General features: G+C 58.3%; 39 protein-coding genes and 2 pseudogenes (1 of these 41 running past the window's edge). 13 read left to right on the top strand and 28 right to left on the bottom strand.

What is annotated here, in order from left to right; all coding sequences use genetic code 11:
* Positions 1-307: 307 nt before the first annotated feature.
* On the bottom strand, positions 308-1,555 hold the full coding sequence (locus tag P3T23_RS35090; RefSeq protein WP_429320651.1) for a patatin-like phospholipase family protein: 1,248 nt from the start codon (positions 1,553-1,555) through the stop codon (positions 308-310).
* Between the two features lie 442 nt (positions 1,556-1,997).
* Between P3T23_RS35090 and P3T23_RS35085 the strand changes: the two genes are divergently transcribed.
* On the top strand, positions 1,998-2,420 hold the full coding sequence (locus P3T23_RS35085) for a MarR family winged helix-turn-helix transcriptional regulator (RefSeq protein WP_429320650.1): 423 nt from the start codon (positions 1,998-2,000) through the stop codon (positions 2,418-2,420).
* Between the two features lie 90 nt (positions 2,421-2,510).
* On the opposite strand, the gene P3T23_RS35080 is transcribed toward P3T23_RS35085, so the two are convergent.
* From P3T23_RS35080 to P3T23_RS35065, 4 genes are all read right to left on the bottom strand, one after another.
* A complete protein-coding gene (locus tag P3T23_RS35080; RefSeq protein ID WP_429320649.1) occupies positions 2,511-3,494 on the bottom strand; it encodes a LysR family transcriptional regulator in 984 nt (327 codons plus the stop codon).
* Positions 3,495-4,077: 583 nt separating this feature from the next.
* Positions 4,078-7,338 carry an efflux RND transporter permease subunit gene (locus P3T23_RS35075; protein ID WP_429320648.1) on the bottom strand — a complete coding sequence of 1,087 codons (3,261 nt, stop codon included), beginning with the start codon at positions 7,336-7,338 and terminating at the stop codon, positions 4,078-4,080.
* A 12-nt stretch (positions 7,339-7,350) separates the two neighbouring features.
* Positions 7,351-8,460 carry an efflux RND transporter periplasmic adaptor subunit gene (locus P3T23_RS35070; protein WP_429320647.1) on the bottom strand — a complete coding sequence of 370 codons (1,110 nt, stop codon included), beginning with the start codon at positions 8,458-8,460 and terminating at the stop codon, positions 7,351-7,353.
* Between the two features lie 170 nt (positions 8,461-8,630).
* Complete coding sequence (locus P3T23_RS35065) at positions 8,631-10,166, bottom strand: efflux transporter outer membrane subunit (protein ID WP_429320646.1); 1,536 nt, start codon at positions 10,164-10,166, stop codon at positions 8,631-8,633.
* Positions 10,167-10,404: 238 nt separating this feature from the next.
* Between P3T23_RS35065 and P3T23_RS35060 the strand changes: the two genes are divergently transcribed.
* The 5 genes from P3T23_RS35060 (at position 10,405) to P3T23_RS35040 (ending at position 15,793) form a co-directional block, all read left to right on the top strand.
* The gene (locus tag P3T23_RS35060; RefSeq protein ID WP_429320645.1) at positions 10,405-11,301 is read left to right on the top strand and encodes a LysR family transcriptional regulator; all 897 of its coding nucleotides are present in this window, start codon (positions 10,405-10,407) and stop codon (positions 11,299-11,301) included.
* Between the two features lie 461 nt (positions 11,302-11,762).
* Positions 11,763-12,434, top strand: coding sequence for a TetR family transcriptional regulator (locus P3T23_RS35055; protein ID WP_429320644.1), 672 nt, complete (start codon positions 11,763-11,765; stop codon positions 12,432-12,434).
* Positions 12,435-12,522: 88 nt separating this feature from the next.
* Positions 12,523-12,981, top strand: a complete 459-nt coding sequence (locus P3T23_RS35050; protein WP_429320643.1) for a MarR family winged helix-turn-helix transcriptional regulator — start codon at positions 12,523-12,525, stop codon at positions 12,979-12,981.
* Positions 12,982-13,771: 790 nt separating this feature from the next.
* Positions 13,772-14,587, top strand: a complete 816-nt coding sequence (locus tag P3T23_RS35045) for an SDR family NAD(P)-dependent oxidoreductase (RefSeq protein WP_429320642.1) — start codon at positions 13,772-13,774, stop codon at positions 14,585-14,587.
* 312 nt (positions 14,588-14,899) lie between these two features.
* Complete coding sequence (locus P3T23_RS35040) at positions 14,900-15,793, top strand: IclR family transcriptional regulator domain-containing protein (protein WP_429320641.1); 894 nt, start codon at positions 14,900-14,902, stop codon at positions 15,791-15,793.
* 184 nt (positions 15,794-15,977) lie between these two features.
* On the opposite strand, the gene P3T23_RS35035 is transcribed toward P3T23_RS35040, so the two are convergent.
* The gene (locus P3T23_RS35035) at positions 15,978-16,673 is read right to left on the bottom strand and encodes a cupin domain-containing protein (RefSeq protein WP_429320640.1); all 696 of its coding nucleotides are present in this window, start codon (positions 16,671-16,673) and stop codon (positions 15,978-15,980) included.
* A gap of 61 nt (positions 16,674-16,734) precedes the next feature.
* A complete protein-coding gene (locus P3T23_RS35030; protein WP_429320639.1) occupies positions 16,735-18,234 on the bottom strand; it encodes an aldehyde dehydrogenase family protein in 1,500 nt (499 codons plus the stop codon).
* 524 nt (positions 18,235-18,758) lie between these two features.
* Here P3T23_RS35030 and P3T23_RS35025 point away from each other — a divergent pair.
* The 3 genes from P3T23_RS35025 to P3T23_RS35015 are packed head-to-tail and all read left to right on the top strand — an operon-like array spanning position 18,759 to position 21,782.
* Positions 18,759-20,018 carry a cytochrome P450 gene (locus tag P3T23_RS35025; protein WP_429320638.1) on the top strand — a complete coding sequence of 420 codons (1,260 nt, stop codon included), beginning with the start codon at positions 18,759-18,761 and terminating at the stop codon, positions 20,016-20,018.
* A 31-nt stretch (positions 20,019-20,049) separates the two neighbouring features.
* A complete protein-coding gene (locus tag P3T23_RS35020; protein WP_429320637.1) occupies positions 20,050-20,976 on the top strand; it encodes an NAD(P)-dependent oxidoreductase in 927 nt (308 codons plus the stop codon).
* Positions 20,976-21,782: an SDR family NAD(P)-dependent oxidoreductase gene (locus P3T23_RS35015; RefSeq protein ID WP_429320636.1), complete on the top strand. Its 807-nt coding sequence runs from the start codon at positions 20,976-20,978 to the stop codon at positions 21,780-21,782. The genes P3T23_RS35020 and P3T23_RS35015 overlap by 1 nt, the downstream gene beginning before the upstream one ends.
* Positions 21,783-21,937: 155 nt before the next feature.
* Here P3T23_RS35015 and P3T23_RS35010 read toward each other — a convergent pair whose 3' ends face one another.
* From P3T23_RS35010 to P3T23_RS34940, 15 genes are all read right to left on the bottom strand, one after another.
* Positions 21,938-22,759: a helix-turn-helix domain-containing protein gene (locus P3T23_RS35010; RefSeq protein WP_429320635.1), complete on the bottom strand. Its 822-nt coding sequence runs from the start codon at positions 22,757-22,759 to the stop codon at positions 21,938-21,940.
* 629 nt (positions 22,760-23,388) lie between these two features.
* Positions 23,389-24,345 carry an electron transfer flavoprotein subunit alpha/FixB family protein gene (locus P3T23_RS35005; protein WP_429320634.1) on the bottom strand — a complete coding sequence of 319 codons (957 nt, stop codon included), beginning with the start codon at positions 24,343-24,345 and terminating at the stop codon, positions 23,389-23,391.
* A gap of 13 nt (positions 24,346-24,358) precedes the next feature.
* Positions 24,359-25,108: an electron transfer flavoprotein subunit beta/FixA family protein gene (locus tag P3T23_RS35000; protein WP_429320633.1), complete on the bottom strand. Its 750-nt coding sequence runs from the start codon at positions 25,106-25,108 to the stop codon at positions 24,359-24,361.
* A gap of 78 nt (positions 25,109-25,186) precedes the next feature.
* Complete coding sequence (locus tag P3T23_RS34995; RefSeq protein ID WP_429320632.1) at positions 25,187-26,197, bottom strand: acyl-CoA dehydrogenase family protein; 1,011 nt, start codon at positions 26,195-26,197, stop codon at positions 25,187-25,189.
* Between the two features lie 12 nt (positions 26,198-26,209).
* Complete coding sequence (locus P3T23_RS34990; RefSeq protein WP_429320631.1) at positions 26,210-27,373, bottom strand: acyl-CoA dehydrogenase family protein; 1,164 nt, start codon at positions 27,371-27,373, stop codon at positions 26,210-26,212.
* Between the two features lie 195 nt (positions 27,374-27,568).
* Positions 27,569-28,120: an ureidoglycolate lyase gene (locus P3T23_RS34985; protein WP_429320630.1), complete on the bottom strand. Its 552-nt coding sequence runs from the start codon at positions 28,118-28,120 to the stop codon at positions 27,569-27,571.
* 14 nt (positions 28,121-28,134) lie between these two features.
* Entirely contained in the window at positions 28,135-29,268 is a 1,134-nt protein-coding gene (locus P3T23_RS34980) for an amidohydrolase family protein (protein ID WP_429320629.1), read from the bottom strand.
* Positions 29,269-29,316: 48 nt separating this feature from the next.
* Positions 29,317-30,552, bottom strand: a complete 1,236-nt coding sequence (locus P3T23_RS34975) for an amidohydrolase family protein (protein WP_429320628.1) — start codon at positions 30,550-30,552, stop codon at positions 29,317-29,319.
* A gap of 481 nt (positions 30,553-31,033) precedes the next feature.
* Entirely contained in the window at positions 31,034-31,273 is a 240-nt protein-coding gene (locus P3T23_RS34970) for a hypothetical protein (protein WP_429320627.1), read from the bottom strand.
* 42 nt (positions 31,274-31,315) lie between these two features.
* Positions 31,316-31,909: an acyl-CoA dehydrogenase family protein gene (locus tag P3T23_RS34965; RefSeq protein ID WP_429320626.1), complete on the bottom strand. Its 594-nt coding sequence runs from the start codon at positions 31,907-31,909 to the stop codon at positions 31,316-31,318.
* 69 nt (positions 31,910-31,978) lie between these two features.
* Entirely contained in the window at positions 31,979-32,788 is an 810-nt protein-coding gene (locus P3T23_RS34960; protein ID WP_429320625.1) for an enoyl-CoA hydratase/isomerase family protein, read from the bottom strand.
* A gap of 59 nt (positions 32,789-32,847) precedes the next feature.
* Entirely contained in the window at positions 32,848-33,270 is a 423-nt protein-coding gene (locus P3T23_RS34955) for a nuclear transport factor 2 family protein (protein WP_429320624.1), read from the bottom strand.
* A gap of 18 nt (positions 33,271-33,288) precedes the next feature.
* Positions 33,289-34,812: a long-chain-fatty-acid--CoA ligase gene (locus P3T23_RS34950; protein WP_429320623.1), complete on the bottom strand. Its 1,524-nt coding sequence runs from the start codon at positions 34,810-34,812 to the stop codon at positions 33,289-33,291.
* Between the two features lie 289 nt (positions 34,813-35,101).
* Complete coding sequence (locus tag P3T23_RS34945) at positions 35,102-36,163, bottom strand: LLM class flavin-dependent oxidoreductase (RefSeq protein ID WP_429320622.1); 1,062 nt, start codon at positions 36,161-36,163, stop codon at positions 35,102-35,104.
* Between the two features lie 112 nt (positions 36,164-36,275).
* Positions 36,276-36,827 carry a nitroreductase family protein gene (locus P3T23_RS34940; protein WP_429320621.1) on the bottom strand — a complete coding sequence of 184 codons (552 nt, stop codon included), beginning with the start codon at positions 36,825-36,827 and terminating at the stop codon, positions 36,276-36,278.
* Positions 36,828-37,410: 583 nt separating this feature from the next.
* Here P3T23_RS34940 and P3T23_RS34935 point away from each other — a divergent pair.
* Positions 37,411-37,591, top strand: a pseudogene (locus P3T23_RS34935) (transposase); the annotation flags it as partial.
* Positions 37,592-37,755: 164 nt separating this feature from the next.
* Here the strand turns inward: P3T23_RS34935 and P3T23_RS34930 are convergent.
* The 3 genes from P3T23_RS34930 to rpoD form a co-directional block, all read right to left on the bottom strand.
* Entirely contained in the window at positions 37,756-38,964 is a 1,209-nt protein-coding gene (locus P3T23_RS34930; protein WP_429320620.1) for an MFS transporter, read from the bottom strand.
* Positions 38,965-39,584: 620 nt separating this feature from the next.
* Positions 39,585-40,730 carry a porin gene (locus tag P3T23_RS34925; RefSeq protein WP_429320619.1) on the bottom strand — a complete coding sequence of 382 codons (1,146 nt, stop codon included), beginning with the start codon at positions 40,728-40,730 and terminating at the stop codon, positions 39,585-39,587.
* 1,174 nt (positions 40,731-41,904) lie between these two features.
* Positions 41,905-43,908 carry an RNA polymerase sigma factor RpoD gene (gene rpoD / locus P3T23_RS34920; protein ID WP_429320618.1) on the bottom strand — a complete coding sequence of 668 codons (2,004 nt, stop codon included), beginning with the start codon at positions 43,906-43,908 and terminating at the stop codon, positions 41,905-41,907.
* Positions 43,909-44,645: 737 nt separating this feature from the next.
* Here rpoD and P3T23_RS34915 point away from each other — a divergent pair.
* Positions 44,646-44,948, top strand: a complete 303-nt coding sequence (locus P3T23_RS34915; protein ID WP_429320617.1) for a hypothetical protein — start codon at positions 44,646-44,648, stop codon at positions 44,946-44,948.
* 35 nt (positions 44,949-44,983) lie between these two features.
* Here the strand turns inward: P3T23_RS34915 and P3T23_RS34910 are convergent.
* From P3T23_RS34910 to P3T23_RS34900, 3 genes and pseudogenes are all read right to left on the bottom strand, one after another.
* Positions 44,984-45,232 (bottom strand): annotated as a pseudogene (locus P3T23_RS34910) (lyase); the annotation flags it as partial.
* Between the two features lie 647 nt (positions 45,233-45,879).
* Complete coding sequence (locus P3T23_RS34905) at positions 45,880-48,228, bottom strand: PAS domain S-box protein (protein ID WP_429320616.1); 2,349 nt, start codon at positions 48,226-48,228, stop codon at positions 45,880-45,882.
* A 511-nt stretch (positions 48,229-48,739) separates the two neighbouring features.
* On the bottom strand, positions 48,740-49,177 hold the full coding sequence (locus P3T23_RS34900) for a response regulator (protein ID WP_429320615.1): 438 nt from the start codon (positions 49,175-49,177) through the stop codon (positions 48,740-48,742).
* A gap of 208 nt (positions 49,178-49,385) precedes the next feature.
* On the opposite strand from P3T23_RS34900, the gene P3T23_RS34895 reads away from it, so the two are divergent.
* Positions 49,386-49,541: a DUF3309 family protein gene (locus P3T23_RS34895; RefSeq protein WP_429320614.1), complete on the top strand. Its 156-nt coding sequence runs from the start codon at positions 49,386-49,388 to the stop codon at positions 49,539-49,541.
* Positions 49,542-49,583: 42 nt separating this feature from the next.
* Positions 49,584-49,768: the 5' portion of a hypothetical protein gene (locus tag P3T23_RS34890; RefSeq protein WP_429320613.1), read on the top strand. Its footprint extends 22 nt past the window's final position; the window shows 185 of its 207 coding nt (coding positions 1-185); the start codon lies at positions 49,584-49,586; its stop codon lies off the right edge, out of view.

Below are 49,768 nucleotides of genomic sequence, written 5' to 3'. Positions count from 1 at the left end.
AGAAAGGCGATGGGCGTCAAGCTGTCCTGCCGGCGTCGTCATCCCGACGTCGTTTCTGATCGCCGCGAGGAGGTGTAGTGTGAAACACAAGCCTTGTCGCGGCAGTCGTCCGCGGTGTCCATCGAGTGCGGTACCGCTGCCTGGCGCGGCAGCACCGAGATAGCCTGACTTTTTCTGGACGGTCGATATAGATATGATGAATACGATGTGGATGCGCAATGTTGTCGCGGTGCGCCTGACCGTTTGACTGGCGGGAAACCGAATGCCGCCGATGGCCGGGAAAACTTCGCCGCTCTCGCGTTGCGTTTTAGAGCCCGTCGCGATGAATATCGTGCGTAGTGAAGCCCGCATCGTTGTCGGGCATGTCCAGCCAGGTTGGTTGCGCCAGCGACGCTCTCGTATCGGCCAGGCCGGCTGCCCAGTGCTCGCGCATTGTCGACAGCCCGAACTGGAAGTCTTTGTAGTGGCCCTCGTACTCCTTGTTTTGGTAGATCAAATGGACCACGTTGTAGCGTTTTGAGCACGACATCTCGTCGGCGAGTTGGCACCAGGGGTCGGCACGCAGCTCCGGTGTCACGCGAGACAGCAATTCGCGCAGGATGTGTCGGAAGCGCTGCGAGCGTTGTAGCGTGTCGGTGATGAGGCGAGTGCGGCTTGAGTAGAGGATATCTTTCATTCGGTCTTGTACGTCAGTCAGGTTACCCGGAACAATGCCTTTTGCACTCCATAGGTCTACTTGAAAAGCGAGCGTATCCTTTCGTGGCGTGCTGTGGATGACCTGGTACAAAGGCGTGTTGGACACCAAGCCGCCATCCCAGTAGAACTCGCCGTCGATCTCCACCGCCGCGAACCCTGGCGGCAGCGCTCCAGACGCGATGAAGTGCTCGGCACGAAGTCGCGTTCTTGTGTTGTCGAAATACTCGAAGTCTCCCGTGCTGACGTTGACCGCGCCGACAGAAACGCGTACTTCGCCTGAGTTGATCCGATCGAAGTCGCAAAACCTCTCCAGGGTAGCTTTTAACGGGCCTGTGTCGTAGTAGCTCGCAGTGTGCGGGGAACTGGATACGGTCAGCAAAGGCGATGGCCATCGTGGAACGAAGAAACCGTTCTGCCCCTCTACGATCGCACTCATTGCTTGCATGGCGGTGAACGCTTTGCGCACGCCATTGGCCGAATTGAAAAACGCTTGCTCGATGAAGGACGGCAACGGCAGCCCACAAGCCGGCTGGCAGATCATCTCCCAGAACTCCAGGAGGCGCGCCACGCGATGTTCGGGCGCATTGCCCGCGATGATGGCGGTATTGAGAGCGCCAATTGAAATCCCCGCAAGCCAGTCAGGTTGGATTCCAACTTCGTGCAAGGCTTGATATACACCAGCCTGATATGCGCCGAGGGCGCCGCCTCCCTGCAGTGTCAGCGCAACGACTTCGTAGTCCTGCAATCTGATGGTTCTGCCGCGTCGAGCACCGTCGCCGGTGAGCGGCGTCGTACCGCTTGCGGTATGGGGTTCGCTATCGTCAAGAAATGGTACTTGCATTGCGTCGTTTTTTGCCATTGCGCCTCCCTTCGTTGCTACTGTTTCTTGCGAGCATGCGCTTACCGCGCTGATGCGTCTTCAGCGCGAAGCCCGTTTCGAGATCTTCCTGCCGCCGGGGCCTACGTCCTCGGAGGCTCGCTTTTCCCTATCCTCTTGCATTGACACTCCCGATTGCGTTGCGCACCTCTTACTTCCGCGCTTCGTATTGTACGGTGCCATACAATATGGCGCCGTGCAATTGCCCGGACAGCGCGACTTCCAGGTTGACCAACCCTTCCCTGGCTATCAGGTTGGCCACAGGGCCGATCTGCTAACATGCACCGATGCTCAGACTATTTTTCGATTCGGAAATACTGGTATGCCTAGATCCTCAAAACTTCCTGACGCAACGCTCACAGTGACGCCCCCGGTCGTTCAAAATGTGTTAAGGCGCCGCATGTCTCCGCGGGGGATTGAGGCAATGGAAGCATTGAATTCCCTGAATGCAGCAGCTCGGCAACTGGATTTCACTTCAAACCAGTGGCTTGACGATTCCGTCAAGTCGCTAGCTCGACTCAGAGTTCTGAATGTGCTTTTGGCCGGAGAAGGCCAACCCGTGGCTCACCAGGAGATCATCAACGCTCTGCAAGTTAAGCGGGCGACGGTGTCCGGTCTGATGGCCGCGCTCGAACGGGATGGACTCGTCAAGTCGGTGGGCGATACCGAGGATCGCCGCCGTCAGTTGGCCGAGCTTACCGAGAAGGGCGCAAGCCAGGTTGTCCAGGCAATCGATAAAAACCACGAACGCCTCCTTAAGGCTGTCAAGGGCTTCTCAAAGGAAGAACTCTCATTGCTCCGGTCATTGCTCGACCGTCTTCGCGACGCACTTGCAGCGAGCGAGTAGCGGGCGGCTCCAAGGATGCCGATGTTGCGGACGCACTGCACGCGGAGGGCATCGGCCGCGACGACAAGCGCATTCTCCGGTACGGTGCCATCATGAATACAGCACACGACTCGGGAGAGGCTGGGGCGTTTCTCTGTGTGGCCTGATCAGTGACATCAGCTCCTCTTCCTGTCTTTCGAGGCTACCTGGTAGCGTCTCGCGAAGGAAGTCGAGCAGCTTCCTGGTTTTTGCATCAAGAAAATGGCGCGAAGCGTAGATCGCATAGATGTTGTAGGGACGTAGATGGAACTCGGGCAAAACCTGTTTGAGCGTTCCCTCTCGAAGTCCTTGAAGGGCAGTAGGTATCGGCAGCATGCCAATGCCCATGCCGGCACGAATCGCCTCGGCCATGGCTTCGGGCAGATTCACCGTAAACTTTGGCAGCCCCGGTAGCTCGAAGCTTCCGAGTTGCGGATCTTCGAACGCCCAAAGCGTCGAAGAAGTTTCCGGGGAGACAAGGCCCAGGCATTGATGAGCGCGGAGATCGGAAACGGATCCGGGATTTCCAAAGCTCGCCAGGTAATCGGCGGAAGCGCAAAGGATGGGACGGATGGATCCGAGCTGCTGTGAAACCAGTGACGAGTCGCTCAGCCGGGATATGACCGCAATGGCAACGTCGAAGTCTTCGTCGACGATGTCGGGTAGACGTTGGCCTAGTACGAGATCGACAGCCACCGACGAAAACCTCTCGCTGTAAAGCGAAAGCAATGGCGTCAGCACATGCTGCCCAAAGCTCGTGGACGCATGAACGCGCAGCCTGCCGGATGGATGAACGCTCGAGGCCGCGGCCTCTGCCTCTGCTTGATCTATCTGCGCAAGAATCTCCGTGCAGTGTTGGAAATACCGCCGGCCAGCCTCGGTGAGCGAAATTCTTCGTGTAGTGCGGTTGACAAGACGGGCCTGTAGACGCGACTCGAGTTCCATGATCGCGCGAGACACCGCAGGGGTGCTTTTTGACGCTTGAGCGGCTGCGCGCGCAAAGCCCCTGGTTTTGGCAACAAGAACAAACATTCGCATTGAATCAAGTTTGTCCATACTAGCTTTCCTAAAAAAAATGATCGCGCCCAAAGGCTTCGTCCGCCGAATGAACAACTCTTGCTCCGATCAAAAGGGTGACTCGAAGGCCTGGGCCTTCCAAGGTGCACCAGCGGCAGCTGCTTGGTTCACAAGTGCTCGACTCTTACAGTCTCGGGGTTGGATAGCTTGATATCCGCGTTGCGCAATCGCTTGAGACCGGCACAAGCACCGTGTGCGTAGAGCATGGCCCAAAGAGTCGGTGCAGCGTACATTCCGCCGCCCCGAAAGGCCGGGCGCGTCGAGTGCTAAGGGCTACAGACGCATGACCAATTGCCTTCGCAGTCCTCGTCACACAGCGTGACAAGCGTCAACCCGAGCAAACCGATTGCGACCATGACTGCCATTACAACAGCAAACGTCCGGAGCCTTCGTTCGTCAGCCTCGAACTCATCGTCCCACGCTTTCCTTCGAGCCTCTTGTGCGCGTTTTTTACGCATCCAATCCACCTGTTGTCAAATTGCGAGAAGCTCCGAGGATCGCCGCGTATGAAAGCCAGGCGTGCAAAAATGAGTCCTCTCATGCCTTCCATGGCCAACCACAATCAGGCATTGATCTGCGTATCACCGTCGCCCGTATGAGATACCTTGCGCGTGACTTCGTCGAGCTTGTCGCCGAGCAGGCGCCGCACCGTGACGTAGAACACCGGTATAAGCAACAGGCCGAGGAAAGTGGCGAACAACATGCCACCGATGACGCCGGTACCGATCTCATGACGTGACGATGCACCCGCCCCCGTCGACGTCACCAGCGGCAGAGCGCCGAGGATGAATGCCATCGACGTCATCAAGATCGGTCTGAAACGCAGCCTTGCTGCCTCCACGACTGCGTCGAAGAGCGTCATGCCCTTCTCCTGCCCCGCAATCGCGAACTCCACGATCAGAATCGCGTTCTTGGCGGCCAGCCCGATCACCGTCACCATCCCGATCTTGAAATAGATATCGTTGGGCACGTTGAACAGGCGACAGAATGCAGACATTCCCAACAAGCCGAGCGGCACGGCCATCAGCACCGCAACGGGTATGGACCAGCTTTCATATAGCGCCGCCAGGCAAAGAAATACCACCACGACGGACAACGCCATGAGCGACAGCGCCGCGTTTCCCGCGAGCACTTCTTGATACGACAGTCCGGTCCAGTCGAAGTCGAATCCCGCCGGCAGCGATTTGTCAACGATGTCTTGCAGGATTTTCATCGCTTGACCGGTCGAATACCCAGCCCCCGGCGAGCCGACGATTTCGACAGCCGAATAGCCGTTATAGCGCGGCAACGCTTGCGGACCAACGGTCCACTTTGCTTTCACAACGCTCGACAAGGGCACCATGTCGTATGGGCTGATCGCGCCGTTGCTCGCGGACGGATTCACCGGGCTCGGCGCACCGTTGGAGGAGAACCGCATGGCGCCAGCGCTGCCGCCGGTCATGGACAGTGCGTTGCTCGTCATGCCGCTCGGCGTATAGATATGCGACAAGGCATCGGTCCCCATCCGGTACGGTGCATCCGCCTGCAGGTAAACGCGCTTCACGCGTCCGTCGTAGGCGAATTGGTCGATGTATACCGGCGCGAGGTCCATCTGTATCGCGCTGTAGACATCGCTCAGCGATAACCCCATCGATTGGGCCTGGACGCGATCGACGGACAGATCGAGTTCAGGTGCCTCGGCAAGCGAGTTCGGCCGGATATTGAAAAGTCTCGGGTCATTGCTCGCGAGATCCACCAACTTGCGCTGCGCCGCGCTCAGTTCCGCTCTCGATTGCCCCGCCCGTGCCTGCAAATACATATCGACACCACCGAACTGACTCAGTCCGCGTATGGAGGGTAGATTGACGACGAATATCTTCGCGTCGGGAATGTCGTGAAGGATTTTGTTGGCCTGCGGGACCAGTTGCATCGCAGTGTGTGCGCGTTCGCTCCAATCCTTGAGCTTGACGAAGGCCATACCGACGTTTTCGCTCTGGCCAACGTAGCTGAAGCCCTGGACGGAAAAGACTCCCGCGATTTCGTTCCCGACCGGGCTTCTTTTGAGTCGATCGTTGATCTCGTCCACCACGTGTCGAGTCCCGCTCAGTGTGGCCGCCGACGGCAGGTTGATGATCGCCATTACGAAGCCCTGGTCCTCGTCGGGAAGGAACGAGGTAGGCAGACGCGAGTACAGAACCCCGGCCACCGCGGCCAGGGTCACGAAAACGGCCATCCAGCGTGGCACCCGTCGCACCGCACGGCTCACCTGGCCGACATAGGTATTGCCGACCCGGTCGAATCCACGGTTGAACCAGCGGAAGACGGCGTTCTCATGTCCTTCATGCGAGGGCTTCAGGATCGTCGCACAAAGCGACGGAGTGAAGGACAGCGCAAGGAATGCGGAAAAGACCATCGATACCGCGATCGTCAGTGCGAACTGCGAATAGATGATGCCCGTCGCGCCTGGCTGCATCGCCGAGGGAATGAACACTGCGGCGAGCACGACGGTGATGGCCACGATCGCGCCCGAAATCTGACCCATTGCCTTACGCGTCGCAGCCTTCGGACTCAGCCCCTCCTCACGCATGATGCGCTCGACGTTCTCGATCACGACGATCGCGTCATCCACGACAATCCCGATCGCGAGCACCATTCCGAAGAGGTTCAGCTGATTGAGGGTGAAATGCAGCGCCGACAGGCCGATGAACGTTCCGAGCAGCGCAACCGGAATGACCAGTGTTGGAATGATGGTTGCCCGGATGTTCTGCAGAAAGATCAGCATGACGAAGAACACGACGATGATCGCTTCGACGAGCGTCTTCACAACGTCGGTTATCGAGGCCGAGATGAACGGCGTCGTGTCGAAGGGCATGACCCATGTCACGCCGGGCGGAAAGTCGTGTGCCAGGATCGCCATCTGAGCCTTGACAGCCTTCTCCGTGGCAAGCGCATTGGCGCCGGGCAGCAGGTATACGCCGAGGGCGGCTGCGGGTTTGCCGTCGTACGTGGCAGAAGTGCCATAGCTTTGCGCACCAAAGCTGATGCGCGCGACGTCACTCAGGTGGACCACGCTGCCATTGTTGTCCGATCGCAGGATGATGTCGCGAAACTGCTGTAGCGATGAAAACAAGGTATCGCCCGACACGTTCGCCGTAAACGTCTGGCCGTTGACTGCCGGGTCCGCGCCCAGCGAACCGGTCGCAAACTGCGAGTTTTGGGTTTGGATGGCGTTATACACCTGTGTGGTCGACAGGCCGTAGCCTTGCAACTTGTCGGGATCCAGCCAGATCCGCACGGCGTATTCCGAGCCGGGCATGCTCGTGTTGCCGACGCCATTGATCCGGCCGATGACGGGCTGAATTCGCGAAGCGACGATGTCGCTCAAGCGCCACGCATCGATAGCGGGGTTGGTCGACTGCAACGCGATGAAGAGAAGGATGTCGGGACTGGCCTTCGCCACCACGACGCCCTGCTGCGTAACCGCCGGCGGCAACAATGGCTGCGCGAGTGCAACCTTGTTCTGGACCTGCACTTCGGCGATGTCCGGGTTCGTCCCGGTGGCAAACGACAAGGTGATGGTGGCCGTCCCGTTGCCGTTGGACGTCGAACTGAAGTACAGCAAGTTGTCGATACCGGTCAGCTGTTGCTCGATCACCTGGGTGACCGTCGATTCCATTGTCGCGGCACTGGCACCCGGATACGTCGCCGTCACGGTTACCTGGGGCGGTGCGATGTCCGGATAGGAATCGACGCCCAGATGCAGCATCGATATGGTTCCGAACAAGCAGATCAAAATGGGAATCACCCACGCGAAGACTGGTCGATCGATAAAGAAACGCGACATGAGATCCCCTCCTTATGACTTGTTGCCGGCAGCGCGTCCGCGCGATGTGGACGCCGCGCCGAACAGCGACGATCTCGTGCCTGAATCGGGCCCGTTCCAGCGAGTGGCCTTCGCCAGTGTGCCCTCATGTACGTTCTGCACGCCGGATACGACCACTTGATCGCCGGCTGCGAGGCCACCCGTGACAATCCAGTCGCCCCCGTAGCTATCGTTCGATTCGACGTCCTTGCGTCCCACTCTTCCGTCTGGCTTCATCACCATTGCATAGGCGCCGACAGTGTCGCGCTGGATCGCTTGCTGCGGAATGAGGAACACATCGTTTTGCTGGCCAATGTCGACATTGAGCGACACGTACATGCCCGGGAACAATTCATGTTTTGGATTCGGGACTCGCGCGCGCAGACTGACCGCCCCCGTGGCTGCGTTGACCGCGACATCGGAGAAATCCAGTGTCCCAGGCTCGTCGTACGCCGACCCGTTGGGCAGGAGGATCCGAACGGAAGTCTTGTTTTGTGAAGCGAGCGCAATATTCCCCTTGTCCTGAGCTTGTCTGAGCGTGATCAGATCGGCGGCGCTGATCGTGAAGTTCACGTAGAGCGGATCGACCTGTTCCACCGTGGTAAGCAATGTGCCGCCCGCACCCGCATCGGTTGTGCCATTTCCCACCACCGCGCCGGCGGTCACCTGTTGCTGTCCCGCAATGCCGGTAATCGGCGAGATCACCTTCGTATAGCCGAGGTTCACGCGCGCGCCTTGCACGGCGGCCTGATCTGCCTTGACCTTGGCCGCCGCACTGCGTTCGGCCGCATTGGCGTCATCCACTGTCTGTTGCGATACGGCCCCGACCGGCAACAACTTGCGATCACGCTCAGCTGTCGCGCGATTGTTGAGGTAAGTCGCCTGGTCCTCGGCAAGCGTGGCGAGATCGTTGTTGAGCACGGTTTGGTAATACGTCGGATCGACCTCGAACAGCACCTGACCGGCCTTGACTTCGGTGCCTTCCGCGAAAAGGCGCTTAACTAGCACACCTGAAACCCGCGCCGTCACATTGGCGCTGTAGTAAGCGGACAAGCGGCCGACGAAATTTCGGGTCAACGGTACGCGCCGGGGTTGCACTTCCATGACGCCCACCTTTGGCGGGGGCGGTGGGGGCGGCGGATCACCTTTGCCGCAACCGACAAGCGCAATGAAACCGATCGACAACAGGGATGAGCGCAGAGACAGTGAATTCATAGAAACCGTCGTGAAAAATCGCGGTAAGAAAATTGGTCAGGCGCAAAGGCGTACGCGCATCAGCGGCTGCTGACCGAGGAAGAGGTCACGTTGACAGGTGCGTTTTTCGCGCCGTCCCATTGCCACCCGCCACCCAGGTTTTTGATGAGCGTTACGCTACTTAGTGTCAACAACGCCTGCGTGTTCTCGAGGTTTTGTTGCGCGAGCAACAGCGTGATCTGCTCGCTGAAAAGGCTTTGCTCGCTTGTTCTGCCAACATGGAACTGAGCGCGCTCGCTTTCAAATAGCTGTTTGTTGCGCGCGTAGATATCGGCGTAGGCTTGTTCCTGTTGCCTGAGATGGTTCCACGAGGACAGGCTGTCCTCCACGCTCTGGAACGCAGCCAACACCGTTCCGCGATAGTCCGCGACGGATTCGTCGTAGGTCGCGCGAGCCTCGCGCACGGCGGCCGTTCGTGCGCCGCCATCGAAAATCGTCGCTGCCAGATCGGGGCCGAGCGTCCAGAAGCGGTTAGGTACAGAGAACAGATTGGCAAGCGCGTTGTGCTGGAATCCGCCTTGTGCCGAAAGCGTCAGCGTCGGAAAAAACGCTGCCTCGGCCACGCCAATCTTTGCGTTCGCGGATGCGGCTGCACGCTCGGCACTGACCACGTCATAGCGCCGTTCGAGCAGTTGTGACGGCAGTGTCAGCGGAACGGCGGGCGCCATAAACGCATAATGCGGCTCGGGCGCTATCGTAAACCTGTCAGGCGGCACCCCGGTCAACACAGCAAGGGCGTGTTCGTTCTGTTCGCGCGAAGTTTGCGTCGCCTGCAGACCGGCGATCACCAATTCGAGTGTGTCCTGTGCGGCCAGCACACTATCGTTCGGCGACACGCCTTGCGCGTAGCTCGCGCGCGTCATATCGAGAACGCGTGTGTCGAGCTGCTGTTGTTGCTTGAGCAGATCGATATTGACATCGGCCAGACGCAGATTGAAATAGGCCGTGGCGACGCTTGCAGCAATCGATAGACGCGCCCCCGCCAGTTGTGCAGCGCTTCCTTCGGCGCTCGCTTTGCTCGACTCGAGTTGCCGGCGAATGCCGCCCCACAAGTCGAGTTCCCAACTTGCGGAGACGTCTGCCGCAACAAAGTTGTGCACCCCAGGCTTCAGGATGCCGGTCGATGTGCCGTTCGCACCTGCCGCACCCACCCCCGTTCCGGACCGCGAACCGGACATTCCCGCATCGATCGTCGGAAAGAAGCTCGCCTCGCTCGCCATCACCGCGGCTTGTGCCAGCCGATAGGCCGCTTCTGCCTGTGCGATCGACTGATTCGCCTTTTGCGCCTCGTCGATCAAGCGGGTCAGCGTTTCGTCGTGGTAATCCAGCCACCATGTGCTCGACAGCGACGCTTGCGGGTTCGCATTCGCACGTTGCCAGTCGACTCCTTCCTTGAAGTGGGTCGGGATTTCGACTGTCGGGTTTTTGTAGTCAGGGCCCACTGCGCAACCTGCTATCGCGATCGCCACAATCGCCGGGCAGCACCATCGCAGGGTATATCGACCGATCCGGGACCGATTCCCTACGTCGACCTCTGGTTTGAGTGAGATGTACATTCGCGAGCCTGCAGATAACAGTGGACGCACCTGCCCGCGCAAGCCATTTGATACAGCCATGCAACGAGTAAGGGAGAGCGACAGGAATTGCGATCGTGAATGACTGAGTGTCCCCAGGGATCACGAACGCCCGTAAGTAGTGGTCTAATCAACCGTCTCGGAGGTAGCTTAGACCGCTTCCCCCCGAGCCACTAGACCGCCAGGATGGCGAGATCTCAACCATATTCGTGAGGAATGAATGCTTGACCTGAACGAAATCTACCTCTTCGTCGAGGTAGTCCGAGCCGGAAGCTTCGCTGGGGCCGCGCGGCAATTGAGCATGCCCTCGACAACGGTCAGCCGTCACGTTCAACAGCTCGAAGACGCATTGAAGAATCGGTTGATCCTTCGTACAACAAGAAAGTTGACCCTCACTGCTGTCGGGCAGGCGTTCTACGAACAATGCGCCCAAAACATCGAGCAATTGGTGTTGGCGAGTCAGGAGGCCGCGGACACGCATCCCGAACCGGCCGGCCCGGTGCGCGTCGCGCTCACTGCTGATTTTTTCGAGGCGTTTCCCATTTCCTGGATTACCGATTTTCTCGCTGCATATCCAGGCATCACGCTCGAGTTCGTTATCGACAATGCCGATCTCGACCTGACATCGAGTGGCGTGGATGTCGCATTTCGTCCTGAGTCTCAGCTCGATGAAAATTCAACGCGCCGAGTGCTCGGCTCCTCACGCAGGAGGCTCGTTGCCGCACCAAAATATCTCGAGTCCCGTGGGACACCGAGATGCCTCGATGAACTCGTCCAGCATGCCTGCCTCCTGTATTCCCGACACTCCGGCCCGGTCACGTGGCATCTCGACGGCCCGGATGGGCGTGTTCAGGTTGAAATCCGCGGCCGCTTTCTCGCAGGCAGCGGCAACCTGGTCAGACAAGCTGCGGTCGAAGGCCTCGGTATAGCTTTGCTGGCCGAACTGCTCGTCAACCAGGATATCGAAGCTGGACGCCTCACCGCCGTGCTCGATGAGTATCGTTCGGAAGAGTCGAAGTTCTGCGCAGTCTTTCCCAGCCATCGGCACATCAGGCGCGTTGCGAAAATGTTTGTAGAGCACATCCAGAACAAGCTTATGGCCATACGGAACGAATAGGCCCAAGTCTGCTGCAAGCGACGTTCATGGCGTAGCCCGGTCATTTTCCCTCGACTGAGACCGTCGTCCATTCCGTTTTGCGGCGCTGGTCCGCACGGGTTCTCTGCAATCGAAGCTTCTACCGCGTTCGCATTACGCGCATTTTTGGGGTTCAGCCAGCCATATTGGCCTACTAGTCCATTCAAGTGAACGCCGCTAGATTGACCAAACTATGGGTGCCGAAGCTTCTATCGCACCGTCGCTCGAAACCCATAACAGCGACCGCACAGGAACTGAGCACGCAACGATGTCTTATGGCAAAAACTTATGGGAAGCGATCGGCATATGCGGCGCGCCTGGTCCAGTGCTTTCGATCTACCCTTGGGCCGGATCACCTTTGCACCATCCCTGCAGATGGTGCGCTTATACATGTGGCGGTGGCCAGTCAAAGTTGCCGATAGGGAGCTGACCGATTGTGAGGCATGCTCACCGGTCACCCCGACGCACAATGGAAGCAAGTGATGAAGCGAACTTTTGAGCAGGCCATGCGCACGCGCGCGAAAATACTCGATTCGGCAGCACAAACGTTTCTGCGCAGAGGACTTGCTCGCGCGTCGCTGTCTGACATTGCCCGTGTTGCTGGCGTGACGCGAGGTGCTGTCTACGGGCATTTCAAGAACAAGTCGGCGCTGTTCAATGCCATGTTTGAACATGCGGCACTTCCTGCAGATCCTTTCCTGGTTGAGTGGCACGACAACCAGTGTGATCCGCTAAGTCACCTCAAATCTGAACTGATTAGATCACTTGGCAACGTTCTGCGCAACGGCGAAGCGAGGCGACTTTATAGCGTCATTCATTCCAGATGCGAAATCACGAGCGAAACCCGGGATTTCTGGCAAAACGTGCATGTGGGTCGAAAATTGGCCGAACAACGCATTGCAACTGCATTAAGGGACGCGCGGTCGAATCTTCAACCCGCTGACGGCATCGACGTGGATCACCTGGCAGTATTCGTGCACTCGTGCCTGATGGGGTTTTTTGTCAGAAGCCTTGGCGAGCCTGTTTCTCAGGACCCAGGCCAGGTGGCCGAGCGCGTTGTTGCTCTCATCTTTTGCGGACTTTCCCTGGCGCAAAAGACCTCAGTGAGTGCGTGAGCGATATTCATCGCTTACGCGAAACTAATGCCGTTTGATGCAGTTTTCGATAAAGAAACTCACCAGGCGACCCGATCGAATGCCAACAATGACGACTCCCAAAACGCTATTGTCCACTGATATTGACAGGACGGAAATGGAAAGCGATTTCGGCTACCTTGTTTTTCGTGCCCATTCTGTTCTGACGCACACAATCTCGCAGCGCACCCTGCGCGATCTGGACGTCACTGCAGCGCAGGGCCGCCTCCTGTATCTGGTGGAACGAGTGGGACTCTCGCACGCGGCTCTGATCGCGCGCGAGTGCAACGTCGACCCAACGGCGGTCACGCGCCTGATCGACAGATTGGTCCGAAGCGGCTTACTGATGCGGACGCCAAACGCTGTCGATAGACGCGTGAGTCGACTCGTTCTGACTCGGCAAGGAAAGATTGTTGCTGGCCATATGCCCGGGATATTAACCGACGTGTACAGCAGTGTGCTGGCCGGCTTTAGTGTTAACGAGGTTGCCTCATTCAGGGAGATGTTACGTCGCATTCTTTCTTCCTGATGCGTCGGGCAAAACCAGTCGACGTTCCACGGAACCACGCCAGCAACGACCCACTCTATCGGCAAGCGCGCTTGCGGTCTCCGCAAGGCAGTGACGCGTAACTTCCCACCGCATGAGCGCGAAGCGATGCTGACGCCGCTGACATCTTCGCGATACCCTTCCCTGGAGCCATCCGTTCGATAGCGACTCCGCATGAGACTCGTTGTCGCCCCCACATGCCTTGAGTTTCGTGGCACACCGAAGGGCCTCAAGGAACTCGTCCGGCGTGACTGCCTGCTGTTTGCCCGAAACTCGGGCCAGGTCGAGTGGCGACTTAACGGCCATGGCGGGCGTGTCGAGCCTGGGATCCGCGGTCGCTTCCTCGCGAGATCCGCAAATCTGGTAAAGCAAGCGGCGATCGCTGTGCAGCCCCGACGGCCCGAGACTCCCGCACTTCTTACGCCAGTTGAAAAACGTCGCGCCGCTGACGCCCATCTTGCGACGCGCTCCTGGTACTGGCATACCCCGCTCGGTATGCTTCAGCGCGAAGCGCCGACGAATTTTCATTGTACGAAATTTCGGTGCAAAAACAGTAGTTTATCCAATTGACGTTTGTGGTATCTGGGTCTAGCCTCGCACTCAAATACCCCTCCGATGCAACCGGAGATTTTTCGTTGCTTCGGGCGGAGCCGCGTCTGGCTAGCGATGCGCCGGGCGCGTTCGCGGTGAAGCTTCTCGGCATACGAATAACATCGGAAAAAACGGCGCTGTCATGGGCACGCGTGATGTCGACGTTGGAGAGAAACAGATTATGGAGACAAGTGTTTCGCGAGGCTGCGTTGCGAGCGCAACGGCAAGCCTGACGCTGGCCGGAAAGAACGCACTCGTCACGGGAGCGGGTCGCGGCATCGGCGCCGGCATCGCCGAGGTATTCCTTGAGGCCGGCGCGACTGTAGTGGTCAATGCGCGGACCGATACGCACCTTTCGAAGTTGGAAAAGCGTCTCGCCGCGGCCCATGGCGACCGCATCGTCGCACTAACCGGCGATCTTTCGACAGCCGTCGGAGCGGCGGACCTCGTCACACGCGCTGTCCGTCGCGTCGGTGAAATCGATATATTGGTCAATAGCGTCGGCGATGCGATCGTTGGCGACCTGGTGAACGACGAGAGCGAGCCAGAGGCCGTCACCCGTATCCGATCTATCGTTGACCTCAACCTTATGTCTGCCATCCATTGCACGCGACTGGTTGGCGCATCGATGATCAGCCGCAAGCGCGGCCGCGTTATCAACCTCGCCGGCGTACTTGGCGGCCTGCGCGGTGAGGCGAGCCTTAGCATCTACGCGGCCGCGAAGGCCGGGCTGATTGGCTTCACCCGCTCACTTGCGCGCGAATGGGCTGCTCACGGAATCACGGTCAACGCCATTGCGCCAGGCGTGTTTCCTGATCGCGATAATCTGACGTCAGCGCAACTGGCGATGATCGAACAAGCTTATTTGAAGACGATCCCCGTTGGGCGTTTTGGCGAGCCACGCGAACTCGGGTACCTCGCCTGCTTTCTCGCCTCGGATCTCTCTGGCTATGTCACCGGACAGATCCTTGCGTTTGACGGGGGGCTATCTGCATGACCATTGAAAGTTGGCTTATATCGATGCGGTGGTTCAGATGGTATGCACGAGTCGAAAACTGGCAGCGATTGGTTTCTCATTGTGGCGAGCGCTCACAGAAAGGACGTCGTCTGATGCGGCAGCGCACGCCGCAAATAGTAAGTACTCCAGCATGGAACACGACGTCATCGGCGTCAAGGTTGTGCTCAGGCTCACTCGGCCAATGGAAAGCGTCCGCCAGCCCTGCCCCGTGACGGGACGGCCGGGTTCATTATTTGCCAGCCCGACTACCTTTCGGTCCGAGTCCAGGCTAATACAGCTGAGAGAAACATCATGTCATCGTTCAGTCCAATAATAGCTTTGCAGCGTGGATTAAATGTGCTGGCTTTAGTGAACAAGGAGAAGAGCGTCAGCATCAAGACAATCCACGAGGGGACCGGTCTGCACAAAGCCACGATCACCCGCATGCTCGAGACGCTCATGGATTCGGGCTATGTCGCCAAGACCGCCCGTTCGACCTACGTACCGACGGGCAGGACGCTGCTGCTGAGTCAGGGCTACAATCTCGCCAGCCGCGTCGGCGACATCGCCGGCCCCATACTCGCTGAATTTCGCCGCTCCGTTGGCTGGCCATCCGACATTGCACTCTACAATGACGACAGCATGATCGTCGTGGAGACCAGCCGCGACCGAGGGCCTCTCTATTTCAATCGGGAAAGCGGATATCGCGCCCCGTTATTGCTCACGTCGATCGGTCTGGCCTATCTTGCCTTTTGTGACGCGGAGCGGTGCGATCGCATCATCAAGCGGCTGGCCACGAACGCCGACCGGCGCAACGATCTCAGCCGTGACCGCCCAACGCTAAACCGCACCCTGGCCGAGGTTCGGGCCAAAGGGTTTGCGACGATGAATCGAAGCTATAGCATCCAGGAATATGGCGGAAAGGTCTGGGACATGGCCGTGCCAGTGTATGACCGGCAGCACATCTATGCGTCGATCAACATTCTGATGCTCCGAAACGCCTGCTCCGAGGAAGACGCTCTCAAACGCTTTCTCGGACCTCTGCAAGACGTCGCAGTGCAGCTGGGCAAGGCAATCGGCTCGGAGATCCCGGGAATGCCGCTCGATGAGTCGGTCATCCTCAAGCTCGACTCGACGCCCAGCCCGCGATCAACGCGCGAGATGATGTCCAAAATGGTACACAGGGAAGTCGAGGAGGAAGATTGAGGACCGCAATGCCGAATTGTCGGAACGCGAGGTGTTGACGGCGGCCCGGCCGATTCCCGTGAAAGGCCGGAAAGTGCGCGGTCAATCAGGATCAGCCGTGAAGGCCGATTCATCGATTGTGCCGTAGGCATGCGGCCTGGAGCCGGCGAGTGCAGCGTTCGAGTCGACTTTTGCGACGGTGCGACTATCGGTGAGCGCCTTTTCCCCAGATATACGCCAGCCCGACGGCACCCTTGTCGCTTGTAAACGAATGATCGCACCCAATCGGCCTGACACCCACATCGCCCGCGCGTGACAGGCCCGCCTCGTCTACGACGGCTCCCTCGATTTGATAGATAAGCTCCTCTGTTGTGTATGCACTGAGGTCGACGCGTTGAGCAGCAGGGGCTTTGTACATGAGAAGTCGACGGTCGGTTGCGGAATCTCGCCAGATCGATTTCACATAAGCGCCGCCGTGTAACCCCGGCTCCCACGGCATCGTATTCACATCGATGTTCAGGCAAGCGGGGCCCCGTCCTGAGCGAATCGGATTCATTTCGGCGCTGCCTAGCAGAAAGGACAACGTTGTTGCGCCTGCCTCCGAGCGAAGGCTATGCGTGCACCCCTCGGGGCGAAAGCCTACGTTGCCTGCAACCAGGTCACCATATTCGTCGGAGAGCACGCCTTCAATGACGAATACGATCTCGTCGCCTACGAGATGCCTATGTAGTGGAACCCGCACGCCGGGCTCAAATCGCACCATCGACATCTCGCGAGGAACCGGGCGATCGCTCCACACCGGTTCCGCCCAAAGCCTCTTCCTCTTAACGCCAGGCAACAGTTCCTCCCACGAGAGTTCGTGAACGGATACGATACGGCGCGTCGACGTTGAATTGAGCATGTGGTCCTCTATCAGTCGGCCAATGTAATGCTCCGGGATGTGCGCTCCCGGGCCCGAAGCGTTATGGTCGAAGTTTGATGTGAACGTTTTTTACCTGCGTCATCTGTAGCAGTTGCTCAACGCACATCGTGTAGCCGATACCTGACTGCTTGGCCCCACCAAACGGCGCACCCAGCGTCATAGCTGCAGCCTGATTCACCCACATAAGCCCGACCTCCATGCGCCGTGCAATGCGATGTGCGACGGCGAGGTCGTTAGTCCATACGGAGCCGCTTAGCCCATAATCAACTGAATTGACTGCCTCGATCATCTGATCCTCGTCACTCCAGCGCATCACACTTAGAACGGGGCCAAAGATCTCCTCCTGCGCGATACGCATATCCTGGGTTACATCCGCGAATACAGTGGGCTCAATATAAAGACCCGCACTGAGTTCCGGGTCGACCGGACCGCTGCCACCGCACATCAGGCGAGCTCCTTCCTGCTGCCCGAGGCGTATGTAATCCAACACTCTTGCGTAGTGTTGCTTACTGGACATCGCGCCGACCTGCGTCTCCAGGCGCGTAGGATCGCCACAACGGAACCCCTTCGCCTGAGCCACGATTGCCTCTAGCGTCTCGTCATAAACACTTTCGTGGATGAATGCGCGACTTGTGGTGGTGCAGCCTTGCCCCGAGGTGCTAGTGAAACCCATGCCCACACAAACGCCCGCCGCAACTTTCTTTGGATCGGCATCTGGGAAGGCGACGAGCGCATTTTTTCCACCGAGTTCCATGAGGCTTCGCTTTATGTGCTCAGCCGCGCCGGCAAGAATCTTGCGCGCCGTGGGCACGCTCCCGATCAGCGTAATGGCTCGTGTACGGGCGTGGTGAGTCAGAGCTGCACCGGCGCCCGCTCCACCGGTAATGACGTTAAAGACGCCCGGCGGAAACACATCCTCGATCAGCTCCGCGAGTCGGAGCGCCGTCATCGAGGTGGCCTCTGATGGCTTCACAATCACCGTATTACCGGTCAGCAATGCAGGTACGTTCTGCGTGATGATGTTCAGGAGGGGGTGATTGAAAGCCGACATGCTTGCGACCACGCCGAGCGGCTGTCGCATCGTAAAATCGATCATGTTCGGTTCGGTCATAAAGCTAACGCCTTTGACCTCAGTCATTAGACCGGCATAGAACTCTGCGAGCGACCCTGCCCAATTGGCATCGACTAGCATGGCGCGCAGTGGATTGCCCGTGTCCACACAGTCTAGAAGAGCCAGATCCTTGGCGTTAGCCCGGAGAATTGCAATCATTTTCCGAACAGCTGCGACCCGATGCTGTGGATCGAGATCACGCCAACCCGGAAAGGCCTGCCAGGCAGTGTCGACGGCAGCGTCCACATCAGCTTGATTCGCGTCAGCGAACGTTCCGAGTGAGGCGAGATTAACCGGGCTATAGGCCTCGATTTCAGCCTTCCCGTTCGAGGCGTGCCACTGCCCGCCATAAAAGAGTTGCCGCCGTTGCGGCAGGACGACTTTGTTCCCATACCGAAGATCAGATTTCGCCGTTACTAAGTGATCCAAAGCTAACTCCTCTACGTCCGCTTTAAGCGATGATTAAATAAATGCACTCGGGCCACCCGATAACGTCGCCGGGCGATTTTGATCAATATACGACGACGAATTTGAACGGGTCAAAGATAACAACGGCGTCTTTCAGTCAACGAAATTTCGCCAGAGGAAATTTGCGGTTACGCAAATCTGCGCATGGCCTCTTTCCAAGGGGCAAGTCAACGTCCGCCCAAAAATAGTCTGCTTGTAATCAGAGAACCGTCGAGCCTTTGTTTTCCTCAGCTAGCGCGGCACATATATTTCTTGCATTGAAATTTCAGTTCAAGAAATATTGGTTCATTACTTTTGACGTTTTTGTTATCTGGATCTAGTCTTCGCATTCAAATGCGCCCCGACGGCAAATGCAAACGCTTTGGGTAGCTGCGCGACGCTGCGACGACGCACGGGGCGGGTCCCCTGGGTTACCAGCTTGTCGAAATATCTAATCCTGGAAGTATCTGCGCTTTTTCACAAACATAAGGGGGGAGGAGAACTGCATGGGCGAGCTGAAGTCGTATCCACATTTCCTGACGCGTGAGTCGCTCAAGTTTCCATACGATACCTACCGTGAGGCACGCGACCTCAGTCCAATTTTTCGTACGGTAGATCCTAAGGATCGGGAAGTTATCGTGGTCAGCTCCTACAAGCTTGTCAAGGATGTGTTTTCCCGTCCTGACGACTTCTCCAGCGATCTGGGAGCGTTCCTTACGGAAGGCACCGCGAATGTAGAAGCAGACAACATTCTGGAACAGGGTCCCATGGAGCGTCGGATGCCGGCCACCCTGCTTCTGATCACGGACGAGCCCGCGCATGCGAGATTGCGATCGATCGTCAACACTGTATTCACGCCAAAGCGGATCTCACAACTTTCGGAAAGCGTCGACCGGATAGTTAACGAGCTGATCGATAGTTTTATCGCCGCTGGCAAGGCTGATTTTCTCAATGAATTCGCCGCTCTTCTTCCTATTCATGTCATTTTGAACGTGCTCGGGATAGATCGAGCTATGGCGCGCAAGGCTCAGGCCTGGTCGGACGCGGCGCTGGTTCGAGTCAGTCACCTCGGCACTCCCGAAGACGAGATCGAGGCCGCCAAACTCCTCATCGAGATGCAACACTATATGTTCGACGCTATTCTCGATCGGCGTGCCGTTGGTCGAAGCGACCTGATCACCGATATTGTCAATGCAAGACTCGATGACGGCGGGGCACTCACCGACGAGCAGATCATCGGCTTGCTGCAGGAGTTGCTGATAGCCGGAAACGAAACGACGCGTAACTCGCTGATGGGCGGAATGGTTCAGTTCCTCCGTCATCCCGAGCAAACGCGTGAACTGCTAAAGGATCGCTCGCTTGCACCCAACGCCGTCGAGGAAGTTTTGCGGCTCTTTTCGCCTAAATCAGGAATGTGGCGTATCGCGGCCCGCGATACGGTGCTTGGCGAGGTCCAGATTCACAAGGGCGCGCTGTTGATGGTGCGCATGGACTCCGCGAACCGTGACGACGCCCAGTTTCCCAATGGTGAAGTCTTCGACATTCGCCGATCGAATGCTCGCACTCACCTTGCGTTCGGTTATGGCGTGCATCATTGCCTCGGTAATCTTTTGGCGAGAAAGGAACTGCAGATTGCATTTCCCATTTTGCTCAGTCGGCTGAAGAACTTGCGTATCGATGAGACGAAGAGCGATCTCGGCCGTCACCCCAGCGTCCTTATGCACGCGCTGAACGCGTTACACCTCACATTCGACTCAGCAGCGTGATGCAATCAATTGAACAAGGCGAGGTAATGCAATGAAGATAGGCTACATAGGTCTTGGCAACATGGGCGGAGGCATGGCTTGCTGCCTTTCCCGCAATGAACAGTTTGAGGTGGTTGTCAATGACAGGCGCCGCGAAGCTGCACAGCCGCAACTTGAGCTTGGCGCAAACTGGGCTGATAGTCCCGCTGAGATTGCTGAGCAATGTGAGGTGGTCATCACCTCTTTGCCGGGGCCACCGGTCGTCGAACAGGTCGTCTATGGTCAGAATGGCCTGCTTGATGCGATGCGCCCGAATTGCATCTACATCGACATGTCGACCAACTCGCCATCTTTTATGCGAAAGATGCACGCCGATTTTGCGAGGAAAGGGGTGGCTGTTATCGACGCACCTGTGAGCGGCGTATTGAGCGATGCCCAAAAGGGCACGCTTGCCATCTACGTCGGGGGCGATCGTAGCGCCTACGATCGGGCAAAACCCGTTCTCGAGGCGCTCGGGGCCGATGTGCGTTACATGGGAGAAACGGGCGCCGGGATGATTACGAAGATCGTCCACAATCAGATCGCGCTAACAACGATCGGTGTGATGGCAGAAGGATTCACACTGGGCGTCAAATCCGGCGTTGATCCTGAAGCGCTGTACGACGCTGTCAAGGCAGGCGGCTTTGGCCAAGGCAAGCTGCTTCAGATAGTACCGTTTGTCATCTTCCCAGGCATGTTTGAAATGACCGGCAAGTGGGGTATGCCGCTAAGCTACGGGCGAAAGGACCTCGCGCTTGCGACCGAGCTAGGTCGCCAGCTCGATGTGCCGATGGCTTTAACGACGCAGGTTGAGCTCGACATGATCGCTGGCTGCGCTCGAGGCTGGGCAGGCAAAGAGCAGACAATCTTTGTCACCCTTCAGGAAGAGCGGGCGGCAACCTCGCTCCGAGTGCCTACGAAAATGACTGGAGATAGTTAATGTCTTTGTCAATCACGGATCGGATGAATGATGCCGCGCGTGGCGCGCTCGAGGGTAGGGTCGCAATCGTAACCGGGGCTGGCAGAGGTATCGGTCGGGCAATTGCGGTCGGCTTCGCGAAAGCCGGCGCAGCCGTGTGCTGCATTTCGCGTTCCGCGGGCGAAGTGACCGAGACCGCCGACATCATCGCCTCTAATGGCGGCAAAGCTATTTCGGTTGCAACCGATGTGCGCGACCTACGTGGAGTCGAAGCTGCGGCGGACAAGACCGTCGAGGTGTTTGGTGGGCTCGACATTCTGGTGGCCAACCATGGCGTGCAGACGGTGGAGGCGTCTGGCGCGATGGAAGAGACGGATCCAGTTAAGTGGCGAGAGACAATCGAAATCAATCTGATTGGCGCATATCACTGTTGTCGTGCAGTCGTGCCGCACCTCAAAGCGCGCGGCGCAGGCAAGATTATCGCGGTGGGATCGGGCCAAGGCCATCGTGGGTCGGCCGGTAATGCTGGCTACGCGAGTTCGAAGGCGGGCCTTTGGATGATGGTACAGGTGCTTGCACAAGAGTTGGCTCCTTTCAACATCAGCGTGAACGAACTGCTTCCTGGCCATGTGGCCACTCGAATTTACAAGGAGATGACCGCCAAGCTTCAGGGTACCAACCATGCTGACCTGAAAAAGCCGAAGGACTTGCGGCCCCTCGAATGGTACAAAGAGCCCGAGGACGTGGTCCCGTTAGCGCTTTTTCTGGCTTGCCAGCCAGACCTTGGCCCCTCTGCGCAAAGCTATAGTCTCATGAGGCGGTTCTGACCGACGGCTGTCAGCTTTTACCTCCGGCGTTGTGTATCTGTCGGCCGCCTCCCTCAAAACGCCGCACGACAGGGTGCGCCCGGAAGTCGGGGGCGCTCCCATTACAGGGCGCGCTGCCGCCTCGCCCCTTGGAGCATCACAATTGGGGGATACGTTCACTCCGAAAACAGAGCCGCACTCGGAAGTCCGGCGCGCTCGCGTTCTAACTGCTTCATTAGCCGACGACTCAAGGCCTGTAGTTTAGGTAAGTAATCGCGCTCTGCGTTCTCCTCAGACACCGAGGTTCGGACGAACAAAAGACACACCGCGCCATAGACGCGATGCTTGTCCGTAAGCGGCACTGCCACTGACAGAATTGTTTCCGCTCCCAAACGCTTTGAATAAGCATCGTCCGTGGTCGCATACCCCTGCTTTCGGATTTTTTCAAAAAGGTCACGGGTCCGCGTCGTGTTTCGCAAAAGCTTCTCGGCTTCGGGGACAGTGGTTCCCGAAATTCTATCCAACACCCTGCGCTGCTCATCCTCGGCGCAGAACGCGAGATAGGCACGGCCGAGGGAGGACACCAGAAAATCTGGCCGATAGCCCGGTGGCCGGTGCGTCATGATTAGAGGGCTGCCCTCCCCAGTCTCTATGATGAACATCGCGTCGCCATCAGGCACGGCGAATTCGGATGGCCACCCGATGCGCTTGCGGAACTGCTCCATGAGCGGACCGGTAAGCTCACCCAGCCGCGCATGCGGCCCAAGGCCACGCCCCAGATCGACCGTGCGACCGGTAACTGCATAGGTTCCGTCTAGAGGATGCTTCTCAACGTAGCCTTCCCACACCAATGTCTCGAGCATGCGGATGATCGTGGCCTTGTCGAGCCCGGTCGCGTCGCGCACGTCTGTGACCTTCGCGCGCCCGAGCTTGCTGACGACGGAAAGAACGGCAAGTCCGCGTTGGAGCGCACTTACGGGCTGGAATGCAGTTACCATAGATTGGCCAATTAAACCAGGCGATCAAAAAAATGCTGGCAAGGTCCGACATTACCTCGGTATTGAGAATTGGACGCTAGCGAGCTAGCCGGCGCCTTTCTTCCTGACGGCAAATGGACGACGGGCAACCCGTGCCAACGGTGCGTGGCGTTTGCCGCTGAAATCGCCTTGGTCCAAATATCAAGGCGATACTTCGGCCCCTTTTGTGAGGGTAAAGACACTCGATAGGTGTGTCAATCGATGCATTCGTTACTTCCGTCGTGCATTTGCATTGCCCGACTGCCATCGTCTCACCACGCCGTTCTTCGTATGATTTCTGGGCGCCCGTGGGCACGTCGCCGCGATCGTGATTGGGGTGCGTTCCACATACGCTAGCGCCGGTACAGCCGCGGCGATGCGTCGGTTCGGATGCGCTCCGCGCATCGGCGAAACACGACAGGCTTTCTCACGGTACAGACGCGGTGCGGTGAACTGTCTGACCATGATCTCTTTGCCTTGCGGGAAGATGATCGCGTTACCGTCCAGGGAGTGTAGCTTCCTGTTCGTGAAATCACAACAACGGAGAAAGCACAAGACTGTTGCTAGCGACCCACCCTGAAACTGGTCCGTCCTCGCACCGATCCCCCAAATCAAAGCCCCGCGACAAGCGCTGGCACGACGCCGAAAAGGTCGCCGACAATGCCATAGTCGGCTACGCTGAAAATCGGCGCTTCAGGATCCTTATTGACTGCCACAATAAACTTGCTGTCCTTCATCCCTGCGAGGTGCTGGATCGCACCGGAGATTCCGACCGCCACATAAAGCTGCGGCGCCACGATCTTGCCCGTCTGGCCCACCTGGTAGTCGTTCGGCACGTAGCCAGCGTCGACCGCAGCACGCGACGCGCCGAGCGCCGCGCCAAGCTTGTCAGCGAGCGGCCCGAGCACCGTCGTGTCGTTCTCACCGCTGCCCAGCCCGCGACCGCCCGACACGATGTTCTGTGCGCTCGTCAATTCCGGCCGGTCCAGCTTCGTCGCCTCGCGGTTCACGAGCTGCGAAATGCCGCGATCGGGTGCCGCTTCCAGTGGCTCGATCGGGGCGCCGCCGCCCACCTTGGCCACCGCATCGAAGGCGGTCGTACGCACCGTCATTACCTTCATTGAATCGAACAACTGCACCGTCGCGATTGCGTTGCCCGCATAAATCGGGCGCTCGAACGTATCGGCCGACACCACTCCGGTGACGTCGCTGATCTGTGCAACGTCAAGCTTCGCGGCAATACGCGGCGCGACGTTCTTGCCGTGGGCGGTAGCAGGAACGAGGATGTACGAATAGTTTTTCGCCGGGTTTTGCACAAGCGTCAGCACCGTCGCCTCGACGTTTTCGGCGAGACCCGCCTTGAGCTGGGGCGCGTCAGCGAGTAATACTTTTGCGACGCCCGCAATCATGGTCGCGGCTTCGGCCGCGCCGTGTGCATTGTGGCCCGCCACGAGTACGTGGATGTCCTGTGACATGAAAGTCGCGATAAGCGCGGCTGCCGCCACCGCACCAAGCGTTGCGTCCTTGAGCGACGCGTTGTCGTGTTCGGCAATTACCAGAATCGTCATATTCGTTACTCCCTTATAGCACCTTGGCCTCGGTTTTCAGCTTCTCGATGAGCGTCCCCACATCGGGCACGATCACACCGGCAGCGCGCTTGCGCGGCTCCGCGACCTTGAGCGTCTTCAGACGTGGCGTCACATCGACGCCGAGGTCCTCGGGCTTGAGCGTCTCGAGCGGCTTCTTCTTCGCCTTCATGATGTTGGGCAGTGTCACGTAGCGCGGCTCATTGAGGCGCAGGTCGGTGGTGATCACTGCGGGCAGCGTGAGCGAGAGCGTTTCCGCGCCGCCGTCCACTTCGCGCGCTACCGTCGCCTTGCCGTCGGCGATCGTAACCTTTGAGGCGAACGTAGCCTGTGGCAGGTTCGCTAGCGCGGCCAGCATCTGGCCGGTCTGGTTCGAGTCGTCGTCGACGGCCTGCTTGCCGAGGATCACCAGTTGCGGCTGCTCCTTGTCGACGAGCGCCTTTAGGAGCTTGGCGACTGCCAGCGGCTGCAGCTCTTCGTTCGATTCGATCAGGATCGCGCGGTCCGCGCCGATCGCGAGCGCCGTGCGCAGCGTCTCCTGCGCTTGGGCGACACCAGCCGACACTGCGATGACTTCCGTCGCGACACCTGCTTCCTTCAGACGCACGGCCTCTTCCACCGCGATTTCGTCGAACGGGTTCATCGACATCTTCACATTGGCAATGTCGACGCCCGTGCCGTCCGACTTCACACGGACCTTTACGTTGTAATCGACCACTCTCTTGACAGGAACGATAATTTTCAAAATGAATATCTTTTAAATGAAGGGTGATGGGGTCCAAACACAGACGACCTGCGCGAGTCCGGCTCGAAACCGGACAATTCAGCTGGTCATGTGGATGATCTCAGGCACAGCCGAGTCCCAATGCTCTAGCACATGGGAGCCGACTATCTCGTCCCAGTACGACTCGGAGCCGAACTGCAAGCGTTGGGAATGCAGGCAGCGAGTAAAAAGCTGAAGATCGTATTCTGCGGTTATTCCCATCGCCCCCGTCAGCGCATGCGCCGTATTGGCCACAAGCGGAGCCGAGCGACTCGCTCGCGCTTTCGCGATCCCTCGACTCAACCTGGCTTTTGAAAACGAGTCGGATGCACAGGCACTTTGCACGGCGATCTGTGCTGCCGAGGTGTGCTCGGCCATGACACTCAGGTTATGCTGAACCACCTGAAATTTCCCGATGGACCTTCCGAACTGCTGACGATCGTTCACAAACGTAATCGTCATATCGAGCACACGGGCCATTGCACCAACCATCGCGGCTGCTTTGACCAACGCACCGAGTTCGAGCAGGACCCCCATGGGCGGCTCATCGTCAGCGTGCGCCGTTCGCACACGTTTTCCAGCGCCAGCAGGGAATAGAACTGTCGCGTCAAGTCCACCCCACTCAGTGCGCGGCTGGACAGTTGCGTCATCGATGTCGATAAGCCTAAATCCGTCGCTCATCTCGACAAGAACCGATTCGCAAGCGAGACCAAACGGGACAAATGCCGTATTGGACGCTGAACCATCTAGTACGGCAAACGCAATCGGACCGCAGGGGAGCGCCATCGAAGCAGCCGCGAGCAGCCGACGAGCGATCATCGTGTGTGCAGCGGGCAGCGGCATCGCATGACGGCCGAACGCAAATAGCACACCTGCGCACTCATCGAATGAGACGCCCGATCCACCGGCCGACTCCGGCACCAGCGCATCGAGAAAGCCCAGTTCGTCCAACGCCTGCCATAAGTCGCGTCGCGCGTTATCCGCGCCAGCGCCGAGCATTTCGCGCACCAGTGCTGGCGTGCACCGCTCTTCGAGTACCGGCTCAATAGAGGCGGTCAGCATGTCATCCATCCGTCTCTCCTCTCAGCGAAGTCCAAGCCCGCGAGCAATCATGCCGCGCAAGATTTCGCGCGTGCCGCCGCGCAGTGAGTACGATGGGGCGATCTTTGTCACGTAAGCGAGTGCGTCCGCGAGACTCGACTCGATACCCTGCAGCGGACGCGCGCCGAGCAGATCGCCGATTACTGTGGGTACGGATTGTTCAAAGCTCGTCCCGAGGTCCTTGACGAGCGCGGCTTCAGTTACCGGACTCTCGCCTCTTGCGAGCCTACCGGTCAACGACAGCGAAAGCTCACGTAATGCGGCGAGTTCGGTGACGAGTGCACCTAGCGCACGGCGCTCACTCGACGAGACCTCCTGGCCGGCACAGTTGGCGACCCTGAGCATCCGCAGCCACGCCTCGAGCAAAACGACGCTCGAATAGATTCGCTCGGGACCGCTTCGCTCGAAGGCTAGCTCGGCGGTAACCTGTTCCCAGCCGGCCCCTTCCGTGCCGATCAGCGCATCATGAGACAGCTCCACGTCGTCGAACGTGACCTCCGAAAAATGCCGATCGCCCGCAATGTCCTCGATGGGTGCGATGCTAACACCCGGTAGCGACAGGTCAATGAAGAGTTGCGATAAGCCGCGGTGCCGATCGTCAGCGGTGCCTGACGTGCGGACCAACGCAATCATGTAATGGGATTTGTCTGCATTGGTTGTCCATATCTTTCGTCCGGACAGGCGCCACCCTGTAGACGTTCGCAAGGCCCGCGTGCGAATGCTCGCAAGATCGGAACCCGCACTGGGCTCGCTCAAACCGATGCAAAAGAAGGCGTCTGCTGCGCAGATTCTCGGCAAGTAGAACGCTCTTTGTTCGCGCGTGCCGTATCGGGCAATCAAAGGCCCACTCTGGCGGTCCGCGATCCAATGCGCGGAAACCGGAGCGCCAACGGCCAGCAGCTCCTCTACCAGCACGAAGCGGGCAAATGGACTTCGTCCACCGCCTCCGTATTCTTTGGGCAATGTCAAACCGACCCAGCCCTGCTCCGCCAGCTCCCGACTGAAACTGGCATCGAATCCCAACCACGACCGCGCGGCCTTCGCCGGAGCACGGTACCCCAATGCATCGCGCAGGAAGCTGCGCACTGGCGCGCGCAAAGCTTCATCCTCGGGGGGAATGCGGGTGAGAGAGAACCAATCAATCATCGTGTAGTGCCCGTGTGCGTGCCGCGGCAGCCATCCAGACCAGGCGGCACGACATATCAATAGCCAGCAGGTTGCGAATGTGCCTGGATTTAACAACGAGCGCAATCAAACCGCCAATGCTTCGCGGGACGCACGTTTCGACAGGTATCGCGGAACGAGAACAGGCCGCCCCCGGCCCCCGATTCCCTTAAGGGTTCACAGCTCGAGTACGAGTTGCTTTTTGTCACGGCGACGGATATTTACCAGCTCGATGTATTTCCTGCTGTACTCGAGCTTCTCGTCATCGACCTCCTGCACGTTGGTTGTCCCCTCGCCGGCGTCCTTGCGCGTGACATTGACAAAGGTACATGCACCGTTCAATACATACGAACCGTGCCACACGCCCCGGTCGATGTGCGCGATGTCTCCTTCTGCGAGCACAAACGCGCTCACCCGGCTGTAATCAAATTCCATCTTTTCGGGGTCGACAGTCATGTCGGCTGGGGCCGGAGCATAGACCATGATCATCGAGCCCTTCAGCACGATGAAACTCTGCGTGTAAGTACCGTGAATCGCCATCTGATCCAACGTCTGCCGCACACTGCCGTTATGCTCCAGCGTGTTGATTTCCATTGCCACTGCGCCTTGTCCGGCATCGACCTGCGGAAATATCGGATGGTCGATGTCAAGAATGTCGCCATAGGGCTTCATGCCTTCGCGCGTCAGGGGCTGAATTTTTACCTGCACGATCTCTACGTTATCTTCCACGTCAGTCTCCGGAATCAGTTTATTTTGTAAAGCTGAGCGGCATTGGACCAGAGCACGCTGGCTTTGTCCGACTCGGTCAGCCCAGCGAATGACGATTCAACCTGCTGCTGAACCTCTGGCCATGAAGACGTTCCCATCGGGAACTTGGTTGTCCAAAGCACTGAACCGGCGCCAAGATACTCCGCGAGTTGCTTCAGGTTGACTCGGTCGTACCAGCCAACCACGTAGCAGTTTTTGCGAAAGAGCTCCGACGGCCTGGCCTTGTAGCCGTATCGCTCATCGAGACGCCACATGCCGAAACCGTAGTCGCTGCCTTCAATCGTGAACGAAGTGAGTCCCAGCGCGCTTTCGGCAAACACCAGCTTCAGTCCCGGAAAGCGTTCGAACACCTTGGAAACAAGAAGATTGGACAACATCGCCACACCGCTTGCCGGGCGTGCGATCGCACGGAACGCAGCCGCAACCGCCGGAGCGTAACCACTGTAGGGTGTCAACTCCATCGACGGGACGACTCCAGCGTGGAAGCAGACGGGAACGCCGAGGTCCTCGCAGGCCTGCCAGACAGCGTCGTAACCCGCGTCGTTGATATGAGGCGCGCCTTTGCGGACCTGGTCAGGGATGCCGGGAAAAATCACGCCCCGGTGCCCCATCCCAACGGCGCGGACAAGCTCGGCTCGCATGGCCTCGAACGAGGACAACGGCAGAATACATTGCGGGATGAACTTTGGATTCGCGCCCCACACCTCGATGAGCCAGTCGTTGTAAGCCTGAACGCAGGCCAGTTCGAGCGCAGGATCGTCAATGCGGCCGAATGTTTCACCGCCAATGCCGGCCACTGAAGGATAGAGCACCGCATAAGCCACCCCCCGCTCCTCCATGGCCGCTGCGCGTTCTGCAACGTTCGTAATGACGGACGGAACGTCGCCCCACTTCTTCGGTTCATCCGCGCGATCGGCCATGCACGCAGCCGCCGAACCGGCCCCGACAAGCGGGACCTCCACGCCGTCAATGATCCACACTTCAGTGCCGTCATGCCTGGTGTGAATATGCGGTATCCGCTCGCCCCACTGAGCCTTGGACATACGCGCCGTCCATACGTCCGGCGCCTCGATCACGTGTTCGTTTGTGCTGATGATCAGAACAGGCATTATCCCCACTCCTCCAATAATTCGATGTTCAATGTGCAAGAAACCAACTTACCGGGTTTCCTCTTCCTTATAGAGATCCAATACATTCTTGTAGAGAATGCGGTCGCGAGTCTCTTTCGAAATGTCCCTGAACGATCGATCGATAACCTGCTGGGAAATCGGGAACGTCGACGGGTTGTGCGGGAAGTCTGACTGCCACATCAGACGGGACTTGTCGATCTGCACCGCTTTTACGCCTTCAGCCTCGAACCACGACGAAAGGTGAACCTGTTCTTTTAGCTGTTCGCTGGGCCGATTCTTGATACCGTGCTTCCAGAGCGCACGGCGCTCCCACTCGTGATCTAACGATTCGAGGGTGTAGTTGAACCAGCCAATGCCCGACTCCGCGAGAACCCACTTGAGCTTGGGGAAACGATCGAGCAACCCACTAAAGACCAGATTCGGCATGAACTGCGAAAGGGCTGACCACGAGGAAGGCGCCGTCGCCACCCATGCTTGTGGCCGCGCAAAACCCTTCCACATCGTCGTACCAAACGAAAGCGCGGCATTGGCGTGCCAGTGAACCGGCATATCGAGTTGCTGACACGTTTCCCAGAAGGGCCACCAATGCGGATCGGCAAACGCCGGCAGCTTATAGTTCAGGTTATCGTTGTCGAGACCCCAGCTGGAGCTCGCGCCCCACCCACGCGTCTTGCCGACCACCTCTCCGGGTTCGGCTACGATGAGGATGCCCTTGTAGCCCATCTTCGCCACACGACGGACTTCTGCGATGGTTACATCGAGGCCCCCCAGATAAGGTGTGAGTGCCAGCGGGATAAAATTTTTGCTGACCTGATACCACTCTTCGTACATCGCATCGTTGTACGCCTGAACACAGGCCAGCTCGAACTCGGCATCATGCTGAAAGAACGTCGCGTTCTGAATGGGTGGATTGGGGTAGAGAACCTCACCATCGACACCATCGAGAGCCAGCACCTTGAGGCGCTCGATCGGGTCATAGATGGCCTTGGGCACCTCTTCCCAGCGCTGCGGGAAGGTAGCGCGCATGGGATCGTTCATATATGCCGCGCAGTTCGACACGCCGCGCTTCTCAACGATCATGCCATTGACGCGCCAACGCTCGACCACCTGATCGGTCGGGTCAGACATGTGCGCCTTGTCGCTCGTCTCGACCAGTTGCGGAATCCGGTCACCGAACTTTGCCCTTGACATACGTTGAGTGAAGGCATCTTTATGTATTTGCCCGTGAGAGTCGGAACTGACAACACCATACTTGATTTGCATCTCTTTAGCCTCCAGAGCGTCTTGGATTTAATACCTGGGCATTCGATCTGGCTTCCGAAAAAATATCCCCAAATACCCTCATAAATCAGTTTGTCTTTCGCACGTCTCAACAAGCCTCAGCAATTGTCGAGAGGATTTCACGGTTCTCCATCCGGGGGATTCGTTCCTACCTCGCACCTGCAAGCCTGGAAGGAACAGTGGACAGATGACCTCAAGCAATACACTGTCCGTGACCAATTGTTTTCCTGGCTATTAGGCTAGGTATCCGTAGGTTTTACGTCAACTTTTATGAACGGTAATTTCATGAGATGAAAAGGTATCGAATCAATCGTTTTAGCACGAAGAGTGGTAGCTGTAACGATAATCGTGCTGCACTCTTAATTAAGTAAGGTGTTCCCAAGCAATTCCCCCCGCGTAAAGGCCGAAATTCCGTTGCAAAATACCGGCGCTATTTCAAGGAACCGGATGCTCTCACGAAGTCCTACGCCAATCGCGGGTAACTGACGCTCATCCCAAGCAGGCGAGTCCTGGGTGGGATAACCGACCAGCCGCCGTCCTCATAGAAGAACGCGATGCTGAGGGGGTCGGCGAGATGTGACACCTCGACGCGAATGTAACGCACGCCATTGGCAGTCCGCCCGAATCGCACGACACGCAAGCGCCTCGTCGGTGTCAGCGCAGTCCATTTGTCTACCAACGAGCGCAGGGTGGAATCTTTCATCTCCGTCTCCATTGCTTTGCGTGTTGCATATCAAACCGATACCTAGTACGTAAATAAAAGAGGTTGTGTTAGAGGCGTCGGCCGCACCCGTGTTTTCGCTGTCACCTGGGCGCAGGTTGCGCCAGAACAGAACGCGTTGCCGGCGCCATTGATCAACCATCCGCCGTCCCGCCGCTCGGCCCGCGTGCGCAATCCCGCAAGGTCCGAACCGGCGGCCGGCTCGGAAAACAGCTGGCACCAGATTTCTTCGGTGGACGCAAGCTTAGGCAGGAAGCGGCGCTTTTGCTCTTCCGTTGCCCACGCGATGAGCGTAGGCGCGCACATACCCTGCCCCAGCATGACGATCTTCCCCTGAAGACCGTAGACGCCCTCCTCTTCCTGCCAGATCACCTGCTCTATAGGCGTAGCGGCGCGTCCACCGTATTCGTGAGGCCAATGAATGCACGCCCAGCCGCCGGCCTGCTTTCTTTTCTGCCAGGCTTTTGACGCCGCAATCATTTCCGGCGACTCAAGGATGGCGTCACCGAAGGACGCCAACTTCAAAACTTCATACAGCTCATGCGGCGCATGCCGCGCGATCCATGCACGTGCCTCGGCGCGAAATTTCGCCTGTTCGGGTGAATCGACAAAATCCATCGCAACCCCTGTGTGTACGGTAGCGAGCCGCTTCGCAGCGCTAGTGCTGCACGGCTACGTACAGGCTTGTCATCCTGCGAACCGGGCGGCGCTCGCGAACACAGGCGTCTCCCCCTTTAGAAACGCTTCAACGGCCGCCTTGTGATCGGCTGACTGATTGGACAGCGCTTCATACGCAAGCGCAGCATCCAGAGAGGCAGAAAACGCTTGTCTCAGGCCGGTATTGATGACCGCCTTGCTCCACGCAATCGCGCGCGTCGGACCGCTGGCCAATTTCTTGATGAGCGAAGTAACGTGCGCATCAAGTTCGCCCGCCGGCACGGCGACCGTGATAAGCCCAATCTCTTCCGCTTTCCCCGCCTGGATGAACTCTCCGGTCAGCAGATACCGCTTCGCGCGCATGTGGCCCACGAAGTGCGACCAAAGGGCCGCGCCGCCGTCTCCAGTCACCAGGCCAACCCGCACATGAGGATCTGCGAGCCGAGCACTCTCATCGGCGATGACGAAATCGCAAGTCAAAGCGAGCGTAAAGCCCATGCCGATCGCGTCACCATTGAGACGGCAGACGATGGGCTTGTCGCAATCGATGATGCTGTAGAGCATCTGCTTTGCATTAACCAGCCCCTCGTAGAACTGTTGCGGGTCACGAATCTGTTCCTGCATCCAGTTCCAGTCGCCCCCTGCCGAGAATGCCCGGCCCTTTCCCGTCAGAACGATAACGTCGACCTCGTTATCCATCGATGCGGCGATGAACACCGTGGACAGCTCCATCAAGCTCTGGGCATTGATCGTATTAAGCGCATCAGGGCGATTTAATGCGATAGACAAAACGTTGCCATGGCGGATTACTTCCAGCGCTTCATATTTCGTGTAGTCCATGCAAAGCTCCTATGTCGTTCGGCAAGCGAATCTTCATGCTGTGACCCAACAACACGGTCTTAGCCGAGATACATCATTTCCGCTCGGCGCTTCAGGATCTTCCAGCTGGTACCGACCTTGACGTATTCGTCGTTGTAGATGACAGCGCTGATCCACGAATAATCCCGGGAATGGCGCAATTCGACATAGGAGCGGCCCGTGGCGCGACCGTCGCCGAGCAGCTCGACGGCATGGTTATGCCCAAAGGGCCTTGGGCTCATCTTGGCAATACCTGCCTTATAGAAGGCACGCAGCTGTTCGTGGCCGCAGACGTTTTGCCCAGCAAGAGGGCCATTGACGACCTCTATGGTGCCCGTTTCAGCAAAGAGGTCGAGAATTGCTTCGACGTCGTCTCTCCACACCGCATCGTAATAACGGGCGACCGCATCTCGAATCGCTTCGCGATCGAGCATTTCAAGCGTCGATTGGTCGATGTCAGTCATTGCTTCTCTCCTAAGATCTTATTTGCCAGTCGAGTACGCTTTTCTCAATTCGCGTTTCAGTACTTTTCCTGAAGCATTGCGTGGAAGAGAAGCGACAAATTCAACAGATTTAGGGGCCTTGTAGTGCGCGAGACACGCTCGAACAAATTCGATAAGGCCTTCCGACGACACGCTGGCGTTCGCCCTGAGCACAACGATCGCCTTGGGCGATTCGCCCCAGCGCTGATCGGGAACGCCAATTACCGCAACGTCCTGTACCGCCGGGTGAGCACTCAGCACGGCCTCGACTTCGGCCGGGTAAATGTTCTCGCCACCGGAAACAATCATGTCCTTGAGGCGGTCACAGATATACAGATAGCCGTCGGTGTCGATACGACCGACGTCTCCCGTATGGAACCAACCGTCGCGCAAAGACTCAGCGGTAGCCTCCGGCAGCTTCCAGTAACCGGCCGAGACCTGCGCCGACCGGCATGTCACTTCCCCGATGGAACCTGCGGGTAGCACGGCGCCTTGCGGATCGACGATCCGGATCTCGACGCCTTCTGCCAGGCGGCCAGCCGACTTCAACCGCTCGCCGAATTCCTCTTCGTGGTCGCGCGGGTCGAGATACGTCACTACCCCTGCGGTCTCCGTCATACCGTATCCTTGCGCGAGGCCGCAACCGAAATCTTTGCGCGCGCGCCGGATCAGTTCGAGAGGCGCCGGCGAGGCGCCATAGATGATCAGCTCGAGCGACGACAGATCGGTGTCGGCTTTCGAAGGATCGTCGAGCAACATGCGCATCATCACGGCAGCCAGCTGCGTCTTGGTAACGCGGTGTGTCTGGATGAGAGCAAGAGCCTCGGTGGGCACGAATTCGCGTGTCAACACTCCCGGAACACCCAGCCACAAACCCAGAATGCCCCAGATGGCGGCGCCGATGTGATACTGCGGCATACAGACGAACAGGACATCTCGCTCGTGCCAGGGTCCCCAGGCAAGGGCTGCGCTTTGCAGCGCTGCGACGATGTTGGCGTGCGTCAGCAGCACGCCCTTAGGTCTACCGGTGGTTCCAGACGTATACATCTGAACCGATATGGCGTCGCTGCACATCCGTGGTTGCGGATCCGCGTCATAGTGACACTGCAGCCATTCCCTGTACCCGTTCTCCACATCGATGACAATGGATTTTTTGACCGTCCTGCTGGATGCCGCGATCTGACGGAAGACGGGTTCGAATTCGGACGAGACGAACAAAATGTCCACCCTCGCATCATCAAGGATGAAAAGGATTTCTCCTGCACTCAACCGATAATTGATCGGCACCAGTACGACGCCGGCACGGGCCGCGCCAACCAGCAACTCGTAGAAAATCGGCGAGTTCTTCGAAAGAATCGCGATCCGGGCTCCGTTCGCGAGTCCTTCGTGCTCCAGCGCATTGGCCACCCGGTTGGCACGGCTATCCAGGTCTTTGCTGGTCATCGAGACGTCACCCGAGCGCACCAGAACACGATCCCGGCTGGTAGCCGCCAGGTTCCTCACTTTGTCGCTTAGCGTTTCCATGTTTAACTCGCCAACCATTTGTCACGGCTCAATGCGCTGCACTCAGCGATGTTGGCCCTGGTTTCACAATCGTGTTCACAAGTCGTTGATCCTTGTGCTCGTTGAGATGCCGATCGTGCGACGACACACGACCGACATCGCGGGGCGATTTCTATTCGTCAGGCCCTGTCTTCGATAAGTCGAAGCCGTCAAGCTTTCTTTACAACCCAGGTGAATCAAGTCACCCTGAAATTCGCCGATCTCCAATAGCTCGGTCGCGCTCGACGGAAGACCAGCCACGCTGGCGTCCCTATTTCCAGCTGTGCAGTTCCGGCAGTACAGCCTTCGCGAAGAGCGCCATGTTCTTATGGGCCATGCCCTTTGGCATGCCGCCATAGCTCACTTCGATCGTCAGACCAAAGTCACCAATATCCTTTCTGCGCTGCTCGAGCTTTTCCAGGATTTGCTTCGGTGTTCCCCACGTGTTGACGTCCACGAAAGCCTTCGCTGCGGCGTCGTAGCCGACCTGACGGAGCGCCTCGGCATCCTTCGCGTACTTGCCATAAACTTTCTTGTCGAAATGCTCACCAGCGAATTCATAGTGAACCAGGATCGTTTTGTAGTAGTTCGCGATGTACTCGCGGGCCATTTCTTCGGCTCGCTCAGCGCTTTCGTCGCAGAAAACGAAATCGACACAGATCGGTGCGGGTGCCGGACGGCCCCACTTCCCGGCAAAACCGTTGCGATAAAACTTGAAGTGAGGCGCCATTTCGGCCCATGGTTTCTGCGCAAACGACATCATGGTGGAACCCGTCTCGACGGCGAGCGGAATTGACTCCGGGGACATCGCGATGCAATAGCAGCGATCCTTGAAGGACTGGAGCGGACCCGGGCGCACTTCTGTGCGCAACTGCTTGTAGTAAGGACCGTCGCCTTCCACGATTCCCGTCTCCAGGCCATCAAGGATCATGCGCGCGGCCTCTTCGAAGCGATCGCGAGCCTCCGACATTGGGATTCCAAACGTCTCGTATTCGCGACGCGCCAACCCTCGACCCATACCGAACAGGGCGCGACCGTCACTAAGATGATCCAGCAGGATCATCTTCTCGACCACGCGCAGCGGATTGTTCCAAGGGAGGATGACTGCACCTGTCATCAACTTGATGGTCGAGGTTTTGGCTGCCAGATAGCTCAAAATCTGCATGTTGTCCGGAGCCATCCCGTAATTCGAGAAATGGTGTTCGACTACCGCAACCGTATCGAACCCGAACTTACCGGCGTCGACGAGGATTTCAAGGTCCGTCTTGTAAAGCTCGTTATCCGTCATCCGATTTTCGAAGTTCTGCAAAACGCAAAGAATTCCGACTTCCATAGCTTCTACTCCTCCTCATTGTTGGCTTGGCCGCAGTGCCTTTATCTCCGCCTTCGCTTGCTCGTTGTCGGAGTGGATTAATTGTGCAAGTGAATGGATATAAACCGACGAGTTACAACTTCGTCATGAAATGGCCCAATTCCAAATGTCTGACAGGCCCCTTCGCCGAGGTCTTGCCAATGTAGAGAAATGCCACCACGTGATCATCCTCCGACAAACCGATCGCTTTTTTCACCAATGGGTCGTACGCGGCGTCCCCGGTTTTCCACATGCAGCCATAGCCGAGCGCGTGAGCCGCAAGCCAGATGTTCTGGGTGCTAGCCCCTGCCGCAAGCACTTGCTCGATTTCAGGTACTTTGCTTTGCCGGTCAATCTTCGCTGCCACGACGATAATCGTGGGGGCTCGTCGCGCCTTTCCACGTTCTGACTCCAGGCTGTCCTCTGTCGCATCAGCGAAGTTGCGCTTGCGCAAATCCGCCATGGCATTTCCAAGGATCTCGCGAGCGGCGCCCTCGATAACGACGAAACGCCACGGCATCAGGCGCCCATGGTCTGGCCCATGGGTCCCCGCGTTCAAAATACGCAACAGATCCTCCTGGCTGGGGCCAGGCGAATCCAACCTCACCGCCGAAACACGTGTCTGCATAGCATCAATAGCTTCCATCGATCTTCCCCCGCTTCACAGCCTAAAGTTTCTGGAATCCGTTACTCAAAATACGCGAGTGGACCGCCATGCCAATCGCCACCGAGCCATCGATGCATGATCCATGCGCCGATATACGAAACTGGCCTCGCGCGTCTACCGAAAGACGCAACTCAAGGCAGCAGTTCGCCATATACAGAAACGTAGTATGGCGACCGATAAATAGCAAAAATTCTGAACCGATATTTCTCCAGCTGAAAATTCACGGTATGAAAAACCTGGTTCGATTTCATCAGTGTGCTAATAATGCGTTTATAAATCGAAAGGAGTCGGAAGGTCGCTGGAGCTGCGCAGGAGGTTGGGGACTTTCGCGTCCGCTCGTAGCCGAGATCAGCGGGCACGCGATTTCGTGGCTCAGAGACCGGCCGCGCAGTCCGTCGGCTGGTAGGGTCTCAACGATCAGCGGGACGCGTGTGTCACGCTGTGCTGAATTGCACCGGAGAGGCTCGCCGCGATCGGCCGCCTTTACGCCCGAGGCCGTATCTCATATACGGCAGGCAAGTCGCGCCAGCGGCTGCCAGCCTCTAGCAAAAACAGGACTCGTGAAGCGCTGGAAGACATGCTCTATGACAGCGCGGCGTTGCACAGTTTTGCCGGTATTGATTTGGCGCGCGAGAGCGGTGCCCGATCCGATCACGGTGATGAAGTTCCGGTATTTGCTGGAAAAGCACGAACTCACGCGCAAGCTGTTCGACGGGATCGGCATCATGCTTTGCGAGCGCGGACGCCCGCCTTTGGGCGAGCGCGCTCGCTCTGGCAGCAACGGTTCGAGCGTCGCCCACAACTCTTCACTGATTCATCTCTTGTCACCCCGCATCAAAATTATGCCCTGTCATTCTGAATGACACAGTTTTGCAGTTTTGTTAGCGGGCTATTAATGCGCGTTTCGCTAATCGGTCGCGGGTTGGCCCATTCGAAAAAATAACAGGAAGCCTGGTCCGACAAAGAGGAGCACGACACCGACAACGATGAGCGCTCTGGGAAGGTCAAAAAAACTCCGCAGCAGAGAGATGACCAACGGATTGGCAACCGTCGTGAGGAGCATTGAACCGTTAAGAAGCCCGACTGCGCGGTTACGCATCGCTGGTGGCGTGGCATCCAGGACCATCGCCGAAACGAGAGGGTTATAAAGGCCGTAACCGACTCCGCAGATAAAATAACATCCCGCTATCAAACCGGCATCACCATAACATATCCCACTACAAGTGATCCCAACTCCCAGGGACAGGCCCGTGACAAGAATCAGCGGATATTGCGGAAGGCGTTTGCGCAGGGCCCCATAGGCGGCCGACGCCACTGCTCCTGTAACGATCATCACCGCAACAATCACGCCTCGAGTCGTGGCGCTGGTTACTCCAGCACCACTTAGAAGAAACGGCCCTTGCAGAACCGGCACGGTGGCCCCAAAGGCAAAAAGAAAGCCCAGCAGGTACAACGACCAGAGCTGGGCACGATCGAAGCCGCCGTCCGCACGACTTCTACGAACGACCAGCGTGGCATTATGCCCGCGGGTCGCGATATGCGTCGCGGCAAGCGTGATTACAGCGATGAAGTAAAAAACTGATGGCGCCCGCCAGTGAATATGGTCTACGAGCCAGCCGCCGGAAATCAGCATCACTATGTTGTACACCGAAACAACCGCGTGGGCGTACCCCAGGATCCGATTACGCGCGGCGCCCTCATACCACTGGGCGGTAAGCGCGGTGCACATCGTCGCGGCAGCAGCGCCGCAAAATCCGAGCAACAGCCGCGCGACGATCAGAACGGAGAGATCGGGGGCCACCAGGCAAATGGCACCGGACGCTACGTAGGCAAACAATGCTGTCAACAGACAACGACGGATGCCGATTACGTCTGCAAGCCATCCGCCGAGTGGTGCTCCGATCAACATCGCGAGCACCGGTAATGCCAATACCATCTGAGCGACAAAAGGTCCGTTCCCGATTTCCTTGAATTGGCGCGCCATTTCCGGGAGCGCTGAAATCATCGCAACCGGAACGATGGTGACGAGAACCAAACCAGAAAGCGCGACGATGCTCCTTGCGGCTCGGACTGCCGAAGATTCTGCGTTAGAAGTCGCTTCATATGACGTGCTCATTGTTGGCATCATCCACGCATGTTTCTATAGTCGGAATCGTCCGTCACCTTCCGGGAGAACGAGAAATAGTTGGCGCAGGACTATCTCACTGCTGGTTCGTGATGTCTCATACAGGAATGCCTATAACGCGGCATACAGGACGGCGTACTGCTTAGTTCGAGGAGCAAGGTCGGAGGGAAGCCACGTTGACTCACTCCGTGTGGGTCAGTGTTGCGTCTCGGGAATATATATCCGCATTCCGCCATCGGGGTGTATCAATATCGCGGTTGGCACTGTATTAGCCCTTTCCTGGATTCATCAATAGCCAGTGGCGTTCGACTCCAACGTACTATGACGTTTTGCAAAAATCAAAACCGTGAATCGATAACGTCACTGGATGAAATTTCAGACAATGAAAGACACGGTCGAGCAGTATCTGGCAACTAACAGACGCATAAGGTAATACATCGACGACCATAGATGAACAGCGGAGCAAACCGGCTAGAGCTGCCTTGTAATGGCTTGGGAGTACCTTGCTTGATTAATGCACTGATCGTCTGCGACCATTTGGGAACGGATGCCATTACAAAAAAGCCCGTCGAGCCTCGGCCGCAAGCTTTCCCCCATACGTTCGGTTCGGATTAGAAGGAATGCCGGATGCCGATCATCGCCGCGACAGCCGACCTGCCCTCTGGAACAGGTGCGCCGTATTCGATTGTCTGGCTCATCGCCCCCTTGTTGTCGACGTAGCCGACGTTTGCGTAAGCGAGCGTGCTCTTGCTAAGCGAGTATTCGGCCCCTATCGCGAACTCGTTCGATAGATTGGCCGATACGTTTCGGTCCTTCAGGTAATAGAATCCCGACGAGACTCTGAGGAACGGGTTGAACTGATAGCGAAGCCCTACGGAGATCATCTCGATGTTGGTGCGGCCGCTATTCGCAGGGTTCCTGCCAATGCTGTATGACGTCGACACGGAAACACCGTCGAACGTATACATGGCCCCTAAATACAAAAAGCGGTTGTTGGACTGCCCCGTTGCCGGCGTCGTGACAACGGCGCCAGTGGACGTTGTCGTGTAAGGACTGGTGTCGTGTCCCGAGTAGTAGACGGCGGCCAGGTTGAGACCATAGTTCGAATACTTAAGCGCGATCGACTCTCGCGTTCCACCCTGGAAATGGCCCGGGACACCGCCCAGGGAATACTCGAGCGCGAACGATGCGCCATAGAGCTGCGGCGAGTGATAAACGATCGCGTTGTCTTCATACAGTGCGCCGAGCGGAATGTCCGAGCTCAACGCTGTCCAGCCCGCCGCCTGATTCATGCCGAGATACGCGGTCAGGATACTTCCGAAGTATTGGGCGTTCCGTGCGTCCGTGTCCGCCATCGCATAGATCGTTGGCACGATCTGTCGTCCGATGTCGACCCTGCCGAACGGCCCTGATACGCCTACCGACGTTTGCTGGTTAAATATCGCGGTGGCGGTCGGCGTGTCGGCTACCCGTAGGCCCCCGGTGGCGCTGTTGAATGTCCCCTGCAGCTTGAAGTTGACCTTGTAACCGCCCCCGATGTCTTCGACACCCGTCATGCCCCACGAGCTCGAGTAGACGCCGCCGTCCTTGAATTCGTAGACGTGACCCAGGTTCACTTTCGACCGGAAGTTGCCCGCGTTAGCGTTTTGATACAGGAATCCGCTATCGAGGACGCCATACAGCGTCACCGACGACTGCCCATGTGCCGCGCTGGTCAATACAAGGAGCGCTGGAGCGCAGATCAACTTCCATTTCATTCTATCTCCTCTCACGCATTGTTCGCGTCGTGCAGACCGGCGAGTTTTTGCTGACACCCAAATGACACTGTTTGATGATCGCGGCTGAGCGGCGCGGGCAGGCAAGCGTCGACAAGCGCATTCGTCGGTGCGTTCTCGATTACCTGTCCTCGTTGAATTCAAGCTTCCGTGGCTAGTGCGTTACTGCAATATGGGATGGGTGAGTCACGGTCTGTCGTCTCTTTAATTTCGCTTCTAGTCTGTCGATATCTGTCCTGGCCGGTGCAACGGTGGCTGCGACGAAAAGCACGTGGTTTGCGATCACTCGAGAGTCCCCGTTTGTGGGTTTTCTCAGCGCGCAGCCCGGCGCGCGAACCGTCGATCTGTCAGGTGACAGTCGACAGACATGTTTCGGCCAGCACTGTCCGTGGATGTGCGGTTCAGAGTTGCAAACGGCCACGCCGGTTTGACATGACCGCAATGTTTTCAACGATGCCGGTTGCACCATCTAGCAGATGGATTCCACCACCGTCAGAATGACGCTTGTCTTTAGAGCCAGTCACGCTTGTATCTAAACGTACCGGGCCATGCGACAGGCAGCAAGATTTATTGCTGCAAACACTCACGAGATGAAATTTCTGACCGTCAGCAATCGCTTGACTATGACTGACGGCTGATAGACAGCCAGTCTCGAGCAAGAGACCAATACGTGGTTCGAGCAAAAAACGAGGTCGCACGATCGCGCCGGGCACCGTGTACACGCGACAGCGCTCTACCTGCGCCGTTAAACTTGCGCGCAGCAGGGACAAACCGCAAAGACGCGGCCCTTCATGCCCCTTCTAATTCACGCTCTTTGAACGGCTCGATCGGTCGGGCTTGGTCCCTACACGTCGAGAAGGTATTGATAATCATGTAGCGGGGCCTCGGCGTGCGGCAGAAAGCGCGGTACTTAAGGATGACTAACTTAACCGGCAAAGCGCTCCGACATTGCAGTGTCCGTCACGCTTTCCCACGTGAGGTGCGACATGAAGCAGGGCATGCTTGCGCGTTTACTTACCGCGAGGCAGTGAAGCAACTGCGCTGGTCACCGGGTCCGCCAGAAATCGACGGCGTAGACGATAGACCGTGGTCCAGTGCACGCCGAGCAGGTGCCCAGCCAGCGCCGCCTGTACGCGCGGATGCGTGCGTCCCTGACTCAATGGTCGAGATAGGGCCGCAGCTTGTCGGCGCGGCTCGGATGCATCAGCTTTCGCATCGCCTTGCTTTCGATCTGGCGAATCCGCTCGCGGGTCACGTCGAACTGCTTGCCGAGTTCCTCGAGCGTATAGTCCGATGCGGTATCGATCCCGAAGCGCATCCGCAAGACCTTCGCCTCACGCGGCGACAGCGCGTTGAGCGCGTCGTCGATCGCGGCACGCATGTTTGCATGCACGGCCGCGTTGGCGGGTGACGCCGCGGTCGGATCTTCGATCATGTCGCCGAGCGTCGCATCGGCGTCCTCGCCCACCGGCGTCTCGAGCGAAACCGGCTGCCTGGCGATCTTCAGAATGCCGCGGATCTTTTGTTCCGGCATCTCCATGCGGGCCGCGAGCACCGCCGGATGGGCTTCCTGTCCCGTCTGCTGGAGAATCTCGCGCGAAATCCGGTTGAGCTTGTTGATCGTCTCGATCATGTGCACCGGCACGCGAATCGTGCGCGCCTGGTCAGCGAGCGAACGCGTCACGGCCTGCCGGACCCACCACGTCGCGTAGGTGGAGAACTTCCAGCCGCGTCGATATTCGAACTTGTCGACGGCTTTCATCAAGCCGATATTGCCCTCCTGAATCAGATCCAGGAACTGCATGCCGCGGTTGACGTATTTCTTCGCAATCGAGATCACGAGGCGCAGGTTTGCCTCGATCATCTCGCGCTTCGCCTGCCGCATCTTCGACTCGGCCGCGGTCATCTGCCGGTTGATCTTCTTCAACTGCTGCAGCGGCAGTGCCACGTTCGCTTCGATATCGATGAGCTTCTGCTGTTCGGCCTGAATCGCCGGCAGATTGCGCTCGAGCGCCGGACCGAACTCACGCGATGCTGCCGCCGTCCCTGCGGTCCAGCCAAGGTCGGTCTCGTGACCCGGAAACAACGCGACAAACTTTTCGCGCGGCATGGCGCACCGGTCGACGGCGATCTGCAGAATGCGTCGTTCGACCGCGCGAACCTGCGCGACCTGCTGCTGCACATCGGCGCACAGCCGGTCGATGGTTCGCGCCGTGAATCGAATGGGCGCCAGTTCGCGCTGGATCTCCTGCCGAACGCGTGCAAAGGCCGCCGCACCCTTCTCGTCTGTCGCGCGGGTGCGCGGCATCTGCTCGAACAACTCCCGCACGCGTGCAAAAATGGCAAGGCCGTCGCTCGTCAGCTGCTTCAGACGCGCTTCGTTCAGCATCGCCGGATCGGCCTCGATCTCGCCGTCGTCATCATCGACGCCCGTTTCGTCGGCGTTGGCCGCGTCCGTGTCGATGTCCTGTGAAGCAGCCGAATCCAACGCCGACAGTTCGTCCTCTGCCGTGTCTTCATTGAGGCCGTCCACCAATTCGTCGATCCGCAATTCACCGGCCTCGACTTGTGCCGCATTGGCGAGAATCGTGGAGACCGTCGACGGACAGGCCGCAATGGCCTGGATCATTTCGTGGAGACCATCTTCGATACGCTTCGCAATCGCGATCTCGCCAGCGCGAGTGAGCAATTCGGTCGCACCCATTTCGCGCATGTACATGCGCACGGGATCGGTCGTCCGGCCGAATTCGGAGTCGACCGTCGACAGGGCGACTTCCGCCTCCTCGTCCGCCTGGTCGTCCGGTATGACAGCCGGCGCGGCGTCGTTCAGAAGCAGCGTCTCCGCGTCGGGAGCCTGCTCGTAGACGGCCACGCCCATGTCATTGAAGGTGCTGACAATGGTTTCGATGGCAGCGGTTTGTGCGAAGTTGTCCGGCAGGTGATCGTTGATTTCCGCGTGGGTCAGGAAACCGCGCTCCTTGCCCAACTGGATCAGGGCGCGCATCTGGCGCTGTCGTTCTTCATCCTGCAGTGCCGTCGATGCGGCGTCCATCAGCACGACGCCAGCCGCGGCGTTGCCCTTCGATGCGCGACGGGCCGGGGACTTGCGCGCGGATGCGGCCGTGTCTGGCCCTGAAGCGTCCCGATCAAAACTTGCCATACGTCCTCCTCGACAGGTTTGCCCGGCGATGGCGAGACAAGGCCACAGGCATGGCGGCCTGCGCGCCACGAACAGGATCACGGCTTGGGGCGCAGACGACTTGCATGGATCGCAACGAGCAAAGAACGCGGCCCGCTCACACGGGCGGCCTGGTTCGAAACTGCGCACAAAACGCGCGACTTTTGATGCTAACAGAAATTGCTGCGTTGCACCAACGAGCCGCCGCCTGTCCGCATTCCGCTCGACGACAGCGCCTTGTCGTGAGCCCTGAACAATATTGTCAGGCGTTTCATCCAGCTTTTCGCGTCCGCGCGACGCCGGCCTTGCCACTACCCTTCCCGGCTCGCGTCTTCCAGGGAAGCCGGCCGCGCGGCATGGTGGCCAATTTCGTTGGAATCGCTTGTCCCCACCGGCATCCAGCCATTTGTGCCATCCCCAAAAAACCAGCAGCTTAGCCGATTTGTCAGGGCCGGCCCAAATCAAGTCCCGGCGCGGCACGCCTCGAAAAACCCGCAACCAGTTGACACCGTATCCGCTCCGGATCGGAACTTGCCGGTCGCAATTCGGCATGAAAATTGTATTTGCTGCTTTGCACAAATGCGCCATACTGCTCATCTACAGAACGAAGCGCAGTACGTGACGGCTGCGGCCGCTGCCACTCGTCGATGGCGAGACGCGTAGGCAGTGTGCCCGAAGAAGCGATGAACCTTCGTCGCTGAACCCCGGAGGCGGACGACATGCTGACTTTGGCCGAATTGCAAAGCACGCTGCAAATCGAGTACGAACTGCAGCTCGAAGCGATGGACGAGCAGGCGCTGCGTGCGCTGCTCGCGGATCCGATCGCACTGAACCCACTGATACCGGCTCATATGAGCTTTACGGAGGGGCGCCGGATAGCGGAAGCCACGCTTGAACAACTGCTCGCGCGCAAGACGCCGAGCGGCGAACCAGTCATTCTGCATAAGGCCGAGCCCCTGTGGGCGCAGTGGTTCAAGCCGTTCTGGATGCCGCTGCTCTTCGGGGCACGCAAGGGCGAGTGAGGGTGCTCGGCCGACGCGATCAATGGGCTAACGCGCTAACGGGCGCCGTTGCCGGCCGATCCGTTCTCGCACGCCGCGAAGCGATAGCGCACGAGATGATCGATGCCCGACTCCGATAGCCACACCTCGGCAAGCCGCCCCATCATCGGTCGCACGATCGCATGAGCGTGCGGCAACGGGAGCATGTCGAAGCACACGAGCGCGTTCGCCGTCCAAACGCTGAGCCACACGAAGTGGTGGTCATCGTCGAATATCGCGAGAGCGTGCAAAAATTGGGGAGGCAGATTTCGTCAGGGATCCCTGGCTTACGGCATGGTTGCACGATCTGTTCTGTCCGTCGGCGGCTGCCTGCCCACGCTGGCCCGATGCATTTGCCGTAACCCGTGTCGGCAATCTTGAACGCCGAGATGCGACGAGGCGAGACTCGGCGATGCTGCTGCTGATTGTTATGCGAAATCCAGGACTCGCGTTGATTCCAGCTAAAGCAGTCTGAGCCACGCTGGCGGCGATTCCTTCGCTATTGCCCGCCGACCCGCAGCAGCGGCGCAAGGGCTTCGCTATTGTCCGCGAGGTAATAAGCGCTGCCGGCGTCATCGGCGACGAGGCTGAAAACAGGATGCGACGCATGGCACAGCTGTTCGGTATCGAGGAGAATGAGTCCGGAATTCAGACGGCTGCACCTCCTGTGACGTAGAAGCGAAGCAAGCGGATTCTAATCCGCCGCCGCATTGGGCATGTCGACCCTGCCGTCGCGCTCGGCCGGGCGGATCACGAGCAGCAGCAGCAGGACGACTGGGAAAGATGACGGATCGACCAGATGAGGAGTGCTATCACCTTGTCCGTGACTTTTCGTTGCGCAAGGCATGTGCCGGGCAGACCGAGACGCCCTCTTTCATCGCGTTCCTGGAGTCAGGACGGTTATACCCTTGCACTATTCTTCAATCGCATCCTGCAGTTGTTGCGCGGTAAATGGTTTCAATAGCAGTCGCCAGCCGTTTTGTTTCGGGGACTCGACCCCGGGCAACCCACCGGTACCTGGGAACTGACCGGACGCAACAATGACACGAAGTGATGGATCAATGCGCGAGGCCTCGATCGCGAAATCGCTGCCGGACATGCCGGGTAGGCGAAGGTCTGTGAGCAGCACATCGAAGCGGCCAGTGCGCAGCACCTGTCGGGCTTCATTTGCGTCGAGTGCCGGTGATGCTTCATGCCCGATCATCCTGATCAGTTCGCAGGTCGCTTCCAGCGATTCGGGCTCGTCTTCAACCACGAGCACGCGCCTGGCATGCCCGGTTTTTGCGCCAGCGGACGCATCTTTTGCTTCAAATACCTGCCTGATCTTTTGTGCGAGCCGTTCCCGGCTGTATGGCTTGCTCAGCAGTTGCACGCCTTTGTCGAGCTTTCCATGGTGAATAATGGCGTTCTGCGCGTAGCCTGATGTGTACAGCACCTTCAGGTCCGGCAGTAACGATTGCGCGATGCGAACCATCTCCGGGCTCGCCATCGACCCGGGCATCACGACGTCGGTAAAGAGCATTTCGACGCGAACACCGCTTCGAAGGATCGTGAGCGCTTGCGCCGCATTGTCGGCTTTCAGCACGTGATAGCCGAGCGACGCCAGCATTTCGATGACCGTCGACTGTACGATCCTGTCATCCTCGACGACCAGAATCGTTTCGTGTCCTCCAGTAGCCGGGATGTTTTCCCTCGGCGGCCTTGGCGTGACCTGCCCGGTGGATCGCGGGAAATATATCTTGACGGCAGTCCCGCGTCCCACCTCGCTGAAAATCCCAATATGCCCCCCGCTCTGCTTGACATAGCCGTATGCCATGCTGAGACCCAGTCCGCTGCCTTGTCTGTTGCCCTTGGTCGTGAAGAATGGATCGAACGCCTTCTCCATCACCTCCGGTGTCATCCCCGTGCCTGTGTCCGTGACGCTCACCATGACGTACTCACCCGGCGGAACATTCTCCAGGCCACGCACGTATTCGTCGTCAAGAATCGCATTGCACGTCTCGATGGTCAGCTTGCCGCCTTTCGGCATCGCGTCGCGCGCATTGATACACAAATTCAGAATGACATTTTCCAGCTGATGCGAATCAAGCAGGCTGTTCCAGAGGTCGGGCGCGACCACGGTTGCGATCTGCACTTCCTCACCTAGTGCCCTGCGCAGCAGATCATCCATGCCCTTTAGCATGTCCCCCACGTTGATGACGTCGGCCGCAAGCGGCTGGCGACGCCCGAAGGCGAGGAGCTGCATGGAGAGCTTGGCCCCTCGCTCGATCGCCTCTGATGCCTTTTCCAGACGTTCGCGCGTCCACGCATCGGCGCTGTGACGTACCGCAAGCAGCTCGAGGTTTCCTCGCAGGATCTGCAGCACATTGTTGAAATCGTGGGCCACGCCACCTGTCAGCTTGCCCAGCGCTTCCATTTTCTGTGACTGGAAGAGTTCGTTACGCGTCTGTTCAAGCAACTTCGCTGCATCGCGCCGATCCGTAATATCGCGAGTGATCTTGGCAAATCCGGCAAGCTTGCCGTGATCGTCGTAAATGGCGTCGATCACCACATGCGCCCAGAAACGGCTGCCGTCCTTGCGAACGCGCCAGCCCTCGGCCTCAAAGCGGCCCTCGCGACGCGCAGCGTCCAGACCACGCTGCGGAACGCCGGCCGCGGCGTCCTCCGGCGTATAGAACCTTGAGAAATGGGAACCCAGTATGTCCTGCTGACTGTATCCCTTGATGCGGCGCGCGCCGGGATTCCAGCTTGTCACCACGCCATGAGGGTCGAGCATGAAAATCGCGTAGTCTGTGACGCCCTCGACCAGCATACGAAAAGCGCGCCCACTTTCGATGGCCTCGTCGTAGGCTTGGTGCTTGTCACTCGCATTCCTGATCAGGACAGCCAGATCCGGTCCAGACGGAAAATTGGTCAATCTGGTCGCAACGCATTCGGCCCAAAAGCGGCTCTTGTCCTTGCGGCAACACCAGCTCTCGAATTCCGCGTCGCCGCGCGCTGAAAGCGTCGCCAGAATGGCACGCACGCGGCTTGCTTCACTCTCGCGGGGAAAGAGCATGTCGACTGGATGGCCAACGATCTCCGCCGGCGAGTAGCCACACATGCGCTCACACCCCGGACTCCATGTCAGCACGGTCCCGTTCGCCGACATGGCAAAAAATCCAACGATCTCCGCCGTTCTGGTCCACGCCTCCAGCCAGGAGCTTGCGTCCGGCAACGTTTTCCCCCGTTTCGCTTCTTCGTGACATGATCGATCAGGCATGATGCTCCTCGTGCTCCACCGTCTGCGGTTGTCCGTGTTTTCGTCGCCTCCTGCCGGATAGCGCGCATGCTGCCCGCGCGGATGCACGAAGAACAGCAGGACGTCTTCGTCAACGGAGTTGACGAGAACACACATCAACAGCAAGAACGAGGCCACACAGGCGAGCATAGACGCAATCGGCCGGCCCCGGTCCGACGACATGTGGCGGGCACTGGCATATGGGTTGCTCTCCTACGAAGCCAGAAGGCCGCCCGTGCGGGGCATCACGAGATGCGGCGCCCCCGAGGCGTTGCAGTGCACAAGGAAGCGGATGCATGGTCTAAAGGCGACGAACTCGGCTTCTTCCAGTACGGTGGTTCTAAGTACTGCCTGATCTTCGAACCAAGGCAAGAAATGTTCCCGTCGAGCAGGAGCCTTTGCCAGGGAGAATGTTTGAAGCAGGACTGAAGGGTGCGCATACGCTCACGCAGCACTGACGTTTGCAAACTTTACGGCCCCATTGCAAACGTTGCTACCCGCATCCGCATCGCAAAGAGGGCCCCCCGATTGGGAGGAAGCTATTTCGTCTGAGGCGAAGCGCTCGGGGTCGCGCGGTGCTCGCCGGTCCGATCAGCCGGCCAATCAGCTCCAGCAGTTGTGAAGCGGCAACGGGCTTGCGGAGAAAGGCGGCAGCGTGCATTCCCGAAGGCGGAGCCGCAATCGCCGAGGTCAGGACAATCGGGACATCGGCGAGGCGGGCGTCGGCTCTCATCGCGCAGTGGAGCGCCAAGCCGACCATTACCGGGATCATCCAGTCCGATATCACGATGTCAGGCCGTTGGGCCGTCGCAATACACATTGCCTGTGCGCCGTTGGCTGCCGTCCTGACAAGATAACCTTCTGATGCCACAAGAGCCTCCATCGCCTGCAGCGCATTCGCGTTGTCTTCCACAAGCAGCACCGTCGACATGGCCTCCCTCCGTCGTTTCCTGAAACCGAGCAACGAGTGGTCCCACGGTGAAACTCGCAACTGCGGACAGACTCCGGAGGCGTTCATCCGACAGATTCAGGAATGACCGCATGACCCGTTCCCGGCCCTATCAGGCACGGCCATTGCGCCACCAGGGACACCGGCATCGACGATTGTCATCTAATGATGCCTGCCAACTGGAGGCCTTATGCTTGGGACCATTCTTCTCATCGTACTGATCCTACTTCTGATCGGCGCGTTTCCTGCCTGGCCGCATAGCCGGGGCTGGGGATATGCCCCGTCGGGCACGATCGGGTTGGTCGTTGTGATCGTGGTAGTTCTGGTGGTCATGGGGCAGTTATAGCGCGTGCAGGAGCAAACCGGAGCACTATCCAAGGAGGGCATCATGAATGAGTACGCCGGGCGCTCGCACGACGAACACGTCGCCGCTCGCAAACGCAGGAAGACAAAATCCGAGGAGCAGCCGGGCCGGACCATGGCTGTAAAGGGCACCGAACCTGACACCACACACAGTTCCGGCGAGTTGTCGGAAAGAGGCAAGGAAGTCTGGCGCAAGGGGGCGGGAATAGG

The organism is Paraburkholderia sp. GAS448, from assembly GCF_050435685.1.
GTDB lineage: Bacteria > Pseudomonadota > Gammaproteobacteria > Burkholderiales > Burkholderiaceae > Paraburkholderia.
The sequence above is the reverse complement of the archived record's forward strand: the minus strand, read 5'-3'. Positions and strand labels throughout refer to the sequence as shown.

Bases quoted from the DNA above. Each gene is read 5' to 3' on its own strand.
- P3T23_RS34925 (WP_429320619.1), bottom strand. From the start codon at position 40,730: ATGAAATGGAAGTTGATCTGCGCTCCAGCGCTCCTTGTATTGACCAGC.
- P3T23_RS34955 (WP_429320624.1), bottom strand. From the start codon at position 33,270: ATGACTGACATCGACCAATCGACGCTTGAAATGCTCGATCGCGAAGCG.
- P3T23_RS35015 (WP_429320636.1), top strand. From the start codon at position 20,976: ATGTCTTTGTCAATCACGGATCGGATGAATGATGCCGCGCGTGGCGCG.
- P3T23_RS34970 (WP_429320627.1), bottom strand. From the start codon at position 31,273: ATGAAAGATTCCACCCTGCGCTCGTTGGTAGACAAATGGACTGCGCTG.
- P3T23_RS35065 (WP_429320646.1), bottom strand. From the start codon at position 10,166: ATGTACATCTCACTCAAACCAGAGGTCGACGTAGGGAATCGGTCCCGG.
- P3T23_RS35060 (WP_429320645.1), top strand. From the start codon at position 10,405: ATGCTTGACCTGAACGAAATCTACCTCTTCGTCGAGGTAGTCCGAGCC.
- P3T23_RS35050 (WP_429320643.1), top strand. From the start codon at position 12,523: ATGACGACTCCCAAAACGCTATTGTCCACTGATATTGACAGGACGGAA.
- P3T23_RS35045 (WP_429320642.1), top strand. From the start codon at position 13,772: ATGGAGACAAGTGTTTCGCGAGGCTGCGTTGCGAGCGCAACGGCAAGC.
- P3T23_RS35085 (WP_429320650.1), top strand. From the start codon at position 1,998: ATGGAAGCATTGAATTCCCTGAATGCAGCAGCTCGGCAACTGGATTTC.
- P3T23_RS34895 (WP_429320614.1), top strand. From the start codon at position 49,386: ATGCTTGGGACCATTCTTCTCATCGTACTGATCCTACTTCTGATCGGC.
- P3T23_RS34995 (WP_429320632.1), bottom strand. From the start codon at position 26,197: ATGGATGACATGCTGACCGCCTCTATTGAGCCGGTACTCGAAGAGCGG.
- P3T23_RS35040 (WP_429320641.1), top strand. From the start codon at position 14,900: ATGTCATCGTTCAGTCCAATAATAGCTTTGCAGCGTGGATTAAATGTG.
- P3T23_RS34930 (WP_429320620.1), bottom strand. From the start codon at position 38,964: ATGAGCACGTCATATGAAGCGACTTCTAACGCAGAATCTTCGGCAGTC.
- P3T23_RS34900 (WP_429320615.1), bottom strand. From the start codon at position 49,177: ATGTCGACGGTGCTGCTTGTGGAAGACAACGCGAATGCGCTGCAGGCG.
- P3T23_RS34965 (WP_429320626.1), bottom strand. From the start codon at position 31,909: ATGGATTTTGTCGATTCACCCGAACAGGCGAAATTTCGCGCCGAGGCA.
- P3T23_RS34990 (WP_429320631.1), bottom strand. From the start codon at position 27,373: ATGATTGATTGGTTCTCTCTCACCCGCATTCCCCCCGAGGATGAAGCT.
- P3T23_RS35035 (WP_429320640.1), bottom strand. From the start codon at position 16,673: ATGCTCAATTCAACGTCGACGCGCCGTATCGTATCCGTTCACGAACTC.
- P3T23_RS35010 (WP_429320635.1), bottom strand. From the start codon at position 22,759: ATGGTAACTGCATTCCAGCCCGTAAGTGCGCTCCAACGCGGACTTGCC.
- P3T23_RS34940 (WP_429320621.1), bottom strand. From the start codon at position 36,827: ATGGAAGCTATTGATGCTATGCAGACACGTGTTTCGGCGGTGAGGTTG.
- P3T23_RS34975 (WP_429320628.1), bottom strand. From the start codon at position 30,552: ATGCAAATCAAGTATGGTGTTGTCAGTTCCGACTCTCACGGGCAAATA.
- P3T23_RS34980 (WP_429320629.1), bottom strand. From the start codon at position 29,268: ATGCCTGTTCTGATCATCAGCACAAACGAACACGTGATCGAGGCGCCG.
- P3T23_RS34905 (WP_429320616.1), bottom strand. From the start codon at position 48,228: ATGCCTGATCGATCATGTCACGAAGAAGCGAAACGGGGGAAAACGTTG.
- P3T23_RS34915 (WP_429320617.1), top strand. From the start codon at position 44,646: ATGCTGACTTTGGCCGAATTGCAAAGCACGCTGCAAATCGAGTACGAA.
- P3T23_RS35075 (WP_429320648.1), bottom strand. From the start codon at position 7,338: ATGTCGCGTTTCTTTATCGATCGACCAGTCTTCGCGTGGGTGATTCCC.
- P3T23_RS34945 (WP_429320622.1), bottom strand. From the start codon at position 36,163: ATGGAAGTCGGAATTCTTTGCGTTTTGCAGAACTTCGAAAATCGGATG.
- P3T23_RS35080 (WP_429320649.1), bottom strand. From the start codon at position 3,494: ATGGACAAACTTGATTCAATGCGAATGTTTGTTCTTGTTGCCAAAACC.
- P3T23_RS35090 (WP_429320651.1), bottom strand. From the start codon at position 1,555: ATGGCAAAAAACGACGCAATGCAAGTACCATTTCTTGACGATAGCGAA.
- P3T23_RS34950 (WP_429320623.1), bottom strand. From the start codon at position 34,812: ATGGAAACGCTAAGCGACAAAGTGAGGAACCTGGCGGCTACCAGCCGG.
- P3T23_RS35005 (WP_429320634.1), bottom strand. From the start codon at position 24,345: ATGACGATTCTGGTAATTGCCGAACACGACAACGCGTCGCTCAAGGAC.
- P3T23_RS35020 (WP_429320637.1), top strand. From the start codon at position 20,050: ATGAAGATAGGCTACATAGGTCTTGGCAACATGGGCGGAGGCATGGCT.
- rpoD (WP_429320618.1), bottom strand. From the start codon at position 43,908: ATGGCAAGTTTTGATCGGGACGCTTCAGGGCCAGACACGGCCGCATCC.
- P3T23_RS35070 (WP_429320647.1), bottom strand. From the start codon at position 8,460: ATGGAAGTGCAACCCCGGCGCGTACCGTTGACCCGAAATTTCGTCGGC.
- P3T23_RS35055 (WP_429320644.1), top strand. From the start codon at position 11,763: ATGCTCACCGGTCACCCCGACGCACAATGGAAGCAAGTGATGAAGCGA.
- P3T23_RS35025 (WP_429320638.1), top strand. From the start codon at position 18,759: ATGGGCGAGCTGAAGTCGTATCCACATTTCCTGACGCGTGAGTCGCTC.
- P3T23_RS34960 (WP_429320625.1), bottom strand. From the start codon at position 32,788: ATGGACTACACGAAATATGAAGCGCTGGAAGTAATCCGCCATGGCAAC.